The organism is Sunxiuqinia elliptica (assembly GCF_900113005.1).
Taxonomy (GTDB): Bacteria; Bacteroidota; Bacteroidia; order Bacteroidales; family Prolixibacteraceae; genus Sunxiuqinia; species Sunxiuqinia elliptica.
In genome coordinates, this window is record NZ_FONW01000001.1 from 57,672 (window position 1) to 115,342 (window position 57,671).

Annotated in this window: 50 protein-coding genes (2 of these 50 cut by a window edge); 10 read left to right on the top strand and 40 right to left on the bottom strand. The window is 39.6% G+C overall.

Annotated elements, in window-relative coordinates; genetic code table 11:
- The 8 genes from dnaB to BM156_RS00245 form a co-directional block, all read right to left on the bottom strand.
- Nucleotides 1–1,107: the 5' portion of a replicative DNA helicase gene (gene dnaB / locus BM156_RS00210; protein ID WP_093917808.1), read on the bottom strand. It extends 441 nt beyond the left edge of the window; only the first 1,107 of its 1,548 coding nucleotides appear in the window; the start codon lies at nucleotides 1,105–1,107; its stop codon lies off the left edge, out of view.
- A gap of 129 nt (nucleotides 1,108–1,236) precedes the next feature.
- The gene (locus BM156_RS00215) at nucleotides 1,237–2,214 is read right to left on the bottom strand and encodes a D-alanine--D-alanine ligase (protein WP_093917809.1); all 978 of its coding nucleotides are present in this window, start codon (nucleotides 2,212–2,214) and stop codon (nucleotides 1,237–1,239) included.
- Nucleotides 2,215–2,318: 104 nt separating this feature from the next.
- Nucleotides 2,319–3,377, bottom strand: coding sequence for an RluA family pseudouridine synthase (locus BM156_RS00220; RefSeq protein WP_093917810.1), 1,059 nt, complete (start codon nucleotides 3,375–3,377; stop codon nucleotides 2,319–2,321).
- A gap of 3 nt (nucleotides 3,378–3,380) precedes the next feature.
- A complete protein-coding gene (locus BM156_RS00225) occupies nucleotides 3,381–4,187 on the bottom strand; it encodes a PASTA domain-containing protein (RefSeq protein WP_093917811.1) in 807 nt (268 codons plus the stop codon).
- 265 nt (nucleotides 4,188–4,452) lie between these two features.
- Entirely contained in the window at nucleotides 4,453–4,611 is a 159-nt protein-coding gene (gene rpmH, locus BM156_RS00230) for a 50S ribosomal protein L34 (RefSeq protein WP_093917812.1), read from the bottom strand.
- A gap of 88 nt (nucleotides 4,612–4,699) precedes the next feature.
- A complete protein-coding gene (rsmG, locus tag BM156_RS00235; protein ID WP_093917813.1) occupies nucleotides 4,700–5,335 on the bottom strand; it encodes a 16S rRNA (guanine(527)-N(7))-methyltransferase RsmG in 636 nt (211 codons plus the stop codon).
- Between the two features lie 69 nt (nucleotides 5,336–5,404).
- Nucleotides 5,405–6,016: an RNA polymerase sigma factor gene (locus tag BM156_RS00240; RefSeq protein WP_093917814.1), complete on the bottom strand. Its 612-nt coding sequence runs from the start codon at nucleotides 6,014–6,016 to the stop codon at nucleotides 5,405–5,407.
- Nucleotides 6,007–7,134, bottom strand: a complete 1,128-nt coding sequence (locus BM156_RS00245; protein WP_093917815.1) for a glycosyltransferase family 2 protein — start codon at nucleotides 7,132–7,134, stop codon at nucleotides 6,007–6,009. Before BM156_RS00245 ends, BM156_RS00240 begins: the two co-directional genes overlap by 10 nt.
- A gap of 139 nt (nucleotides 7,135–7,273) precedes the next feature.
- Here BM156_RS00245 and tgt point away from each other — a divergent pair, with 139 nt between their 5' ends.
- The 4 genes from tgt to BM156_RS00265 all read left to right on the top strand — a co-directional run bounded on the left by tgt (nucleotide 7,274) and on the right by BM156_RS00265 (nucleotide 11,602).
- Nucleotides 7,274–8,404: a tRNA guanosine(34) transglycosylase Tgt gene (gene tgt, locus BM156_RS00250; protein WP_093917816.1), complete on the top strand. Its 1,131-nt coding sequence runs from the start codon at nucleotides 7,274–7,276 to the stop codon at nucleotides 8,402–8,404.
- 23 nt (nucleotides 8,405–8,427) lie between these two features.
- Nucleotides 8,428–9,516 carry an LptF/LptG family permease gene (locus BM156_RS00255; protein WP_093917817.1) on the top strand — a complete coding sequence of 363 codons (1,089 nt, stop codon included), beginning with the start codon at nucleotides 8,428–8,430 and terminating at the stop codon, nucleotides 9,514–9,516.
- A 202-nt stretch (nucleotides 9,517–9,718) separates the two neighbouring features.
- Entirely contained in the window at nucleotides 9,719–11,263 is a 1,545-nt protein-coding gene (locus BM156_RS00260) for an acyl-CoA carboxylase subunit beta (RefSeq protein ID WP_093917818.1), read from the top strand.
- Nucleotides 11,264–11,281: 18 nt separating this feature from the next.
- Entirely contained in the window at nucleotides 11,282–11,602 is a 321-nt protein-coding gene (locus BM156_RS00265; protein WP_093917819.1) for a biotin/lipoyl-containing protein, read from the top strand.
- A 73-nt stretch (nucleotides 11,603–11,675) separates the two neighbouring features.
- On the opposite strand, the gene BM156_RS00270 is transcribed toward BM156_RS00265, so the two are convergent.
- The 5 genes from BM156_RS00270 to BM156_RS00290 all read right to left on the bottom strand — a co-directional run bounded on the left by BM156_RS00270 (nucleotide 11,676) and on the right by BM156_RS00290 (nucleotide 17,163).
- Nucleotides 11,676–11,915: a hypothetical protein gene (locus BM156_RS00270; RefSeq protein ID WP_093917820.1), complete on the bottom strand. Its 240-nt coding sequence runs from the start codon at nucleotides 11,913–11,915 to the stop codon at nucleotides 11,676–11,678.
- 121 nt (nucleotides 11,916–12,036) lie between these two features.
- A complete protein-coding gene (gene ispE / locus BM156_RS00275) occupies nucleotides 12,037–12,849 on the bottom strand; it encodes a 4-(cytidine 5'-diphospho)-2-C-methyl-D-erythritol kinase (RefSeq protein WP_093918647.1) in 813 nt (270 codons plus the stop codon).
- 52 nt (nucleotides 12,850–12,901) lie between these two features.
- Nucleotides 12,902–15,772 carry an aminomethyl-transferring glycine dehydrogenase gene (gene gcvP, locus BM156_RS00280; RefSeq protein WP_093917821.1) on the bottom strand — a complete coding sequence of 957 codons (2,871 nt, stop codon included), beginning with the start codon at nucleotides 15,770–15,772 and terminating at the stop codon, nucleotides 12,902–12,904.
- An 86-nt stretch (nucleotides 15,773–15,858) separates the two neighbouring features.
- Nucleotides 15,859–16,500: an MBL fold metallo-hydrolase gene (locus tag BM156_RS00285; protein ID WP_093917822.1), complete on the bottom strand. Its 642-nt coding sequence runs from the start codon at nucleotides 16,498–16,500 to the stop codon at nucleotides 15,859–15,861.
- Between the two features lie 6 nt (nucleotides 16,501–16,506).
- Nucleotides 16,507–17,163, bottom strand: a complete 657-nt coding sequence (locus BM156_RS00290; protein WP_244525699.1) for a protein-L-isoaspartate(D-aspartate) O-methyltransferase — start codon at nucleotides 17,161–17,163, stop codon at nucleotides 16,507–16,509.
- Between the two features lie 134 nt (nucleotides 17,164–17,297).
- On the opposite strand from BM156_RS00290, the gene BM156_RS00295 reads away from it, so the two are divergent.
- Both BM156_RS00295 and BM156_RS00300 read left to right on the top strand, forming a co-directional pair.
- Nucleotides 17,298–18,131 (top strand): Rossmann-fold NAD(P)-binding domain-containing protein, encoded by an 834-nt coding sequence (locus BM156_RS00295; protein ID WP_093917823.1) that lies wholly within the window; start codon nucleotides 17,298–17,300, stop codon nucleotides 18,129–18,131.
- An 86-nt stretch (nucleotides 18,132–18,217) separates the two neighbouring features.
- Nucleotides 18,218–19,633 (top strand): sugar transferase, encoded by a 1,416-nt coding sequence (locus tag BM156_RS00300; protein WP_093917824.1) that lies wholly within the window; start codon nucleotides 18,218–18,220, stop codon nucleotides 19,631–19,633.
- 15 nt (nucleotides 19,634–19,648) lie between these two features.
- Here BM156_RS00300 and thpR read toward each other — a convergent pair whose 3' ends face one another.
- Together thpR and BM156_RS00310 are read right to left on the bottom strand one after the other, a co-directional pair.
- A complete protein-coding gene (gene thpR / locus BM156_RS00305) occupies nucleotides 19,649–20,227 on the bottom strand; it encodes an RNA 2',3'-cyclic phosphodiesterase (protein ID WP_093917825.1) in 579 nt (192 codons plus the stop codon).
- 24 nt (nucleotides 20,228–20,251) lie between these two features.
- Nucleotides 20,252–20,842 carry a DUF4294 domain-containing protein gene (locus BM156_RS00310; protein WP_093917826.1) on the bottom strand — a complete coding sequence of 197 codons (591 nt, stop codon included), beginning with the start codon at nucleotides 20,840–20,842 and terminating at the stop codon, nucleotides 20,252–20,254.
- 115 nt (nucleotides 20,843–20,957) lie between these two features.
- Here BM156_RS00310 and BM156_RS00315 point away from each other — a divergent pair, with 115 nt between their 5' ends.
- Together BM156_RS00315 and BM156_RS00320 are read left to right on the top strand one after the other, a co-directional pair.
- Nucleotides 20,958–22,229, top strand: a complete 1,272-nt coding sequence (locus tag BM156_RS00315; protein WP_244525700.1) for an arginine deiminase — start codon at nucleotides 20,958–20,960, stop codon at nucleotides 22,227–22,229.
- A gap of 101 nt (nucleotides 22,230–22,330) precedes the next feature.
- Nucleotides 22,331–22,867: an RNA methyltransferase gene (locus BM156_RS00320; protein ID WP_093917827.1), complete on the top strand. Its 537-nt coding sequence runs from the start codon at nucleotides 22,331–22,333 to the stop codon at nucleotides 22,865–22,867.
- Between the two features lie 140 nt (nucleotides 22,868–23,007).
- On the opposite strand, the gene BM156_RS00325 is transcribed toward BM156_RS00320, so the two are convergent.
- The 12 genes from BM156_RS00325 to BM156_RS00380 all read right to left on the bottom strand — a co-directional run bounded on the left by BM156_RS00325 (nucleotide 23,008) and on the right by BM156_RS00380 (nucleotide 36,797).
- Nucleotides 23,008–23,355 carry a BT0820 family HAD-type phosphatase gene (locus BM156_RS00325; protein ID WP_093917828.1) on the bottom strand — a complete coding sequence of 116 codons (348 nt, stop codon included), beginning with the start codon at nucleotides 23,353–23,355 and terminating at the stop codon, nucleotides 23,008–23,010.
- 114 nt (nucleotides 23,356–23,469) lie between these two features.
- A complete protein-coding gene (locus tag BM156_RS00330) occupies nucleotides 23,470–25,851 on the bottom strand; it encodes a GumC family protein (RefSeq protein WP_093917829.1) in 2,382 nt (793 codons plus the stop codon).
- A gap of 67 nt (nucleotides 25,852–25,918) precedes the next feature.
- Nucleotides 25,919–26,710: a polysaccharide biosynthesis/export family protein gene (locus tag BM156_RS00335; protein ID WP_093917830.1), complete on the bottom strand. Its 792-nt coding sequence runs from the start codon at nucleotides 26,708–26,710 to the stop codon at nucleotides 25,919–25,921.
- 69 nt (nucleotides 26,711–26,779) lie between these two features.
- A complete protein-coding gene (locus tag BM156_RS00340; protein ID WP_093917831.1) occupies nucleotides 26,780–28,195 on the bottom strand; it encodes a sugar transferase in 1,416 nt (471 codons plus the stop codon).
- Nucleotides 28,196–28,359: 164 nt separating this feature from the next.
- Nucleotides 28,360–29,421: a mannose-1-phosphate guanylyltransferase gene (locus BM156_RS00345; RefSeq protein ID WP_093917832.1), complete on the bottom strand. Its 1,062-nt coding sequence runs from the start codon at nucleotides 29,419–29,421 to the stop codon at nucleotides 28,360–28,362.
- 43 nt (nucleotides 29,422–29,464) lie between these two features.
- Nucleotides 29,465–30,574: a GDP-L-fucose synthase family protein gene (locus BM156_RS00350; RefSeq protein WP_093917833.1), complete on the bottom strand. Its 1,110-nt coding sequence runs from the start codon at nucleotides 30,572–30,574 to the stop codon at nucleotides 29,465–29,467.
- Nucleotides 30,575–30,706: 132 nt separating this feature from the next.
- Nucleotides 30,707–31,864: a GDP-mannose 4,6-dehydratase gene (gene gmd, locus BM156_RS00355; protein ID WP_093917834.1), complete on the bottom strand. Its 1,158-nt coding sequence runs from the start codon at nucleotides 31,862–31,864 to the stop codon at nucleotides 30,707–30,709.
- Between the two features lie 201 nt (nucleotides 31,865–32,065).
- A complete protein-coding gene (locus tag BM156_RS00360; RefSeq protein ID WP_093917835.1) occupies nucleotides 32,066–33,238 on the bottom strand; it encodes a class I SAM-dependent methyltransferase in 1,173 nt (390 codons plus the stop codon).
- 86 nt (nucleotides 33,239–33,324) lie between these two features.
- Nucleotides 33,325–33,966, bottom strand: coding sequence for a PIG-L deacetylase family protein (locus tag BM156_RS00365; protein WP_093917836.1), 642 nt, complete (start codon nucleotides 33,964–33,966; stop codon nucleotides 33,325–33,327).
- Nucleotides 33,953–34,795, bottom strand: coding sequence for a sugar phosphate nucleotidyltransferase (locus tag BM156_RS00370; RefSeq protein ID WP_093917837.1), 843 nt, complete (start codon nucleotides 34,793–34,795; stop codon nucleotides 33,953–33,955). The genes BM156_RS00365 and BM156_RS00370 overlap by 14 nt, the downstream gene beginning before the upstream one ends.
- A 105-nt stretch (nucleotides 34,796–34,900) precedes the next feature.
- A complete protein-coding gene (locus BM156_RS00375) occupies nucleotides 34,901–35,986 on the bottom strand; it encodes an NAD-dependent epimerase/dehydratase family protein (protein WP_093917838.1) in 1,086 nt (361 codons plus the stop codon).
- Nucleotides 35,987–36,266: 280 nt separating this feature from the next.
- Entirely contained in the window at nucleotides 36,267–36,797 is a 531-nt protein-coding gene (locus BM156_RS00380) for a UpxY family transcription antiterminator (RefSeq protein ID WP_093917839.1), read from the bottom strand.
- Between the two features lie 1,144 nt (nucleotides 36,798–37,941).
- Between BM156_RS00380 and BM156_RS00385 the strand changes: the two genes are divergently transcribed.
- On the top strand, nucleotides 37,942–38,343 hold the full coding sequence (locus BM156_RS00385) for a hypothetical protein (protein ID WP_139218180.1): 402 nt from the start codon (nucleotides 37,942–37,944) through the stop codon (nucleotides 38,341–38,343).
- 109 nt (nucleotides 38,344–38,452) lie between these two features.
- The gene (locus BM156_RS00390; protein WP_093917841.1) at nucleotides 38,453–44,104 is read left to right on the top strand and encodes a cadherin domain-containing protein; all 5,652 of its coding nucleotides are present in this window, start codon (nucleotides 38,453–38,455) and stop codon (nucleotides 44,102–44,104) included.
- Nucleotides 44,105–44,192: 88 nt separating this feature from the next.
- Here BM156_RS00390 and BM156_RS00395 read toward each other — a convergent pair whose 3' ends face one another.
- The 13 genes from BM156_RS00395 to BM156_RS00455 all read right to left on the bottom strand — a co-directional run.
- The gene (locus BM156_RS00395) at nucleotides 44,193–44,939 is read right to left on the bottom strand and encodes a WecB/TagA/CpsF family glycosyltransferase (protein ID WP_093917842.1); all 747 of its coding nucleotides are present in this window, start codon (nucleotides 44,937–44,939) and stop codon (nucleotides 44,193–44,195) included.
- A gap of 10 nt (nucleotides 44,940–44,949) precedes the next feature.
- Nucleotides 44,950–46,206, bottom strand: a complete 1,257-nt coding sequence (locus tag BM156_RS00400; RefSeq protein ID WP_093917843.1) for a glycosyltransferase family 4 protein — start codon at nucleotides 46,204–46,206, stop codon at nucleotides 44,950–44,952.
- A 70-nt stretch (nucleotides 46,207–46,276) separates the two neighbouring features.
- Entirely contained in the window at nucleotides 46,277–46,837 is a 561-nt protein-coding gene (locus BM156_RS00405) for an acyltransferase (RefSeq protein ID WP_170846810.1), read from the bottom strand.
- Complete coding sequence (locus BM156_RS00410; protein ID WP_093917844.1) at nucleotides 46,834–47,946, bottom strand: glycosyltransferase; 1,113 nt, start codon at nucleotides 47,944–47,946, stop codon at nucleotides 46,834–46,836. The genes BM156_RS00405 and BM156_RS00410 overlap by 4 nt, the downstream gene beginning before the upstream one ends.
- Before the next feature lie 44 nt (nucleotides 47,947–47,990).
- Nucleotides 47,991–48,839: a glycosyltransferase family 2 protein gene (locus BM156_RS00415; RefSeq protein WP_093917845.1), complete on the bottom strand. Its 849-nt coding sequence runs from the start codon at nucleotides 48,837–48,839 to the stop codon at nucleotides 47,991–47,993.
- 26 nt (nucleotides 48,840–48,865) lie between these two features.
- Nucleotides 48,866–50,170, bottom strand: coding sequence for a hypothetical protein (locus BM156_RS00420; protein WP_093917846.1), 1,305 nt, complete (start codon nucleotides 50,168–50,170; stop codon nucleotides 48,866–48,868).
- Nucleotides 50,148–50,789, bottom strand: a complete 642-nt coding sequence (locus BM156_RS00425) for an acyltransferase (RefSeq protein ID WP_093917847.1) — start codon at nucleotides 50,787–50,789, stop codon at nucleotides 50,148–50,150. The genes BM156_RS00420 and BM156_RS00425 overlap by 23 nt, the downstream gene beginning before the upstream one ends.
- Nucleotides 50,774–52,024, bottom strand: a complete 1,251-nt coding sequence (locus BM156_RS00430) for a glycosyltransferase family 4 protein (protein ID WP_093917848.1) — start codon at nucleotides 52,022–52,024, stop codon at nucleotides 50,774–50,776. Before BM156_RS00430 ends, BM156_RS00425 begins: the two co-directional genes overlap by 16 nt.
- Nucleotides 52,025–52,050: 26 nt before the next feature.
- A complete protein-coding gene (locus BM156_RS00435) occupies nucleotides 52,051–52,992 on the bottom strand; it encodes a glycosyltransferase family 2 protein (protein WP_093917849.1) in 942 nt (313 codons plus the stop codon).
- Nucleotides 52,993–53,040: 48 nt separating this feature from the next.
- Nucleotides 53,041–54,114, bottom strand: a complete 1,074-nt coding sequence (locus tag BM156_RS00440; protein WP_093917850.1) for a polysaccharide pyruvyl transferase family protein — start codon at nucleotides 54,112–54,114, stop codon at nucleotides 53,041–53,043.
- Nucleotides 54,115–54,257: 143 nt separating this feature from the next.
- Nucleotides 54,258–55,220 carry a hypothetical protein gene (locus tag BM156_RS00445; RefSeq protein WP_093917851.1) on the bottom strand — a complete coding sequence of 321 codons (963 nt, stop codon included), beginning with the start codon at nucleotides 55,218–55,220 and terminating at the stop codon, nucleotides 54,258–54,260.
- A gap of 33 nt (nucleotides 55,221–55,253) precedes the next feature.
- Complete coding sequence (locus tag BM156_RS00450; RefSeq protein WP_093917852.1) at nucleotides 55,254–56,330, bottom strand: polysaccharide pyruvyl transferase family protein; 1,077 nt, start codon at nucleotides 56,328–56,330, stop codon at nucleotides 55,254–55,256.
- Nucleotides 56,331–56,340: 10 nt separating this feature from the next.
- On the bottom strand, nucleotides 56,341–57,671 hold the 3' portion of the coding sequence (locus tag BM156_RS00455) for an MATE family efflux transporter (RefSeq protein ID WP_093917853.1). It continues 226 nt past the right edge of the window; the window shows 1,331 of its 1,557 coding nt (coding positions 227–1,557); its start codon lies off the right edge, out of view; it ends in the stop codon at nucleotides 56,341–56,343.

A 57,671-nucleotide genomic window follows, 5' to 3' on the forward strand; every position in this document is an offset into this window, starting at 1 on the left:
ATCCAGCTCTTTCGCAATGGCTTTTAGCGATCGAGAGATCATACTCACCTCTTGCTCACGACTCCCTTTTCCAGCATCACCAGCTGTCATCAACTGAAGGTAGTCGACAATAACAACGCCAATGTTATGCTGCATCTTTAATCGACGGCATTTGGCCCTAAACTCAAAAATAGATAATGCCGGTGTATCGTCAATAAACAGCGGGGCATCTTCCAATAAGTTCAACTTTCTGTTGAAATGTTCCCACTCCCAGTCCATTAAGTTACCATTTTTAATCTTTTCTGAGCCCAGTTCTGTTTCAGCAGCAATTACCCTGTTTACCAGCTGTACGGAGGACATCTCCAATGAGAATACTGCCACTCCCCGCTTGTGCTCTACAGCCATGTTCCGCGCCATGGAAAGTACGAAAGCTGTTTTCCCCATCGCAGGACGGGCAGCAACAATCACCAAGTCGGTCTTTTGCCATCCCGAAGTCATTCGGTCTAAAGCTGTAAATCCGCTCGGAACCCCACTCAACCCATCCTCGCGTTTCGAAGCCTCTTCTATCAACAAAGCAGCCTCCTTCAAAAGGGGTTTAATCGGCAAGGTTTCTTTTTTAATGTTTCCCTCAGCAACCTGGAACAGTGCTGTTTCAGAAAAGTCAATCAGGTCATCCACATCCATATTGTCGTCGTATGCCTTTGTCTGGATCTCCGTTGACACACGGATCAACTCTCGCTGAATATACTTTTGAGCAATAATTCGGGCGTGAAACTCAATATGGGCAGCTGAAGCAACTCGACTGGTTAATTGAGTGATATATAAGGGACCTCCAACAGCCTCTAATTCTCCCAGATCTTTCAACTGTTGCGTTACCATCAACAAGTCAACCGGTTTCTCATGAGTTGACAGATACTTAATGGCTTCAAAAATCTTTTTATGTTCTTCTTTATAGAAGCTTGCTGTATCAATAATATCAGCAACAGAAACATAAGCATCTCGCTCCAGCATCAAAGCTCCCAAAACAGCCTCCTCCACATCAATAGCCTGCGGTGGTAGTTTTCCGTACTGGGCATTGATCTGCTCAATTGACGATACTTTCTTATTACTTTTTCTCTCTGCTGCCATACTTCAATTTATAAAGCAATTGATATTCAATTATTTGTTTAGCGCTATTTTTTCGGCCGTGGGAATCTTAAAGGTAACAAAAAATGAAGACCAATCTAACCCTCACTTTTGTTATTTTCTAACTTCAAATTACTTCAACTCGTATTGAATAATTTGGGTCAAAACCTCTTCAAGGGTTTCTCCCATTGCCTCAATTTGTTGTGGAATAAAACTAGTTGCGGTCATTCCCGGGGTAGTATTCACCTCCAGAAAATAAAACTCCCCATCTCTCAGAATGTAATCTACTCGCACGATTCCTTTACAGTCACACAAATCATAAATTCGAGATGATAGTTGCTGACATTTTTGAGTCAATTCGTCTGAAATTCGAGCTGGCGTTATTTCTTCAGTAGCACCTTTTGTGTACTTGGCTTCGAAATCAAAAAACTCATTTTTGGGCAATACTTCTGTCACCGGAAATACCAAAGCTTTGTCGCCCATTTTCACCAATCCGCTGGTTATTTCGAGTCCTTCAACAAACTCCTCAACCAAAGCATCCGAGCTTTCTTCCCAAGCTTTTTCAACGGCTTTCTGAAGGTCTTCTTTTCGTTTTACTTTGGTAATTCCAAAACTGGAGCCACCAGCATTCGGTTTCACAAAAACAGGAAGCCCCAACTCTTCAACTAAAGCATCAACATCAAGCACTTCTCCTTTTGTTAGCCTCGCTGATTTAGCCATTGAAAAACCAAAGTTTTTCAAATAGTTACTGCAATAATATTTATTGAACGTTAACGCCGAAGACTGCACCCCGCAGGTTGAATATGGAATTTTCAATAAATCGAAGTAGCCTTGCAAAATGCCATCTTCTCCAGGTGTTCCGTGAATGGTAATGTAAGCAAAATCAAACCGAATATTCTGCCCTTTGTAACGAACCGAAAAATTTTGCTTGTCGATATCAGCAACGGGCTCGCCATCAACAACCAACTTCCAGTCGGTTCCTTTCATTTCAACTGCCCAAGGTTTGAACAGCTCCTGGTTAATGGAATTCAGCACGTTTTTGCTACTCTTGACTGAGACTACATATTCTGAGGAGTCACCTCCATAAACAACTGCGATATTTTTTTTCATTCGTTAAAAAATTAGGACCAAGACTCAAGACTTTCAATCTGCCTTAAACTCTTAAAAAGCTTCTATTTAATTACTTTCACTCTTCAAAAAAACGAAGGCCTTCCCTAATCAATACTCCGATTCGAAATATAATCCCGCCAACGATCAATCACCTGAATCATATCATCAGGAAGTTCCGAATCAAAAAGCATCTCTTCACCAGTTACCGGATGCACAAAGCCCAAGGTTTTTGCATGCAGAGCTTGACGCGGCAACATCTTAAAACAGTTGTGAACAAACTGTTTATACTTCGAAAAAGTTGTTCCTCTCAATACTTGATCCCCACCGTAAGTATCATCGTTAAAAAGTGGGTGTCCCAAGTATTTCATATGCACCCGGATTTGGTGCGTCCGCCCAGTTTCCAACTGGCATTGAATTAAATTAACATAGCCCAATTCTTCCAATACCTTATAGTGGGTAACGGCATGCTTTCCATGGTCACCTTCAGGATAAACCGTGAAAATTTGCCGATCCTTCATGCTTCGACCAATATTTCCTTCAATTGTTCCGGCTGGTTCTTTCAGGTTTCCCCATACCAAAGCAACATACTGTCGCTTCGTGGTCTTCTCAAAAAACTGCTGAGCCAACTTAATCTTGGCCCTTTCGGTTTTTGCGACAACCATTAAGCCAGAGGTATTTTTATCAATGCGATGCACCAGTCCAGGTCTTGGATCAGTTGTTTTAAACAATGGCAGATCTTTGTAATAATAAGCTAGCGCATTCACCAAAGTTCCAGTGTAATTCCCGTGCCCCGGATGCACAACCAAACCGGGCTGTTTATTAACAACCAATAGCTCATCGTCTTCATAAACGATATTCAACGGGATATCTTCCGGAATAATCTTCAATTCACGACGAGGGAAATCCATCACGATACTAACCTCATCGCCTGGTTTAACCTTATAATTTGACTTTACCGATTCACCATTCACCAAGATATTCCCAGCATCAGCTGCAGACTGAATCCGGCTTCTAGAAGCATTATCGATTCGATTGACCAAGTATTTATCAACGCGTAAGAGTTTCTGCCCCGGATCAACCTCTAACTTGTAATGCTCATACATACCACCTTCTTCCGGATCACCCAGTTCTTCATCATCCCGCATATCTTTATCTTCAACCATGATCTAAAACTCTTTTTCGTTGGCTTTTTCAATTTTCTCTTCATCTACTGTCAACCAGATATCAATCGATGTTCCTTGATCAATTTTTGCTCCGGGAACAGGTTCGGGACGCTGCTGCCAAACTCGGGCACTAAGCGTATCCGTCTCTTCATCAAAAGACTCATCGTAGATTATTGCTCCTACGTTCAAGTAGGACGCTGTCAACAATTCATTCGCCTGATCAACTAGAACTCCCAGCAAATTAGGAATCTCGGTTCTTTCACCATAGCGATTTTGCCCAACAGTTAAATCAATATTTGATCCTTTGCTTACCAACTGTCCTTCCGCAACAACTTCGCCGTATTGCTTTTGCTCTAAGACCAAATTAGGAAATTCCGATGGTACATAATCAACATTCCCTACATTTAATCCATAACTCATCATCAAGTTAAGAGCCTGTCGGTATGAAATATCTGTCAGCTTGGGCATTGCCACCTGCTCTGGTTTCGTTGCACAAATAGTCATAAAAATTGTCCTTCCGCGCTTTACCATAAAGCCCGCTTCTGGCATTTGTCCAATTACAGAGCCAGGGATCGCATCTTTCAAATAAAGTGAATCGGTTACCTGAAACTGCAACTCTCTCACCAGAATTTCTTGCTTCACATCTTCTAATGGCATTCCTGTAAAATCAGGAACAGCAAAGGATTCGCCGTGATTGGTATACACACGCAAAGCATACATCGTTGCAAGCAACAGCGCAATTGTAAGAATAATTGCCAGCAACACATTAAGCCAAAAACGCTTATTAATCAGATATCCCTTGAAACTCATAAATTTAATATTAGTGATAACCTATCCAGAATAGAAGTAAAAATACACTCAGCTTGTGACAAACGGGCACACACTCAATCCTTTCTTCTACAGTTATCCTATTTCTTTTAAAGAAACAAAAATAGCGTAAAAATTAGTATGTGAACAGGAATAAAAAAGATAATTCAGCAATGGAAATGCCAGGAAGGAACAAATAAACACAAAAAAAGGTAAAGAACTTTATTCTTCACCTTTTCATGTATCTTAACGACTATATATTCTGATCTTAACGCTTATGACGAGGCTCATCAGAAACAGTCAATTTCTTTCTTCCTTTCGCACGGCGCAGTTTCAATACCTTACGTCCGCTAGTAGAAGCCATTTTCGCACGAAAACCATGCTTATTTCTGCGCTTCCTGTTTGATGGTTGAAATGTCCTTTTCATTTGTCAATATTTTTATGTGTGATGTACTCTTCCTTATTTTCGGACTGCAAAAATAATCCTTTTTTGATTCCTTCCAAAATATTAGAAATTATTTTCCTGTTTTTTTTAACCTCAAATGAATGAGTTTTTTAGTCTCAAAAAAAGCTTCCTCAAATTGATCGCTCAAAGGGAAAACCTGAACTTGCTTTTTAAATGGTTCCAACTCTTCCAGAAAATCGCCACCTTTTAGGTACAAAATACCATTGGGCATCGAATTTTTTTGGTTCGCAGAGATCTTTCTTCGAACCAACGAAACAAACTTCGGGAAAGCAGTAACTGCGCGGCTTACAACAAAATCAAACTCATCATTAACCTTCTCGGCTCTTGCCTGTTCTGCCAGCACATTGGTCAATCCTAAACTTTGGCTAACTCCTTCAACCACTTTAATTTTTTTGGCAATCGAATCGACTAAACGGAAGTGGGTTTCCGGGAATAAAATGGCCAGTGGAATGCCCGGAAAACCACCTCCGGTACCAACATCCATAATTTTTGTTCCGGGCGTAAATTGAATGTATTTGGCGATCCCCATAGAATGAAGCACATGCCTTTCATACAATTGATCAATGTCTTTTCGAGAAATGACATTGATTTTTTCATTCCATTCTTTGTAAAGTTCTCCCAGCTGTTCAAATTGCTCCAACTGCCGAGGTGTTAAATCCGGAAAATATTTTGTAATAATATCCATTGCTTGTTCATGTGTTAAGAAGGAACAGTTGCTTTGCCCTTTCCCTTAGCGCTTCGTTTAGCCCTTCAACTATGATTCCTGATCATCCATCTCGGTTGACTCAATCATCTTGAAAAGCATTTCACGAGCTCGGAATAATTGTGCCTTAACAGTTCCGAGCGGCAAATTTAATTCTTTTGCAATCTCTTCGTAGGAATACTCTCTAAAATATCGAAGTTCGACCAAAGTCCGATAGCGTGGTTTTAGCCGATGAACGATTTTTCTTAAAAGAATGGCTTTTTGAATTCGGATCAGCTTTTCTTCCGGATCCGGATCTTTTGATTTTAGGCGTACCGACTGATCATTGTCACTATTGTCCTGATTATTCTCAATCGGAATATGCACGCCTTTCTTTTTTCTCAAGAAATCGATGCAGTTGTTGGAAGCAATTTTAAACAACCACGTACTAAAAGCATAGCTTGGAGAGTATTGATGCAGGTTTTTAAAGGCTTTACCAAAAGCTTCAATCGTTAAGTCTTCCGCATCGCTCTTGTTATTCACCATCTTTAGAAGCATGAAATAGATGGCATCTTTGTATTTACTTAACAGCTTTGCAAATGCTTTTTCATCCCCTTGTAAGGCGGATTCAACCAAGGCAAAATCTTGCTGAGCCTTATCAGACAAATTAGGATTCAATTCCATTTATTTCTTTTATCGAGAATGTAAATCTTCCCTGCATGGTACCAATTAAGTACCGGTCTGATGTACATGTATACGAACGAAGATAAAAAGATTTTCGCTTCATTCAAACGGGTAGTCATAGTTTTGACTACAAAAAGTTGCAAGAATAAAACAATCACTACAGGAATCGTTATAAACAACCAATTCATTGGTTCAGTAATTAATAACCAGGCAAAAGCTCCCCAAAGCAGAAATTTCGACAAGTCTTCCAGAAAATGGACAAAACGTTTCCCTGCCCCTAACTGCCTATTAATTCTCAACCGTTTTTTAACGAGTTCAGAGAAATCACCGGGAAAACAAGTCCGCTCCTCTCGGATCATTGTCTCCGGATCAACCAAAACACTTACTTTTCGTTTCCCGGAGTCATTAAAAACCAGCTCTAAATTGGCATAATAGGCATTCATTTTCCCTCTAAATCCAGACTGCTCAAAATAGAGCTCCTTGTGAAAAACAACGTTTGAATCATTGTAAAATGCCTTGTGCCCGACTAAACCATAAGCAGCCGTGGATAAAAATGCCGTAAAACGCTCGACACGACAGCAATGATTTCGAAAGCCTTTTCCGGCCTGCTGGTTTGTATAATTCAATAAGAAACTCGATTCGGTAATTGCATCATTGACCTTCTTTAAAAATAATGGAGATATTAATTCATTATCGGGACGCAGAAACACGACCCACTCTGAATGAGCTGCTTTTAGCGCCAGATTAATGGCCATTTTCTCAGAAAAACTGGTTTCCTGACTGATCGAAGTAAACTTTAATCGTGGGTATTTTTTTGCAAGCTGTCCAACCTTCTGAATGGTGCAATCTTCAGAGAAATCATCCACCACAACCACTTCGTAGTTCCCGTAATCCTGTGTCAGCAATTGTTGCAAAATATGTTCAATTCGATCTTCCTCGTTTCGCACGCACAAACAGACAGTGAGAGGCTTCTCCAAAATGGTTTCTGTTGTTTTCTTCAGAAATAACAAACGAAAATAGAAAAACAACAGGAAGAAAAGCTCCAGAATAAAAGCCCCTAGAAAAATACCAGGAGCTATCCATTCACTTAGTGTTCGGTCAAAAAAATCGAGGCTCATGATTAGAATTTACACGCAAAATTAGCAATCAATTACACTTACGTGCACCATTTTTAAATTAAATTAACACCTACTGAAAACAGCGATTTTCTGGTGGTTTAACTTTTATGCCTATCTTTGAGCACTCAAAAAATATTGCATGGATTTTACGCTTCATCATCAAGCAGTTAACAGCGAAGCCAGAGCCGGAAGTTTACAAACCGGACATGGCACAATTGAAACTCCTATTTTCATGCCCGTTGGAACAGCCGGGTCAGTGAAAGGGATTCACGTTAAAGAACTCAAAGAGGACATACAAGCCCAAATTATATTAGGTAATACCTACCATTTGTATTTGCGCCCCGGGACAGCAATCATCGAAGAGGCTGGCGGTCTCCATCGTTTTAACGGATGGGATGGACCAATCCTCACCGACAGCGGTGGCTACCAGGTTTTTTCGCTAGGCGACATTCGAAAACTTACCGAAGAAGGCGCTCGGTTTCAGTCACATATTGACGGCTCTCGCCATCTATTTACTCCAGAGAATGTCATCGATACGCAACGAAAAATTGGAGCAGACATCATTATGGCATTTGATGAATGTACTCCGGGAGATGCCGATTTCGACTATGCTAAAAAATCATTAGAATTAACCCAACGTTGGCTTGACCGCTGTGTGAACCAGATGGCTAAAACCAAACCTTTGTATGGACATAACCAATCGCTTTTCCCCATTGTGCAAGGGGGAGTTTATCCCCAGCTGCGCGAAACTGCCGCCAAGCATGTAACCACAATTCCAAGTGACGGATATGCCATCGGAGGGCTATCAGTTGGAGAACCTGAGGCTGATATGTATGCCATGATTGAGGTTGTCAACCCGATTCTTCCGAAAGAAAAACCTCGCTACCTGATGGGAGTCGGCACACCAATCAATATTTTGGAAGGTATAGACCGTGGAGTAGATATGTTCGACTGCGTTATGCCAACCCGCAACGGACGCAATGGAATGCTTTTCACTCAGAATGGAATCATCAACATCAAAAACAAGAAGTGGGCTGATGACTTTTCGCCCGTTGATCCAGACGGAACTTCTTACGTTGATAAACAATATTCCAAAGCATTTTTGCGTCATTTGATCGTGGCCAACGAAATGCTAGGTGCTCAAATCGCCAGTCAACACAACCTGGCTTTTTACCTTTGGCTGGTGAAAGAAGCCCGTCGTCAGATTATGGCTGACACCTTTAAAAGCTGGAAAGAAGAAATGGTCCAAAAACTAGGGCAACGCTTGTAATATATATTGAAAAGCTATTTAGCATGAAGATACCAACGCTCAGAACAATTGACATTTACATTATCAAGAAGTTTTTGGGAACATTTTTCTACGCCATTGCACTGATCATCAGTATTGCAATTGTGTTTGATGTGTCCGAAAACCTGGATGAGTTTATTTCAAAAGATGCTCCGCTGAGTGCCATCATTTTTGACTACTACCTCAACTTTGTACCGTTTTTTGTCAACCTGTTCAGTGCTTTATTCACCTTCATTGCTGTTATTTACTTTACATCCAAAATGGCCTATAACTCAGAGATTATTGCCATCCTGAGTAGTGGGGTATCCTATCGACGTCTGATGCGTCCCTACATGGTTGGAGCCTTTGTTATTGCCTTGTTTTCCTACGTGCTTGGCAACTACATTATACCTCCAGCCAACAAAAAACGAGTCGATTTCAGGAATACGTATATCGACTCGAACCGGAATTACCTGGAAAAAAACATCCACCGCCAACTTTCACCCGGGACTTATATTTATATGCAAAGCTACAACACGTCAAATGACGTGGGGTATAAATTTACCATCGAACGATTCGAAGAAGGAGAGTTGGCTTCCAAACTGGAGGCCGATTACATCAAATGGGATCGGGAAGAAAAAAAATGGGTTATCCACAATTACTTCATCCGAGATTTGAACGGCTACGACGAATCGATCACCACCGGGACCAAAATTGACACGACATTAAACATGGTTCCGGAAGACTATCGGGTGGTTAAAAATATTGTTGAAACCATGACGCTTCCGAAGTTGAACCAAGAGATTAAAAACATGAAGCTTAGGGGTGTCAACACCATCGAATTTGAAATTGAAAAACACAAACGAGCCTCAGCCCCATTCGCTGCATTTATACTAACCTTAATTGGGGCATCATTAGCTTCGCGAAAAGTAAAAGGAGGCATTGGGCTACACTTAGGCTTTGGACTTCTTCTTGCCTTTTCTTACATCCTTTTCATGCAAATTTCCACCGTTTTTGCGGTATCCGGATTGCTGGCCCCAGTGATTGCCGCCTGGATTCCGAACCTACTTTTTGGTGGCTTAGCAGCTTATCTTTACAAATGGGCTAGTCGATAGATGAAAGTTCAAACCAATCGATAAATTGTTCAAAACCAAACATTAACTATCTCGTAACAACATACATCAATTCTCTAAAAAAAGTGTTGGAGTCTTTGAAAAAGTTCTAATTTTGACACGTTAAAAAAACACAAAAGACTAAGATCAACTTTTAACACACTCCGGAAAACCGGAGCATTTTTTTAATTAAAACTTTTAAGATATGTCGTTGAAACGGAATATCCTTGACCTTAGAAAAAGGAAAAGTGAAGTTCTCAAAGGTGGTGGTGAAAAAGCCATTGAGAAACAAGTTGCAATGGGGAAACTCACTGCCCGCGAACGCATTTTATACATCCTTGACGAAGGTTCATTTCATGAGTACGACCTATTCGTTGAGCACGTTGCCCGCGATTTTGACATGGAGAAGAAAAAATTGCATGGTGATGGTGTAATCATCGGAACAGGAACAATTCATGGTTCACCAGTGTGTATTTTTGCTCAGGACTTTACCGTTGCCGGAGGTTCCTTAGGCTTGATGCACGCCCGTAAAATCACGAAAATTATGGATCACGCGCTAAAAATGCGTGTCCCCCTAATTGGTATCAACGACTCTGGTGGTGCCCGAATTCAAGAAGGTGTTAACTCATTGGCTGGTTATGGAGAGATCTTCTTCCGTAACACATTGGCTTCTGGAGTTATCCCTCAAATCTCTGTTATTTTGGGACCTTGCGCCGGCGGAGCTGTTTATTCTCCAGCCTTAACTGACTTTGTATTTGTGGTCAATAACATTTCAAAAATGTTTATCACCGGCCCAAGTGTAATTAAAACAGTATTAGGCGAAGAGATTTCGATGGAAGAACTTGGTGGTGCAAAAGTACACGCCGAAATTACCGGAAATGCCCATTTTTATGCTGAAAGCGAATTGGAATGTTTTGATCAGATCAAAAAACTGATGAACTACATTCCATGGAACAATACTCAAAAGGCTGAAAAAATTGAGCCAGCCAATCCAAAGAAGAAAAAGAAAATTGAAAACATTGTTCCTGGCGATCCTAAAATGCCTTACGACATTCGTGATATCATCGAAGCAATCACTGACAATTCAGAATTCTTCGAAATCATGGAAATGTTTGCACCAAACATCGTTATTGGTTTTGGACGCTTAAATGGAGAAACGGTAGGTTTTGTAGCGAACCAACCGAAAGTTTTAGCAGGTGTGCTTGACTGCGACAGTTCTGATAAGGCTGCTCGTTTCATCCGCTACTGTAATGCATTCAACATTCCAATTGTCACCTTGGAAGACCTTCCTGGCTACTTACCGGGTGTTGACCAAGAGCATGCTGGAGTTATTCGCCACGGCGCGAAAATTCTATACGCTTACAGTGAAGCTACAGTTCCCAAAATTACCGTGATCATCCGTAAAGCTTACGGTGGTGGTTACATTGCAATGAATTCGCGCCACTTACGTGCCGACTTTGTATTTGCATGGCCAACAGCCGAGATTGCCGTAATGGGACCAGAAGGAGCTGCGAACATTGTATTCCGTAAGGAAATTGCAGAAGCTGAAGACTCAGAAGCAATGCGTCAAGTTAAAATTGAAGAATACAAAGAAAAATTCGCGAACCCATACGTCGCTGCAGCCAGAGGCTATATCGATGAGGTTATCGAACCTGAAGACACACGCAAAATGCTTCTGCATGCACTACAGGTTTCTGCAAACAAATCGGTTATGGGACCGAAAAAGAAACACGGTATTCCTCCATTTTAAATCAAAATTGAATGACCTATGGACGAAAATAATTTCGAAACAATTATTGTACACAGCGCAAAATACAAAACAGAGTATACGCGCAAGTACAGGAATAGACCAATATGGGAAGCTCCTAACGAGAATTACATCTATTCGTTTATTCCAGGAACCATCATCGACGTTCATGTAAAGGCAGGTGAAAAACTAAAAGAAGGTGATAGCCTGTTAATTCTGGAAGCGATGAAGATGCACAACAACGTTCAAATGCCTTTCGACGGTAAAGTTGTTAAAGTGTTTGTCAAACCCGGAGAAAAAATTCCGAAGAGACATTTGATGATAGAAATCAAACCACTATAAGAAAAGGGGCTTACAAGCCCCTTTTCTATTTAAAACCATTCACGTTTTTCAAGCCAAAAATTACATTTACCACCTAGTTCCAATAATTGTCATCCGTCATCCATGCTTCAATAGCAAGAGACTTCTCAGTTGCCGGATCCAGTGAAGTGGTTGCCTTGTTCCAAAAAGAATCATCAACCATCCAATTTTCAATTTCTAACTCCGGTTCAACTTCTTGAACGAACATACTGTTTCCTGATTTAGCCTGTATGCCTGTTAATGCAACAACTCCAATCGCTGCCAGGAAGGCCAATTTACTTAATCTACTCTTCATAGCTTTAAGACTTACTTGTTTGTATTCTGTTTCTAATTGTTTTCTGCTATATAGACTGATGAAAACCCAAAACGTTACACCGTAAGTTGTTAAAGTATGTGAAGATTATCTTAACAAAGTCTTAAAGCTTTTGTGAAAATATGCGGTAATCTTCGGGAAAGTACTGCGCAATCGTGCGTCTATCACCATGAAACAAGCCATAAACAGCTGAGCCACTTCCCGACATTAAAGCATAAGCTGCACCCAGCTTATATAATTTTTCCTTTATTGCCTTTACCTCCGGATGTTGCTCAAACACATACCGCTCAAATTGATTTTGCAAGTTGCCCTTCCATTTAAGGACCGGAAAGCGCACAATTGCCTTCAACGAAATGCGGCTTTTCCCCGGGCACATATGTCGATAAGCTTCGGGAGTAGAAACATGTACAGGCGGCTTTACTACAACCAAATGATAACCTGAAAGATTCAATTCTACGGGCTCCATTAGCTCACCGCGACCGGTTGCAAACACCGGTTTCGGATCAATAAAAAATGGACAATCGCTTCCAAGCTTTAAGGCATAAGCTAGTAGCTGCTCCCGCGTCAAGCTGAGCTCAAACAGGTCATTCAGCATTAAAAGCATGTAGGAAGCATCAGCCGAGCCACCGCCCAGGCCAGCTCCAACCGGAATGTTTTTGTGTAAATGAATATGAACAGGAGGTAATTGATAGTCGGCTTGCAATAAGCGATAAGCTTTTGCCACCAAATTATTTACAGGATCTTCCTTCAAATCAATACCTGTAATATCGATTTGAAAGGTATCTGCTTTCACTACTTCCAATGCATCTTGCACCGGAACTGGATAAAAAATCGTTTCAATATTGTGGAAGCCGTCTTCGCGCTTCTCGGTAACCTGCAAGCCCAGGTTTATCTTAGCAATTGGGTATGTTATCATAGAAAAAGAATGACTGCTGTAAAGATACGAAACAGCAGTCATTCTATAACCATTATTCTTGATAAGCTTCTATTGGATCGCAAGTACAAATCAAATTACGATCACCGTAAGCATCGTCCACCCTTCCTACCGGGGGCCAATATTTATTTTCGAGCAAATAAGGCAATGGGAAAGCAGCCTGTTGGCGGCTATAACCATGCTCCCACTGATCTGCAGTTACCACCTTCGCAGTATGAGGCGAATTCTTAAGCGGGTTGTCTTCTCTATCCGACTCTCCTTTAATAATTGCCTGAACCTCTCCGTAAATTGATTGCAAGGCCGCAATAAAACGGTCGAGTTCTTCTTTCGACTCACTTTCGGTTGGTTCAATCATCAATGTTCCATGAACCGGGAATGACAAAGTAGGAGCATGGAATCCGTAGTCCATCAAACGTTTTGCAATATCCGATTCTGTCACTCCCGAATCAGCTTTCAGATGGCGACATTCCAGAATCATCTCGTGCGCTACACGTCCATTTTCCCCAACATAAAGAATACCGTAAGTATCTTTCACCTGGCTAGCGATGTAGTTTGCGTTTAAAATTGCAACTTCAGTTGCTTTCTTCAAACCATCGGCACCAAGCATTTTGATGTAGCCATAAGTAATTGGCAACACCGAAGCACTACCCCATGGTGCTGCAGAAACCGCTGTGATTCCAACATGACCATTATTCATCACTGGGTGAGAAGGCAAAAATTCAACCAAGTGTTTAGCCACTCCAATTGGACCAACTCCTGGGCCACCACCACCGTGAGGAATAGCAAAAGTCTTATGCAAATTCAAGTGACACACATCTGCTCCAATATATCCTGGGTTCGTTAAACCAACCTGAGCATTCATGTTTGCACCGTCCAAGTACACCTGTCCGCCATTCTCATGGATAATTTCACACATCTCAACAATCGACGCTTCAAAAACACCATGAGTAGAAGGATACGTAACCATAAAGGCTGATAAAGTATCTTTGTATTCTTCAGCTTTTTGTCTTAATGCTTCAACATCAACGTTTCCTTTGTCATCACAAGGCACCACGACCACTTTCATTCCGGCCATAACTGCACTCGCCGGGTTTGTTCCATGCGCTGATGCGGGAATCAAAACCACATTCCGCTGATCATCTCCCCGGCTTAAATGATATTCCCGGATAACCATCAGCCCAGTATACTCCCCGGCAGCGCCTGAATTTGGCTGCAAACTCATATCTGCAAACCCCGTAATCTCAGCCAAATCACGTCTAAGTTCTTCCATCATTTCATGGTAACCACGTGCTTGGTTTTTCGGGATGAATGGGTGCAGACTGGCAAACTCAAACCAGCTCAATGGCAACATTTCTGTTGCTGCATTCAATTTCATGGTACAGGATCCCAGTGGAATCATGGAATGAGTCAATGAAATATCGCGATGCTCTAGCTTTTTGATGTAGCGCAGCATTTCCGTTTCGGAGCGGTACTTATTAAATACCTCTTGTTTCATAAACGAAGATGTACGGCCAAAACGCTCATCAATAGCTGGTTCTTCCGGATAGGCTGTTATGGTTGGATAGGATTTTTTATTGGCTGCTTTTGCAAATACCTCAATAATCCAGTTAATATCTTCCAAGTTGGTGGTTTCATCAATACTCAAGCCAACGTTTCCATTTTCGAAATAACGGAAGTTCATTTCCAACTCAAGCGAAAGCCACTCAATATCTTCACGTTTCACATGTTTTGGCAAAGCAAAACGAATGGTATCGAAATAATTCTCATTCAGCTGACGATATCCCAATGCTGTAACTTCTTTATCTAACAGCACTGCAATCTGGTGAACACGAGAAGCAATTCCTTTGATCCCTTCAGGACCATGATAAACACCATAAAAACCAGCCATGGTAGCTAACAAAGCCTGCGCAGTACAAATGTTTGATGTTGCCCGCTCACGTTTAATATGCTGTTCCCGTGTTTGCAAAGCCATGCGTAAGGCCAGGTTCCCCTGGGCATCTTTTGAAACGCCAATAATACGTCCGGGCATCGTCCGCTTGTAATCATTGCGTGTGGCAAAAAAAGCGGCGTGAGGACCACCATACCCCATAGGAATACCAAACCGTTGTGAGCTTCCAAATACAACATCGGCTCCCCATTCTCCTGGAGGAGTGAGCAAGGCTAAACTCAACAAATCAGCAGCAACAGCCAACTTCGCATCTACCGCATGGGCTTTTTCTGCTAAATCGGCATACGATAAGATCTCACCGTTCGAATTTGGATATTGTACGATAGCTCCAATTACCTGTTCTTCAAAAACAAAATCAGCAGCACTGCCAATTCTCAATTCAATATTTAGTGGATTTGCACGGGTTTGTAAGACATCAAGCGTTTGTGGCCAAATATGTTCGTCAACCAAAACCACATTTGCGCCTGCTTTTGCTTTGGGGCGTGTGCGCGAGTTAAACATCAACACCATAGCCTCTGCTGCTGCAGTTGCTTCATCCAGCAACGACGCATTTGCCAGCTCCATTCCTGTCAACTCGCAAACCATTGTTTGAAAATTCAATAGTGCTTCCAAACGTCCTTGCGAAATCTCAGCCTGGTAAGGAGTATACGAAGTATACCACACCGGATTTTCCAGTACATTACGTAAAATTACAGCAGGAGTAATGGTATCATAATACCCCATCCCGATGTAGGTATTGTATACCTTATTCATTTTTGCCAGATCATGAATCCGGCGATAATACTTGCGTTCAGTCAAACCATCAGCCAACTGCAATGGCTTGGGTAAACGAATATTGGCAGGAACTGCTTGTTCCATCAGCTCTTCGAGCGAACCAACACCAATGGCCTCCAACATGCTTTGAATATCTTCATCGCGTGGACCAATATGGCGGGTTACAAATTTATCACTTCCCATGCTTATATTTTTATATCAGAAATTAGCGTCAATATTAAATTGAAGATGCGGATAAAAAAATGATTTTTATCCCATTGTCCAGATCATCAGTCCATCAAAAAAGGGTTGCTTCTCTTTTCGAAACCGATACTGGTTTCAGGTCCATGCCCACTGTAAACAACCGTTTCTTCCGGAAGAACAAACAATTTGCTTTTAATATTAAAAACGAGTTGTTCAAAGTTTCCCTTAGGAAGATCGGTTCGTCCAATACTTCCGTAGAAGAGCACGTCTCCAGCCAACATAAACTGTTGTTTTTCGTGATAGAACACAAGATGCCCGGGGGCATGTCCCGGAACATGGATAACCTCCAATACTGAGTTTCCGAATGCAATTTGGTCTCCTTCGTTTAACGGATGGTCAGCCGCATCAACAGGCTCTACTGGAACTCCAAACCGATCGCCATGCTCTACAATCCGCTCAACCAAAAAAGCATCTTCCGGATGTGCATAAAACGGAATTTTATACTTCGTGCGACAATGCGTAATTCCCAGAATATGGTCAAAATGGCAATGCGTATTAACCAACTTCACAGGAGTCAACTGCTTGTCACTGATAAAATCATCCAACTCCTTCTTCTCATAATCGAAAAAGCAGCCAGCATCAACAATAATGCATTCTCCGGTTTCATCGTAAAGTACATAGGTATTTTCCTGAACCGGGTTAAACGTGAACTTTTTTATTTGAATCATTCGATTTTAATTTACTGTTCCTTTTAGCATTGGAACAAACACAAAGGTTCCATGCTTTTCTTTTTCATATTCTTCTTCTGAAATACGGGTTACTTTGTACATGACCTGTTTTTCAGTCGGGCCAATTGGAGCAACCAACACTCCTCCCACTCTAAGCTGAGTCAACAAATCCTGAGGAATAACAGGAGCTCCTGCAGTTATGATTATTTTATCAAAAGGACCGTAAGTAGGTAAGCCCTTGTAACCATCTCCAAAGAAAAACTTAGGGTGATAACCCAAATCAGGTAAGAGTTGCTGCACTTTCATATACAGTTCCCGCTGTCGTTCAATCGTATACACCTGGGCTCCCATCTCGACCAAGACTGCAGCTTGATATCCACTGCCTGTTCCTACCTCCAACACCTTATCGCTTGGCTGAACATCCAATAACTGAGATTGAAAAGCAACGGTAAAAGGTTGAGATATGGTTTGTCCGGCTCCAATTGGGAAAGCCTGATCTTTATACGCAAACTGGATAAAACTACTATCCATAAACAAATGGCGAGGGACTTTTTGTATCGCATTCAGGACCCGTTCGTCTCTGACTCCCTTAATGCGAATAGCCTCTACCAACCGTTTGCGCATCCCCTGATGTCTCAAACTATCGCGCGTATCCATCATCATTCAAATTTTAGGTAAAAATACGTCAAATGATTCTTTAAAGCGGCCTCCAATGGGCAACATTATCAACAAAAGTCGTTGAAAAGTTCCCCGAAGGCGACTCCTTTAAAATAGCTTTTTATTTCTAATTTGCGGCTATGATCAGAATAGGAATTCTTCTGGGCAATACATCTGCTAATGAGTCAATTAAATTGATTCAGCAATTCAATGATTTTAAGATTACGGGGATTGCACGCGATATTGATAAGCAAGATGCTCAAAAACAACAATACTCAGCAGAAGAATTAGTGCGTAACTCAGACGCCACCTATATCAGCCTTCAAGCTCCTTCTTTCGACCTGATTCGAATGGGAATAAAAAAAAGCAATCACCTATTTCTACATACTTCTCCCGTTCTCACTCCCGAAGAAATTCGTCAGTTAATCAGCCTCGAAGCAGAAGCAGGATCCACGGTATTACTGTTCAACCCACTAAGTTACCTTCCTGAGCAACTGCGGATAATGCCCATGCAGCAAGTGCCAAAGTGGATTAATATTCGTCTGCCAATAAATTTCGAGCATCTTAACCATCAGCTACTAGACTTACTACTTTTCATTTGCTCCGTCGAAAAAAGTGAAATCCGAAAGGTTGATGCGTTTGCCCTTCAAAGCCAGCAAACTCCCAACTTGATCACGACCCACATTTCTTTTAAGTCCGGCAGTGTTGCTCAGCTCGAGCTAAGCGATAGCTCATGTTCTTCTCAACATGTTATTGAAATTCTTTGTCAAAATGAGAAACCGATCTCTCTACCTGTAAATCAAAATAAAGAAGCACTTGCTCTAACCGAAAAAAGTGCTCTAAAACAATTCATTCTCGCCATTCGAAAAAAACAAACGACCATTGTGTCGCTCAGTGATTTAACCCAAGCCCTTCAAATCCTGCACGAAATCATGGATAAATTAAAGTACTCAGGCTGCTCACTACTAAAGTAAAAAGGCTACATTTGTCGCAATATTTAAGATTTTTAGTCGTTTATAGGCTACCGAACACCACTGATTGACCAAAAGATTCAGCCTCTATGAATAAAAGAGTACAAGTTGCTAAGTACTTGTTTTTTGACTTGCTTGCAGCTGCAGCAAGCTGGGTCTTATTTTATTCTTACCGAAAACTGTATATTGAACCACAGCACTTTGGGACTGAAGTTCCGTTGGAATTTACTTCTCGCTTCTTTTTAGGCTTGATTTTTATCCCGGCTTTTTGGTTATTATTCTATTACATTACCGGTTACTACAGTAACATTTATCGGAAATCCCGGTTGCTCGAATTGGGACAAACGTTCCTTACGTCATTAATTGGTGTCATCATCATTTTTTTCACCTTAATTCTTGATGATGTTATTGGATCGTATAAAAACTATTACAGTCTCTTCTTCACCTTATTTGGTCTGCATTTTAGCCTGACTTACCTATTCCGATTCATTCAGACCAATCGAATTGTACGCCGCATTCACCGGCGCGAGTTCGGGTTCAACACCTTGCTTATTGGAGGAGATGAAAAAGCCCTGCAAATTTACCAGGAACTCAATACCCAAATTCGTCCGGCAGGCTATCGTTTTATTGGCTTTTTAAGTTTAGAAGAACGTTCTTCCTATCCCTTAGAGCAACACCTCCCACGTTTAGGAAGTACGAAAGACCTGTCAGAGGTCATCAAAAAGAATGACTTTGAAGAAGTTATAATTGCCATCGAATCAACACAACACGAACTTCTATCTTCAATTTTAACGCCCTTACAAAATCGTACCTTAACCATTTGGGGCATCCCCGATCTATTTGATCTATTGTCTGGCAACACCAAAACCAGTGTCATCTACAGCAGTCCGCTATTTAAAATCTCTAATGGCATCATGCCCGCCTGGCAAGCCAACCTCAAAAGACTATTTGACGTTAGCTTTTCAATTATCGCCATAATTCTGTTTTTACCCGTTTACCTCATTGTTTCAATTTGGATTAAGCTGGAAAGTAAGGGACCAATTCTTTACAAACAAGAGCGCATTGGCAAGTTTGGCAAGCCATTTACCATTTACAAATTTCGAACAATGGTGGATGACGCCGAAACCAACGGGCCAGAACTCTCGAGCCATAACGACAAACGAATAACCCGACTTGGACAATTTCTACGTCGTACGCATCTGGATGAAATACCGCAATTTTACAATGTAATTATCGGAGAGATGTCCTTGGTAGGACCTCGACCTGAACGCCAATACTTCATCGACCAAATCGTAAAAGAAGCCCCTCACTATACCCATTTGCATAAAATAAGACCCGGAATTACCTCATGGGGACAAGTCAAATACGGTTATGCATCCGACCTTGAAGAAATGCTTCAACGCCTTCCATACGATTTGGTTTACCTCCGAAATATTTCTCTTTACATCGATTTTAAAATACTTATTTACACGATTATTGCCTGCTTTAAAGGAGATGGGAAATAATAAGATCCTTGACCGCTAATTATCTCCGATGGGGTTCTGCAATGGATACTTTCCCAACAACCGGTAGACTGATCCAGAGGAAGTTAACTCACTTTCATAAAATCGAATTTCGCTGACGTCAACTGCTCTTTCAGGAAGCTCTGCCCAATTGGCTAGCTCTTTTTGAAAAGCTTGGAGATCTTTTAGCTTCTTCATTCGCCCTAAAGTTAAGTGAGGCGTATATTTCTCGGAAGTTGTCACGCCTAATACCTTCAAGCGTACCTTCAATTCTTGACTTAACAGCGTCAGTAAATCAGCATTGTCCACTTGCTGAAAAATTACAGAAGGACTTCCTTTATGCGAAAAGAACCCGAAGCCTTTCAGCTTAAACGAAAACGCCTGCTTATCAAGCACAAAATCCGCCAACAGGCTTTTAACCGCCTCTATCTTTTCATCTGAAATTGATCCTAAAAAACGCAGGGTTACATGAAACAGGCCTGGAGCAACCCAACGAATTCGCTCATTACGCAAGGCCTCATCCAACTGCCTCAAAGCTTCTTTCAATGCCGAATAGGGCTTAATCCTTACCGCTATAAATACCCTTTTTACAGTCATAACAACCTGCCTTTAGCTACGATTTTAGATGACGCCGGCATCAATCCGACTGATAATCTGTTCAATTAAAATATCTTCGATAACCGGATCATACTGATCCTTCAAATCATTTCCAAAGATACGAGCTACCCCCTGCCAGAAAAAAGCGACAAGACCTCCCTTTAAATCTTTAATCAATTCATAAGAAGTATGCCCCGTTTCCCGATCGATAAGTTTAATTAAAATACGCCCTTCCGATATCGATAACTTCTTTAACTCGTCACCATATTCTGCAAACAACTCTTTTTCAACTTGCTTAACGTATTTCTTTCGCTCTTTATCACTCGCCGCTCCCAAATAGGAAGACTCATACTTTTCAATGAGTTCAGCAGCTTTTTGTGCATACGGATAGACTTTCTTCACCTTCCGCTCCAGACGATAATAGCGTCGCTCATATCGCGGACTTTTAAAAACCAAGCGAGGAAAAACAGCCACCTCCTCTATTTCGCGATGAGGCAGAGTATCTCCATCCGCTTCAATTCCTTCCAAATAATTAAGCGTGTCCTGCTGCTGAGCATATCCTCCCCAGTAAAAAGCAAGCAGGCATAATACCAAACAAAAAGCTATTCGCATCATTCAAGCTACGAAGATAAACACATGTTATTTAACCTGAAATGAATCCAACAAGTTTCAGATAATGTTCCGGCTTAGAGTTTGTATATTTGTCCAAACTTTAGAAAAGGGTTAACATATGATGTCTGAAAGACTTAAAGTAAACGTGACTTCAGAGTTTGGGGAACTCGAAGGCGTTATTGTACACACTCCGGGCCTTGAAGTAGAAGAGATGACACCGGAGACAGCCAAACGGGCACTCTACAGCGATATTCTGAACCTAGCCGTTGCCGGAAAAGAATATCAACAAATGAAAGGGGTTTTAAGCAAAGTAAGCACATGCTTTGAAGTTCAAGATTTGCTAAGCACGATTCTAAACGATGAAGCAACGCGTGCCACCTTGCTACAAGAAATATGCAAAGCCGAAAATGTACTGGATATCTTACCGTCACTGCAAGATATTCCAGCAGAGGAATTGGCTCGCCAACTGATTCAAGGGGTTCCAATAAAACGTAACAACCTGACTCGATATCTTAGCCAGGAACGTTTTAGCCTCGCACCACTTCATAACTTCCTGTTTACGCGTGACGCATCCATGTCTTTCTGTAACCAGGTGGTTATTGGAAAAATGGCAAATAAGGTACGCGACCGCGAAGCCTTGATTATGGAAGCCATCTTTAATCATCACCCAATGCTGGAAACAACAACACTGAACCCACTACATATGGGAACTCAGTCGAGCAGCAAAATTATGATTGAGGGGGGTGATTTTCAAGTGGCTCGGGAGGACGTACTTGTTATCGGAACTGGCATAAGAACCAGCACCGAAGGAATCGATTTTATCCTTGAAAATATTAAGTCGAAGAAAGAAGGCATTCAACATGTCATCGTTCAGGAATTACCAGATATGCCTGAATCCTTCATTCACCTGGACATGGTTTTCACCTTCCTCGACCGGGATGTGTGCATGGTTTACGAGCCTTTAATTTTGGGAACAAACCGCTATCACACGATCCATATTCAAATTGAGAATGGAAAAGTATCCAAGATTACTGAAGAACGAAACCTGCCCGAAGCCCTTAAAAAACTAGGCATGGATTTAAAACCGATTCAATGTGGAGGAAGCAAGGACATTTGGACACAGGAGCGGGAGCAATGGCACAGTGGCGCCAACTTCTTTGCCATTGCGCCAGGTCAAGTTATTGGGTACGAACGTAACGTTAATACCGTAGAAGAACTTAACCGAAATGGTTTTGAAGTCATTCGTGCTGAAGATTTTATCGCGGGCAAAGCAACACTCACTCCAAATAAAAAGTGTGTGATTACAATTGCCGGCTCCGAACTGGCACGAGGCGGTGGCGGCGCCCGTTGTATGACGATGCCATTCCGAAGAAAGCCAGTGGCTTGGTAAGAAAAAGTTATTATTGACAATTGAGACAGCAGGCTGGTTGAATTTACTGATTACAAGACATTTAAACAACTACTGTCTTATTTCACTTTCAACGATTTTAAATGCGTAAACTAAGAACTCATGAGCTCGGCCGCATTAGTGCCGAAGAATATAAACAAACTGAGAAAACACCAATTGTTGTTGTTCTGGATAACATCCGAAGCTGCAACAACATTGGCTCGGTTTTCCGCACCTCAGATGCCCTTCTGATTGAAGCCGTTCATTTGTGTGGCATAACTGCTACTCCTCCAAATAAAGAAATTCATAAAACTGCTCTGGATGCTGAAAAATCAGTCCCTTGGAGCTATTATGAAAAAACCGAAGACTCCGTTGCTCTACTGAAAGAGCAAGGCTACCATGTTTTTGCCATCGAACAGGTTGAACACAGTATCATGCTTCCTGATTTTGAACTCAATAAAAACGATCGTATTGCCTTAGTTTTTGGAAACGAAGTGAAAGGAGTACAGCAACAAGTCGTTGATCTTTGCGATGGAGCTATTGAAATTCCACAGTTTGGAATTAAACATTCTTTTAATATTTCGGTGAGTGCCGGAATTGTACTATGGGATCTCTTCAAGAAGTTTCGTTACAATTCATAAAAGAAATCGAAAAAGCATCAATCGCTTCTCTCCCGGCTAAAAGTCAAGACGAATAAAAAAAGCCTGCACACAAATTGTGTACAGGCTCCAGGTGTTGTTAGTCTTGGTCCGGGACTAACGAGCTATTCAAAAATGTTTCTTTATTTCCCCGACATCTCTCTGATCATTTGGAAAATCTCGCCCCAATCGGGCAATCCTCCTACATTACGATCATCGATAAATAAGTCGGCATGTATTTTTCGTGGGGCGTTTTCGTCAAACTTTTCTTCTGGAAAGCTTTTATTGATTGCGTAGAAAGAGACTCCTTTCGATTCGCAAAACTGCACAGCTTCATCCAAGAGCTTTCCCGTTCGATAAGTCCATAGAATCAGGCGATGCCCATCTTCCTGAAGCTTTTTCAGCGTAAGTGTTGCAAAGGGCAACTCTTTTCCAATTTTTGGGAAACGATGTTGAACAATTGTCCCATCAAAATCAACGGCAATAATCATAGACTGTTTGTTTTATTGGTTCGCTACCTTCTTAAGCAGCTGGTGCTTATTTTTCTTACTTAGGTAAAAAACAAGGCAGCCCGAAGGCATGCCTTGCTTAGTTAAGTAAAGAAATCATCCAGTATAACTAGGGCTGGACTCGAAGTAGTAATAACTACTTTTCTTTTTATAGCTGTAATCAGCACCATATGATCCGACATGTGCATGTTTTGACACGTGAATGTCATTCAAAACAATTCCCGGATTCTTCATCGATTTTTTCCGGTGCACATGATCTATAAACTTCACTTCATTTTTCTTACTGTAATCCTGACGAGTAACGAAAAGGTTGATATCAACCTTTTGACCAATAATAATTCCGTCAGACACAATCGACAACGGAGGATTGTCAAATACGATGTAGTCAAAGATATTCCGGCAACGGTCGATTAACTCCTCAAATTTTCCATTCTCAAGCAGTTCTGAGGGATTGGGAGGAATAGGGCCTGCTGATACAAATTGTAAGTTATCGACCCTTGTTTGCCGGAAAATATCTTCAAACGTACTAAAGTCCGTCAGGTAGGTACTTAAACCTTCCTTATTCTTATATTTCAAGCGGTTGTGTAAACTTGGCTTTCGCAAGTCACAGTCAACCAGCAATACTTTCTTATTATTCAGAGCAATCATTGATGCCAGATTGGCTGAAGTAAATGACTTCCCCTCTCCTGAAATCACGGAGTTAACACCAATGATTGTACATTCGTTATTTTTCTTCGGAGCAACAAACTGCAAGTTGGTTCGAAGCTCCCGAAACGATTCAGCAATGGCAGAACGAGGATTATCAATAGCCGCCAAAAATTCAGCACCAATCCCTGTATTCACAATATTACCAATCACCGGAATATCACTGTACTCTTCAATGTCTTCAGCTGACTTAATTCGATCGTAGAAATAAGTGGCCAGCATAATAACCACAAACGGAATAAACAGTCCGGCTAACATTCCTCCTGCAACATTGATAACTAAATTAGGTCCCAATCGAGAAGCTAGCTCTGGCCGGGCTTCATCAAGTACCTGCGTATCTGACACATTTGATGCATGCGTTATTGCCGCTTCCGCCCGCTTTTTTAACAAGAAGGTGTACAATTCATTATTCAAATCATACATCCGTTTCATATTCATCAACTGCTGTTCTGTTTTCGGATAAGCAGTCAATTGCTGGTTTACCTTCTCAATCCGGCGATCAAGCCCCTGCACCTGAATAATGGCATTGTTAATGAGGTTTTTCAGGTTCTCCCGAAGGTTTCGTTTCACCATCTCAATCTCATTCCCGATCAAAATCAATTTCGGATTTTTTTCCTGAGCAGTATACGAAATTACCTCGCGCTGGCGGTAAAGGTCACTTAAATGAACTACCAAGTTATTTAAAGCATCATCAACAATACCAACTACTGATGGAGCAACCACCTGCTTCATTTTCTCGGTATCATCCAAATACTGTTGTAAGTTTTTATAGTAATCCAAATGAGATTGAATCATCGAACGCTCAGTATCCAGATCCACCAATCGTTGCACAATAATTCCACCTTCCTGGCTCATATCTACGATCTGATTTCGAGAACGAAAAGAAGTAAAATTGTTTCCCGCCACTTTCAAGGTGTCAATCACGTCTTTTAATTGAGAATCAATAAAATCGATAGTTGTTGCTGAGGCATGGTTTTTTTCCCTCAACTCATAAGTTAGGTAAACACGACTTAACTCATTCAAATAGTCTGCCGCCTTTTGAGGAACTTCATCAACCATCGAAAGACGAATAAGATCAGCCTGTTCCTCTGTCTCCTCAATCATTAGACGTCCCGAGTAATTACGAACCAGTCCTTCAAAATTATTGAAGGTAAAGAAATAGGTTTCACCTCGCTTCACATTCTTCGGATACAGCGTAAAATGGAAGTAATCATTCTCAAATATCTCCCCAAAAACTCCCCGCTGATCTATTTTTATTTCAATCTCCCGACCATAATACATGGTCTTCTCATCAACAATAATCCGATAATTTGTTGAATCCAGCATTTGTACATAAACTGGGATCCCTTCTAAGTTCATTGCATTTCGATCAAACAAAACATCATAAGGCTCATTCTTATACAATTCTTCATTTCGAAACATGAGCTCATGATACCAAGAGGTTGACCAATCCAAGTTCTCCATAACCTGACGGTTAATGGAGTAGGAGGTAATAATTCCGATGTTATTTTGCAAGTTGATATTTCCACCAAAAGCTGATGGTAGTGGAAAATCCATTCGCAATCCTCCTTTATTATCTGTCTTAATTAAAAACAGGCTTTCCAGTTTATAGGCTGGCGCTGTTACCTGGGTTTTTAAATAGCCCAACCCAACGCCAATGATGCCAACGATCATAAACCAATACCAATTACGTACTAACTTATGAAAGAATTTCTTAACCGAAAGCATATCTTCTCGCTCCAAGGAATTGGAGTATTCTTCCATCGTTTTCATAGATAAAATCTTTACTTAATAATTTCTTTGAGTTACTTCAATCTCTACTTCGATAATCTCTTCTGCCCTAGCCCCAGAAGAAATTAATGATCAACATGATTGTTGTAAGAGATGAAATCCCAATGGTGTAGTAAGAAGCATTCAGCTTAACATTTTTAAGCTTCTGTGGTCGAACAAAAATGACATCGTCTGGCTGTAGATAAAAAGCTTCAGAGGCCATAATATTCTTCTTCGTTAGATCCAAGTGATAAGGCTTTACGGCATCTTTTCCTTGACGGACAACAAGCACATCCTTAATCTTGGCATAATCAGTCGTTCCATTGGCCATTCCAATGGCTTCCAAAAGAGTCAGTGTATTATTGTAGTTGTAATACACTCCTGGGGCTCGAACTTCTCCGAGCACACTAACTTTAAAATTAAGCAAGCGTACCTGAATGTCTGAGTCTTTTACATACTCATCTGCTCGCACCTGAATCTGCTCTTTGGCTTGTTTCAGCGTACGTCCAGCAACTTGCACTGGCCCAATAATGGGTAAGGTGATCTCTCCCCGGCTATCAACCTGATAACCATAAATGTGCTGTCCAACTTGTGAGCTATACAATGTTCCAGAACCAACAGTTCCCTCACTTTGTGCGAACATCGCATTCACCTCAGGATTGATGGTCTTCACGCTGACATAAAGATTGTCATTCGTTTGGATCATGTAATCCTTGTCGGCCTTTTGCACCAGGGATGCATCGACTGCTTCTTGAAAATCTCTTAAAAAATAAGAGTTCCGTTTAGAAACACAAGAAGACAGCAATACAGTCAAGACCAAAAGCACCCATGCATTTCGGCTTTTTTTTCCTGATAAAATCATACTTGTAAATTAAAAATTGAATTATAGTTATTTGTTTGGTGAGACTACCTTAAACTACTGATAACAAATCTATTTCCCTGTTCCAACGAGCATAACCTTTACTGTCCTTAGGATTAATACGGCATCCTGAAATAAAGACCAATTATCAATGTATTGCATATCCAACTTCATCCATTCCTCAAATGGAATATCATTTCGTCCTGATACTTGCCAGATACAAGTAATTCCAGGCTTCATGCTCAAACGACGAATTTGCCAGCGCTTATATTTCTCAACCTCAGCAGGAATGGGAGGACGTGGACCAACAACCGACATCTCGCCACGCAAGACATTGAAAAATTGAGGCAACTCATCCAAAGAGGTTTTTCGAAGAAACCTTCCAACCCGAGTGACTCTCGGATCCATAGAAATTTTGAAAACCGGACCGTCTTGCTCATTCTGCCCCATCAGCGAAGCTTTTAACGCTTCTGCATTAGCAACCATCGTCCGAAATTTAAAGCATGAAAACCGTCTTCCATTCAAGCCAACCCGCTCTTGCCTAAAGAAAATAGGGCCGCCATCATCTAGCTTAATTGCAATCGCAATCAACAAAAAGACAGGGGAAATAAGAATAACAACAAAAAGGCTAAAGAAGAAGTCAAAAGCACTCTTCAACTTTAAGCCTGCATAGTTGTCTGGAGTAGTCATATAGGTTACAAAAGGAAGTTGATTAAGCAGCGAAAAGCTTGAACGCTTAATTTTGTGCCCGTGAACTTTCGAAATCATGCCGGTATAATGGTGGAAACTAATTCCGACTTCAGCACATTCCAAAATAAAACGGGTAATCTCATCCTGATTGTAATCTGTTTTGCAATAAATTACTTCATCAATAGTTTCCCGATCCAATACTTCCTTCAGGTTTTTACGCTCAGGAATAACTTTAAAGCGACTCTGGTAGTTACTTTTTAAGCTATCGCAACCAGTCATAATCCCACGAATGTTATATCCCCAGTCTTTCGTATGGATAATACGTTCAATGTAATCTTCAGACCCCTTATCCGCAATCACCAAAATTTGTCGAATGCTATATCCTCTTCGCCTAAAGAAGCGCATAATCAAAAAGAACGAATTCTTATACGATGACAATACAAACAAATTGAGAACACTGAACAAGAACAAATTTGTCAGTTCCAATGCCTCATATTGAGTTAAAACATTGATCGCAAATAAAAAACCACTCCCAATGGATATAAGCTTGAAGTAAGAAATCGACAAGCTCACATAGCTTGCTCTTCGACTCATTCGACCTAAACCAAATTGCTCAAGCAGTAAAAACCAAAGCAACGCAATGAAAATCAATGTGTGTTTCAGTTCTGTCACTGCGACCATCTGAATTTCGGTTCCCAGGTTCTGAAACCACCAAACCAACGAAAAACAGGCCAAGCTCAGAATCACCTGGAAGATAATACTGATTTTTTCAAGTGTATATTCACGTTCTTTAAGCATAATAATGAACTTTTTGAGTAAGATTAAGGGATAGGTGACCTATCGAAATTCGATAAGCCAATGCAGGAATCAGGAGTCTATCCTGATTCGAATTCAGACTTTTGACAGATCAATCCTGCCCACGATTTTACGCAATTTCCCCACCCCGAAAAGCAGCCCTATTCCTATTTCGAATTAGAGGCTCGATGGCGAAAGGCTTTAATACGTTGTTCCTCGCCTTTGCTACAAATCAGCAAGACATTATTCGACTCTACAACAATGTATTCGCTCAAGCCCTGAACAACAACAACCTTGTCTTCAGGAACATGAATAATATTATTAGAAGTTTCGTATAAATAAGCATTTTCGGAGGAAACGGTGTCTCCAGTGTAGGATCGTGCTGACTTTTCCCACAAGGCGCTCCAGGTTCCCAGGTCGGACCAATCAAAATGAGCTTTCTGCACATACAGATTATTCGCTTTCTCCAGCATACTGTAGTCAATCGAAATATTTTCGAAAGTGGGGTAAACTAAATCAATAAAGCCTTGCTCCTTATCGGTAAAAAACACATCACTTCCATTCTCAAATACACGGGCCATTGCCGGCATATAAGTTTCAAAGGCTCTAATAATCGTTTTTGCAGAAAACAAGAAGATACCAGCATTCCAGAGGTATTCCCCTCCTTCCAAATAACTTTTTGCAGTTTCAATATCCGGTTTCTCTTTAAAAGCCTTTACTTCACCAATCTCTTCATCTGCACTTTTCATTTGGATGTAACCAAATCCGGTTTCAGGTCGATGTGGGTGAATGCCAATTGTTAAAATGGCATCTTTATCTTTAACAAAGTTGAGGCCTTTTTGCAAGGTCTGTTGGAACAATTGCTTTTGCTCAATCAGATGATCTGAAGGTGTTACAATAATATTGGCCTTCGGATTAAGCTTCCTGATTTTATAACTAGCATAAGCAATGCAAGGAGCCGTGTTTCTCATCACCGGTTCTGCGAGGATATTAGACTCAGGAATTTCCGGAGCCTGCTCCAAAGCAATATCAATATATTGTGCTGAAGTCACCACAAATATATTTCTGGAATAACAAATTTCATTAAACCGATCAACAGTATGCTGAAAGAGGGTTTTCCCGGTTCCTAACATATCCAGAAACTGTTTTGGCTTCTTCTCAGTGCTTACAGGCCAAAACCGGCTTCCCACTCCCCCTGCCATAATAATTACAAAGGTGTCACTTTTCATTTCACAGGTCTTAATTTGATGTTTTGAATTATCATTAAAAGGGCTAACAACGAGCTTCTACACTCGTATACCATTGACATATTCTTGAAATACCTTCTTTTATATCGATCTGGTGTTTCCATCCCAGATGGTGAAGTTTTGAGGGGTCTGTCAATTTTCGCATGGTACCATCTGGCTTTGACGTATTAAAAACCAGTTTTCCCTGAAATCCAACTTGTTTTTGAATCAACTGAGCAAGACTGGCAATACTAACTTCTTGTCCAGTTCCAATATTAATATGCGTATTGCGTATTTCTCCAGAGGATCCAGAATTAGATGCTACAATTTCTTTAAAATCTTTACTTTCCATTAAAAACACACAAGCATCTGCCATATCTTCACTCCACAAAAATTCGCGTCTTGGTTTTCCGCTTCCCCACACTTCTACCTCTACCCCTGAATTTCCATTCTTTCTAATTCCAAAACCCGCTAGTGCTTCCTCCAATTGACTTGCTGTCTGTTCTGGATTTACGTTGCGCACTGGCCGGTTCTCTAAATCGTCACGAATAGCCTCCCAATTATTTGTCTCCAAATAGGTTCCCAGCAGTAGCTTTCTAACTAATGCAGGTAACACATGAGAACTTTCTAAATCAAAATTATCATTGGGGCCATAAAGATTCGTCGGCATCACGGCAATAAAATTGGTTTCGTATTGAAGATTATAACTTTCGCACAGTTTAATTCCTGCAATTTTTGCAATTGCATATGGTTCATTGGTATATTCCAGCGGAGCAGTCAGCAAACTGTTTTCTTTCATCGGCTGATCAGCCTCTCGAGGATAAATACAGGTACTCCCTAAAAACAAAAGCTTCTTTACCTGATGTTGATACGCCTGATGAATCACGTTATTTTGAATCATCAAATTCTCGTAGATAAATTGTCCCCGGTAAGTATTGTTAGCCATAATACCGCCAACTTTAGCTGCTGCTAAAAACACATATTCCGGTTTTTCTTTTTCAAAGAATGAAGCTACTGCTTGTTGGTCTGTTAGGTCCAACTCTGCATGCGACTTTAATATGAAATTTTGATATCCGCGTTTCTTTAAACTATTTAGTAAGGCAGAACCTACCAGCCCACGATGGCCGGCAATGTATATCTTGCTGTCTTTATTCATAAAGTTTCAACTATTTCAGGCCGATGAACAACCTGTACTGAATTACGCTTGAAAAATCGCCGAAAGAAAAGCCTGCATTCACCTCTGTGAATGCAGCTTTATCTCTCAGCATTATACTCAGCGTGGACTGTTTTATTCAAAAAAGTTAAGGATCCGGTAACCTCCATTTTTCAGATACGACTCTTTCTGAAATAGCTTCACATCTGACTGCATCATATCAGCAACCAGCCCTTGCAAGTCATATTTTGGAGTCCACCCCAATACCTCCTGTGCTTTGGCAGCATCGCCAATCAACAGGTCAACCTCGGTTGGTCTAAAGTACATCGGATCAATTTTCACAATTTCGTTATTGCCTGATAGAATTCTCATTCGAATGTCTTCCAAGAACTCATCTCCAACCCGTTCGCGGAAACGCATTTCATCAACACCAACCAAATAACCAACTTCATCAACTCCTTGCCCTTTAAAGGCAATTTCCAACCCAACTTCTTCGCAGGCCATCTTGATGAAATCCCGAATTGTTGTTGTAATTCCGGTTGCAATCACATAGTCATCCGGTCTGTCTTGTTGCAAAACAAGGTGCATGGCACGGACATAATCCTTAGCATGTCCCCAGTCGCGTTTAGAGCTCAGGTTACCCATGTAAACCTTATCCAACATTCCCAACGCAATACGGGAAACGGCCCGGGTCACCTTCCGAGTAACAAAGGTTTCCCCTCTTACAGGTGATTCATGGTTGAACAAAATACCATTGCTGGCATGCATACCATAAGCCTCGCGATAATTCACCGTAATCCAGTAAGCATACATTTTGGCAACAGCATATGGACTTCTTGGATAAAACGGAGTACGCTCTGTTTGAGGGATCTCCTGCACCAAACCATAAAGTTCAGACGTTGATGCTTGGTAAATTCGTGTTTTATGAAGCCCCAATAAACGGACAGCCTCTAAAATCCGTAAAGTTCCAATACCATCGGCATTAGCCGTATATTCAGGTGTATCAAAACTCACCTTTACATGGCTCATTGCTGCCAGGTTATAAATCTCATCCGGCTGAACTTCCTGTATAATACGGGTTAAGTTCATACTGTCAGTTAAATCACCGTAATGCAAAATAAAATTACGGTTGGAGGTATGTGGATCCTGATATAGGTGATCAATACGATCAGTGTTAAACATCGAAGAACGACGTTTAATCCCATGGACAATGTATCCTTTCTTCAATAAATATTCAGACAGGTACGCTCCGTCCTGCCCGGTAACGCCTGTAATCAATGCAACTTTTGACATATCTGATCTTTTTACTAATGAATAAATTTTTAAGAGCTCCGTGCTTGGCTTTTGATCTTTCCCAACACGAATAAAATATGAGGTTTGGTTCAGTCTCGTTTTAACATGCCTGTACGTGATTGCAGCTTATACTTAGACACCTATCTCTTGTACAGATGAAAAGGAGTGGTAGACGATTTTTAAGAAGTTGATCGCTTCAGGCTAGAGGCAAATCAACTCGGGCTGCATTCCCCGCTCGGCTAACATTTTCCGGATTTCTTCTTTATAAACGCCATTCATAATAATGACTGTATCCGGATTAACTGCTTTCAATTGGTCGGGACCAATGTATTGGATTCCAATACCTGGAATGTAATTCCCTTGCATATGCGGGTTGATGTCAACCACGTGTTGAATGGCTTTTAGGTCATCAAACTGGGTCAAAAACCCAACAGATTTGGAGCCGCCTCCCCAAACAACAACTTTCTTTCCGGCTTCTTTCATTGCAGTCAGCTGTTCACGCCAACTCGAAAGTTGTTCATTAATCTTCACGACAAACTCATCAACACTCTTTCGTAGTTCATCAACCGTTTCTTCCAACGGATGCACCTTTGCTGATGTTTGTTCAACTGGCTTAGCTTCTAAAAACAGGTATTGACTGTCGTACTCCAAATAAGCGTCCAACACCTCAAACTGATTCATACGAAACAAGCGAGCCAGTGAGCCGGAACTGAAGTATGAGCAGTGCTCATTGAAAATATCCCAAAAAGCCTGAATGTTAAGAATACGAACAATGCTCGGCACCTCAATCAACACAGTTACATCATCACGTCCTTGTACCGATTCCCGAATAGTTTTTACAAATTCTCCGGTAGCGTGAATATGCTCCATGGTGTGTCGGCAAGTGATTACATCAGCTTCCAGGTCGCCATGGTTGGAAGAATAAAACTCTTTAATAAACCGGACATTGGGTTGTGGCGTCGAACGCCCTTCTTCATATGCAGGATCAATACCAACCCCCCGGTTATTTCCCAATTCACAAATCAAATTAATGAAGTCTCCTTTTCCACAACCAATTTCGATAACATCTTTCTCTCGTACTTCATATTTATCGATAAAACGGTTGGTCACTTCTGTTATAAATACCTTAAATGTTGGGGAAAAACCTTGCTGATCTTCGTATCCCTTGGTATAGTAATCAACACTGGTATCGAATGTACTATTAAAGATGAATCCACACTCATTACAGAAAGTTAAGGTAATATCGTTTCTGGGAATTGCCATCGCCTCTTCATATGACTTAATGGTTACCAAACTCTGTACTGGTGCATTTTTTATCGTAAAAAAGTCTTTCAAACTGCTGCTTGAGCAACTCGGACACTTCAAATGTTTCATGAAATTTATTCGTTAATAGGCATTCAGCTTCTTTGCAGTTGATATTCAACCACTCAAAGCTGTAAACAATACCTTATTGGTGTATTTTATAATGTAATTTTTCGTGCGTAAAAAGCTTCGGCAAATTGATTCGCCGATTCCATTCCTCTGAGTCGAGGTAATGCGTTAAACGTATCTCGATCGAACCAGTGTTTGGATTGTTGAGAAACAAAGGTTGCCAGCAAAATCTGGTTTCGTTTTTCGAGTATTGAGGCATCCAGAGAGACATAGAAATTAGGCTTCCCTAAGTCGCCATCATATTTTGGAATCTCATATTCAAGGATCAGATTGTTTCGCCATGTATTCCAAGTCAGGTCACTCACCAAGCGATGATCCTGATGACGATCGTCGCGGTAATGGGTAAAAATCAGATCCGGAACAAAGCGTTTTTTCAACTCCTCAAAATATCCTTTAACCGCTTCAGCTTGAAAGGGCAAAAAGCCATCCCGAAAAGAATTGACTTCAATTTTGCTTGAAGCTGATTTATTTAGAAATTGTCGGGCACTATTTTCAGCCTCCTGCTTTCGAACATCATTAGAGGCAAGTACCACCCATTCAATTTTCTCAATCGGATATTCTTCCTGCAACCTCAGGATTGTACCTCCTACTCCAATTTCTATGTCATCGCAATGTGCTCCCAAGCAAAGAATTCGTAAGCCTCGATGAGCTGGAAGTTTAAATGGCAGCATAGTTGAAAAATATTTTCTCCATGCGAGTTCGTTTCCTTGGGTGCTGTTTCATATTAGTCCAAACTTCCCAGGGAGGACTTCCTGCGGCATAAATATCATCAAGGTTTTTCTTATCCTTAAATGTATCCATGCTAGCCCAAAAACCTTGATGTTCCCACGAAATCAACTTGTCTTTCTCAATCAACCGATTAAAAGGTTCTTCAACTAGTTCATCTCCATATTCCATGTGATCAAATATCTCATTCCTGAAAACGAAGTAACCAGTGTTAATGAACAATCCGGAAGAACCAATATGGCTAATCTCATTCACCCGGCCATTGTCTTCTCGTTTTACCACGTGAAAACTGTGAGTCGGCTGATAGGCCATAAAAGCTGCTGTTTTATCCTTCTGCTTATCAAACCATCCAACCATCTCGTTCAAATCCATATCGGTCAAGCCATCACTATAATTGGCCAAGAACATCTTCTCACCTTTCAAATGTTCTTTTACTTGCATAAGTCTCATCCCGATGTTGGCATTCAGGCCTGTATCAACAAAGGTGATTTTCCAATCGCTAATGTCAGAGTTCAACAACTCAATATTTTTCCCTCCTTGCGTGTAAACAAAGTCATTTGAAATTGTTTCATCATAATTGATGAAGTAATTTTTAATGACATCTGCCTTGTATCCTAAACAAAGAATGAAATCTTTGTGACCATAGCTTGCATAGTATTTCATGATATTCCAAAGTACCGGACGATATCCAATTGTAACCATCGGTTTTGGAATCTGATCCGAATAATCCCTTAGTCGAATTCCCATTCCCCCACAAAACAACACAACTTTCATGATACTTACCTTAAAGACTTTCCATACAATAATCTGATTGAGTTTATAATTGATGAAGAACTTATTTCATCATTTTTACTAGTACTTAGTTCAATCTACCTCATCCTAGAACTCATGTTCAACAAGCTCTACTTCCACCTTCTTTTCTGGAATCCAATGCAAGCCCTGATCGAGCTTTCCACTATCCTGAAGTTCCTTCAACATTTGCAAGCGAATAAAACGAGAGTGCCTGAAGTCAGCATCTTTCACATTCATATCAACAATTGATTCATACAGGTCTTTAATGGTCGCATATAAATCATATCGGGGCTGGTGGTTAGGTGCCAGGCTTTCGAAAAGATCGAAGTTCACTTTGTAAGAACGTTTGTCCGGCGCTGCATTCGGATTGACAGTCACTTTACATCCTGGCACAATCTCCTGAACAGCATAGGCTAAATCTTTAACTTGATAATTCCATTTACTAGTTCCAACGTTGACAGCCAAGAAGTTTCCACCAGATAGCGCTTCCCGTTGAACTCCCCACTCAATGGCCAAAGCCATATCCAATACGTTGATTAAAGGACGCCAAGGTGTACCATCACTCAATATGTTAATTTCGCGAGAAAGAATAGCTCCGGCTACAAAATCATTCAGTACTAAATCCAAACGCAGCCGGGCACTCATTCCGCAAGCTGTTGAAAATCGCAAACACGTAATTGTAAAACCATCTGATGCTAATGGCTCTAATTCTCTTTCGGCTGCAACCTTAGAGCGAGCGTAAGCTGTTAATGGTTTTAAGGTATCTTGTTCTGTTTTTGGGTAATCATCTGCTTCACCATACATGCTGCAGCTTGAAGCAAAAACAAAGGATTTCACACCATATTCTTTGGCTCGTCTAGCCAGACGGACGCATGAACGGTAATTAATATCCATCGTCATTTCCTCGTAAACTGCACTCATCGGATCATTTGAAATCGCTGCTAAGTAAACAACAGCATCCACACCTGTTAACAGTTCGTAAGGGAACTCTCGAACATCGCCAAATACCTGCTTATCCAATCTAATTTCGGGCTGATAAAGGACATGCGTTAAAGAGCTTGCAAAATAACCAATATCAAAACCAACCAGTTCTGCATCGGGATAGGTCTTACGCAGCTGCTCAACTGCTCCTGGACCTACATATCCCATATTTCCAACAATTAAAATTTTCATAGTTCGTTCGCTTTAAATTACTTTTTGAATTATCTTAAATTTCGGGTTTCCAACCTAATAGACATTCAAAACATCACTTCTCCTTAGAGCATAGGATAGCCCGTCTCAAAAAGACCAATCAATAAGGAAAGAATTAAAAATCAAGAAGAAATGATCTAAGAATAGTGTGTTTTCATTAACATGAAAACAAGGGTAAGTAAGTAATGAATAAAACGCAGAAGTTATCGTTGGTGTAAAAAGTCCCTTTTTTACAAACGCAACTTGCTTTTAAGCTTAACGCTTATTCATTATCCCTTTTTTCTGTAAACTCTACCTCATCTAAAGAAATATCGGTATGAATACAATATCCAAGATTATTGAATCGCAATACAATACGTTTAGCTCCACGAATTTCAACAACTTCGCCATGAACTCCTTTCAAAAGACCATCTTTAACTTTAACGATATCACCTTTTGAAATTCGCTCGCGAGTTACATTAATATTGTCATTGAAGTGATCAACAAACAAACGGAGCGCATCAATTTGATTTTCCGGAATTGCTGCTGCTTTCCCATCGAAAGACACATAACAAACTGCGCCGGGATTATTAACAACATCGAAATATTCTCTGTTGCTAACCTTCACAAAGACATAGCCTCTTAATAATGGTTCCTCAACAACTTTTACTCGATCGCTCCATTTCTTTTTTTCAGTTTTCAGTGGCAAATATGCCTCAACACCTCTTTTCAATAAATCCTGGTGCAACTTTTTCTCATAACGCGACCTCGTATATAAAGCGTACCAGTTGTATGACGAATTAATTAATGTCATAATTTTCTAAATTTTTGAATAACACCTGTCCAACAATTTATTCAACCAGCAATAGACCAATTTTCACTTGTTGAATAATATATAGCTAACTTAACACCTCGGATGCTTTCAATGCAGATCAAAAATAACAACTGGTTGAGAAGCTCTTTTTGTCTCAACGATGAAATCAAGCCATCCTTCGTTCATTATTTATTTAGAACCATTCGCAAAATATCCTCAGTCTGCACAGCTTCGCCCTTTGCCTCCCATTTTCATTCTGAGAACATCGTTGCTTTTTTAATAATCTACAGTTTGATAAGAAACGCAATTTGTAGATTTTGTCAACCGGAAAAATCCAACTCAATATCTGCTTTCATTATCCAGTTTTTTTGAGTCTTTTGATCAGCTCGTAATCCAACTCAAAACAAACATGTCTTAGAGCATTTTTCACTCTTTGTTTGTACTTCCAAATATCCTACGACATCGATAATAAAGCAATGGGTAATTTCACGTAAAACAACAAATTCGTGTCTTTTACATTGACAATAAATATCTAAAATTAGCATAAACAGCTACAACACCGCCACTTAAAGACATCCAAAAAATAAAAGACAAGCCGCTCTCAGAACATTTTTAAAGAAACATAACTGAGTCATGAATAGGGGAAATCACTATTTATATTGGATATAAATTAATGCTCAAAAAACATCCAACATTTGTTTTATTAAAATTTTTTGCCTTATTGCAGTCGAAATTTGAGCGTGTTTATATTATCGTGAAGTGGGATTATGTGTGAGATAGATTTAATATTAACATTAATCAAATTGAAAATTGAAGACTTTAAATGCCTTTTTTTCAAATCGTTTGTGCCTGTTCAACCAAGTACAAGCCTCAAGTAAGCATTCTAACAATCTAGAATGTGATTTAATAATCCTTTATAGTTTATCGCAATTATTAAGATTTAAACTTTCTCCAATTTTTGGACTGGAGAAAAGAAATAGATCTTTTATTTTTCGAGCGATACGACTTCTTCGATAGATAGTCCTAGCTATTCGGTGTTGGGCAATTCAACCGTAGTATTAAGTAAATACACTCCAGTTGAAAGCAGGACACCCGATTATTGCAAATTTGAACATGTTTTTATTGCCGTGGAGAATGGGATTTTGTGGGATGGATTAATAACACCATTTATCAAATTGCTATGAAGAATCTTTTTACATTTCAGTTGCCTCCTGAGACTGGTCAGTTCCAATCTCTATGGAGTACGTTTCAAAAACAAATTTGGCAGCCAGGATTGCATGCCAAAAATTGCAGAATCGTTCTAAAGGCGATTCAAATTGTGCAGAACTTAAAAGAGCGAATGAAAACGGTCAGCGTGAACTCACATTGGCTAAGCCAGCTAAAAACAGGCATTATGATGCAATGCACTAATTTTAATGCTGATTTGGCAATACCTGAAAGTACGTTGCAACTTGCTCTCTACTCACCATCGACTATTCAGTCTGGAAATCCTTTGATCATCAAAAAAGGTAGGTATTTATCAAAGCCAATCTTTTCAAAGGACTAATCGCTGTTATGCTAGTAATTAGGTCTGTTGATCAGACATAAACTGGCATCAACTTTATTAACTATCAATTTTTTAGTATTCAATATATACCCATTAAATTACGTGTAGGATGAAAGAATTAATATTAATCATACTCCTTGCGTTACCTGCAACACTACTAGCACAAACAAGCTATTACGTCAGCAGCAGCGAAGGGAATGATTCAAATGCTGGAACAAGCACCAGCCATCCTTGGAAATCTTTGGAAAAAGTGAACAGCTTTAAGCCAAGTGCCGGGGATAAAATATTATTCAAAAGAGGGGATGAATGGGAAGGTACATTAGTTATTTCTGCTTCAGGAACAAATGGAAACCCAATTACATATGGTGCTTATGGAACAGGCGAAAAGCCTAGAATCTACGGATCTCAAGAAATTACAGGGTGGCAACTACACTCTGGAAATATTTATAAGGCAAAGGTAACTGAGGATATCAACCAACTATTCTTGAATGGAACAAAGATGCAAGTAGCCAGGTTCCCAAATTCGGGTTATGCGACTATTGATCAAGTAAATTCAAGTACTAGTTTTACTTCTAAGACACTTCCTTTTGGAACTAACTATTCAAACGCCACTTGGGTTGGAAGAACACAAGCATGGGCTTTGATGACCAAAAAAGTTGTTAACGCCTCTGGAAGTCAGCTCACACTAGATTCTCAGCCTACTTATGGCCTAGGAGTTGGGGAGGGATTCATTCTTCTCAATAAATTAGAGGTGTTGGATCAAGCAGGCGAATGGAGTTATGATCCATCAAGTCAAATGATTTACTTTTGGACGCCCAATGGTGATTCCCCTTCTAACTATGAGACAAGAGCCTCAGCATATGAGAACTGTATTTCTTTAGCTAATCAAAGCAATATTACCATTGAGAATATTGAGACTCGCAATAGTTCAGGAATTGCAATTGCAGCTAAATCGGGATCAAATATTTCTGTTTTAGAATGTCTTGTTATTGGTGCGGCCAAACATGGTATTGAATTGTACTCCTGTCCTAATTCTCTTGTTTCCGGGAATACCGTCAAGCATGTAAGCCATGATGGCATTCGAGTTATCAATAGTGGAAGCTCAGAGGTTTCTAATAATACGATTTCTCATATTGCACTATTCTCCGAAATTGGCATCAGCGGCACAAAAGGACATAGTAACGGAACAGGAATGACCTGCAATGGTGATAACAATATCATCAAAGACAACACCATTAGCCAAACAGCCTACCACGGAATCTCTTTTAGTGGAGTAAACACTCTTGTTGAGCATAACTACATGAAAGATATCTGTCTAACAATTGATGATGGTGCTGGTATCTATACCTTTAACGGAGGAGCATATTCAGACCCTGGTTCTTCTGGCTCAATTATTCGATCTAATATCATCGACCATGTTCCAGGAAACTCAGATGGATATACTGTCGGTAGATCAATGGGAAACGGTATTTATATGGATGAAAGAACACGAGACATCACTATCTCCGATAACACAATAAAAAATGTAAAAAGCGTTGGTATCACGATGAATGGGGTGGGCGCGCTCGAAATACACAAAAACACACTTTTTGACTGCGGGGTTGGCATGTATTCTTATGACTACAAGCTTGGCTATGCCATGAACAATATCACACACAATACAATCTGTAATATTCAAAGCACAAAAAGTCCTGACGGAACCCCTGCCAGACTAATCAGAACGCAAGTTGATTTCAAGGATGTTAAGTATGATAATAATTTGTACGTTGACAAGTGGAGAAAGAGGGAAACTTCCTATGGAGCTCCTTTCCATATATTCAATACTTATCCCTATGGTTTCGTTTTAACTGATTGGCAAAGCTTGACTGGTCAAGATCCAAACTCAAGTCTTGATAACACTCCTCTTGCAGAAGGTGAAACAGAACAACTCTTTTACAATGCTGAGAAAACAACAAAAACCATAAGTCTCGGAAGCAGTGTATACCGAGATTTAAACGGAAATACGGTTAGTGGAGAGATCAAGCTAGAGCCATTTACTTCGATCATTCTAATAAAGACAACGCAAGAACTACAAAACCAGAGTCCTGTAATCTTAGATCAGTCTTTTAATATTACTGATCAAAAAGATGCTCAAGCTCTAATTGGCGAAGTTATTGCAAACGATCCAGATAATGGACAAACCTTAACCTACTCGATTATCTCTGGAAATACAGATAATCTCTTTGCTATCGAGGCATCAACAGGTGTCCTTGTTGCCAACACAGCAATTACCTATGCCGAGAATCAAGCTGTCGTGTTGACCATAGAAGTAAAAGATAACGCTTCGACTCCTCTAACTGCCAGAGCTCAGGTAACGATTACTATTGAGATCAGTGAACCGGCTCAAAAATTAGATACATCAAGTCCTGTTATTTCGGCATTTACAATCCCTGAGAGCTCAAGTTATCAAACTGTTGCAGTTACCAGCTTAACAGCTTCTGACAACATCGGAGTAACTGGATACATATTAACTCAGAGTTCAACAGCCCCATCAACAAGTGATAGCGGCTGGAGTGAAGCTGTTCCTTCTTCGTACTCATTTGCCTCAACAGGACTACAAACACTATATGCTTGGGCCAAAGATGCAGCAGGCAATATTTCAGAACCTTTAAGTGCATCTGTTGATATCATAATTCCAACCCCTGAATCAGCATTCTCCGAGTATCTTTTCGAAGAAAACTCCGGTTCAACTGTAATTGATAGTCAAGGTTCAAATGATGGAACATTGATGAATGAAGAAAACCGTATTACCGGAGCAAATGGACAAGGGCTTGAGTTCTCTCAAACAGGCCATATTAATCTTGGGGAAAGCTTTGGAGATAATGTTACCGATAAGCTAACATTAAGCGCCTGGATAAAACCAGATGTTACATTAAACTCTTATCAAGGGATTATCATGCATGGCGGTCCTAATACTGATTCTTTTGCACTCTATGTGTACCCTGGACTAAAACGGGTTGGATTCAAAACAACAGGAACGACAAACTCATGGTTTGCAGTTGACAATCTTAATTTGCTGTGGGATGGAAACTGGCACCTCTTGAGCGTTACTTACGACGGAACTGAGAAAATCATCTATCTTGATGATCAAGTAGTAGGACAAATCAACGCAACAGGTATAATCGACTCTGGAGCTGGCTACAACCTGTTAATCGGAGCAGGAAGAGACCAGAATCCTGCGACTTTACTTTATAGTGGAGCAATTGACGAAGTTCGGATCTACAACACAGTCCTTTCAGCTTCAGATATTTCTGATTTATTTCAACAAGTTCAGCAAATTCCAACTGTTGAAAATTTAGCTCCGACAATTTCTCCACAATCATTTGCAGTTGAAGGAGATTTAGTTAGCAATGAGCTCATTGGACAAATTGCAGCCAGTGACCCAAATGAAGGACAAATTTTGACCTACTCGATCGTTGGAGGAAATGAAGATGGTTTATTTGCTGTGGATCCTTCAAATGGGCGGATTCATACGAAATCAAGCATTTTAACAACCTCAAACCAGACAAAGTCGATGACTGTTCAAGTAACAGACAATGCTGCTGCTCCTCTCTCGGCTCAAGCAAAAGTCGACATCAATCTAATCGGGATTTCGATAAATCATAGTCCGGTGATTGCCGATCAGGTTTTCGATCTCTCCGGTGGTGTTTCGGTTAATGACCTTGTTGGGACAATCCTTGCGACTGATCCTGATGAAGGACAAAAGCTAAGCTATTCCATTACAAAAGGAAACGAAGATGGTTTGTTTGCTCTTGACATAGCCAGTGGAGAACTTTTCTTACAAAAAAGTATACCATTAGATGCTCCCGAGACAATTTCTTTAGTTGTAGAAGTCAAAGACAATGCAACAACTCCACTAGCAGCCAATGCAACTGTCATTATAACGACTCCAAAAGTTGGAGAAATCAACCAAGCACCAGTTATTGCAGATCAAACATTCAAGGTTAATTTTTCGCTGAAGATGAATGACATAGTCGGTCAAATTCTTGCCAGTGATCCAAATGCAAATGACATCCTAAGTTATTCCATCATTCAAGGGAATCAAGATGGACTGTTCGCGGTGAATTCAACTACTGGAGAGTTATTCGCAAACCAGGATATTGCATTACAAACAGACCGTGAAGTTGTTCTTCTAGTTCAAGTTGAAGACAATGCAACTACTTCGTTATCTGCAAGTGCCAATATTACCATTCAAATAAGTGCAACTCAGATTAATCAGAGTCCGATAGCACAAGATTTGACACTTGACTTGGATGGTGACATAGCCACTAATACTGTTGTTGGAAAGCTTGTAGCTTCCGATCCTGATCAAAACCAGACCTTAAGCTATCGTATCGCATCAGGGAATACAGAAGGCCTTTTTGCCATTGATTTATCTACCGGTGAAATCTATGCCAAATCTTCTATTCTGACTACATCTCCTATACAAGTGAATTTTATCGTCGAAGTTAGTGATAATGCCACAAGTCCGCTTACGACTGAAGCAAGCGTATCCATCAATATCTCTGCTGCTCAATTAAACCACAGTCCGGCAATTGCCGATCAATTTATGACTGTTGATGGAGATCTCCCTGCAAGAACTTTCATTGGTCAAATTATTGCAAGTGACCCTGATGCAGGACAAACGTTATCGTACGCTATTCTTCAAGGGAATGAAGATGGTCTGTTCAGTTTGAATCCAGACAATGGACAACTATTCTCCAATACGGAAATCGCAGTAACTACCAATCAATCTATCACTTTGAAAGTTCAGGTTACCGATAATGATTCCAATCCATTATCTGCATATGCCAATATCTCAATTTCATTGATTCCAACAACTTCTAATCAGGCTCCAGTTGTTCAAAATCAACTATTTGAGATTCGAAAGAACAACAATGCAGGAGACCTTATTGGACAGGTTATTGCAAGTGACCCGGATCAAGGGCAAACGTTGAGTTACGCTATCATTCAAGGTAATGAGGATGGTTCTTTCTTCTTGAATCAAACCTCTGGAGAACTTTTTTCAACAGCAAACCTTCAACTCTCCTATAGTCAAACATTACCCTTAGTTGTTGAGGTTACTGATAATGGAACAACTCCATTGTCTGCCACTGCAACAATAACAATTGATATAGTCATCAAGGGTAAATTAGTCAAAGGAGAAGTTAATAATAATGACCCAAAACGAATTGTCTTGTACTATGAAGAACCTCTTCAAGCTGACAATCTAAAAAGTGCATTGATCAACTCTGATTTTGAGACAAGCAATAATAAGACTGTCCAGAAAGTTAGTGTTAAAGGAAATGCGATTTACCTGGATGTAGATTCAGGTTATGAGTTTGGAGATGAAATCCTGGTAAGTTATACCAAAGGTTCTCTTCCAATCTATGACCAATCAGGGAATGAAATCGAGTCCTTTGAAAACTTCTGGGTTGAAAATAACATCATGGAAGCTGGTATCAGCACGGATATCGATCCTGAATTCAAGTCTCTCGAAGTTAAGTTCTACCCTAACCCAAGCAATGGAATCATTAATATATTAGCCAATAATCTGATAACTGATAATTGCGAAATAGCGGTGTTTAATATGATGGGGAGCATGGTCTCCAAGCAAGTTCTTTCTGCTTCATTTGGAACCTTGGAAGATCGAGTAAACCTTTCTCATTTAAACAAAGGGACCTACATTATGCAACTGGTATGTAATACACAAGTTTATCAAAGTAAAATTGTCATTATGTAACCAGTTCATGCACTATCCAAGTAAAAGCTCCTACTTTTCAGTTGAAAAGTAGGAGCTTTTCTTTTTCCCTAAATTTTATTTCACTCAGTTAATTTATATGGATGCGATTCTTAAATCCAAGTTTATACAAAAACACATCAATGAAAAAGACCGGAGTTGATAAAAGGTATCTTTTCCACATACGCTTGGGCTCTTTTAGCAGACGTCCCAACCACTCAAGCTTTAGATTAATCATCCATTGGGGAGGACGATTTGATGTTCCTGCATAAAAATCAAACACTGCTCCAATAGAACAAATAGCTACAGCATCCAGCTTGTTTTTATTATCATTCACCCACTTTTCTTGCTTCGGAGCCGTCATTCCAACAAAAAGCACATCAGGCTTAAATTGATTAACCTGATCCTGCATTATACGATTATCTTCCGCCGAAAACACCGGCTTATACGGTGGTGAAAAACTTCCAATCTGCACATTTGGAAACTCCTTCATCGCCCGACTTCTCATTTTATCCAAGGTATGATCCATCGAGCCTAAAAAGAAACATTTTCCTTTTCGCTGATTGAGGTAATCCATTAGAAAAATAAACAAGTCATACCCTGCTATTTTTTGGATATTTTGCCCTTGAAGCATCTTCATTCCCATCACAACACTCGCTCCATCAGGCAACAACACATCAGATTCCTGTAAAGCTTTCCTAAACTGCAAATCAGATTTGGCAACAGTATAGGAATGCCCATTGATGGTATTAATAACCAATTTTTTCTGCCAAGGAATCGTCGATAATGACTCACTAAAAACAGGGTACCCTAACAGCTGGATACTTGATATTTTCATACTAAAGATTTTATTTATTCTCAAAGTGAGTGACAAACTTTTCAGAAGACTTCTTTGATGCTATAGCTTTAGCGTAAATAGCAATCATTTGTTTTGCTTTTTCTTCCCAAGTTAACTCCTCCGCTCTTTTTAGCGCTCCCAATGCAAGTTTCTCCAGTTTTTTACGATTGTCTAATAAGTCACGAACAGCAACTTCAAATAAACTCACACTATTCTCTGGATCTTTTAATGGAATTTTAATTCCGCAGGATTTATCAATAACGTCACCTTGCCCACATGTGTCATGACATAGTACTGGTACTCCATTGGAGATAGCCTCAAGAACTGCAGTTCCCGTTGCTTCATACAAACTTGTAAACAACAACGCGTGACTGTTTCTTAACTGTTCATGCACTTCTTCCAAAGGTAGCCAATCATGAAATGTTACGTTCTTTAAATTAGCCAATTCTCTATGGGGAATTGCTTCCTCTCCAACCCCAATGACCTGTAAATGCACAGGGAGCCCCTCCAACTGCTTAAAAACACGAAGTGCAATTATTAAAGCTTTTGTTGGGTAGTTTCGTCCAATCCAGCATAGCTGCAATTGTTCCCCCTCCCTCTTTGTATTATTGGCATAAATTGACTCGGAAAAAGTACCAACCTCAGAAGTTAAACAAACACCGTCATCCCTAAAACGAGTAAGCACATCTTTTGCCACGCTATTACAGGCAATTAAAACAGAAGTCTGATTAATTGCATTCTGAATGTAAGGACTATAGACTTGAACCCGATTCAGTAGTCCTTTTACCTGTTGCTTAATTCTTTCCTTCCAACCATAAAGTCCTAAATATGAATTAGGAACTCCCCCAAAACCACCAATAGGCCCCCAAACGGAAGGTATATCCCGAAAATTCCACAACAGACCTGGTTCACGATAGCCAACCATATTTAACTGATGTACAAGATCAATTGAATGATTGCCAATAATATCACGGGCAATACTAAAAGTCTTCTTTTGCCATTTACGATAGAAATAATAAAAACGCCAATCTCCCTGATTCCAACACATTTGGCGAATTTTTGGGCTAACCGGGTTATAATAAAATGTAATATTTTCTTTTTCAGGCAACCTATCCAGTGCAAGCTCAATTTCCTCTCGCCATTCCCCTTCGGTAATAACAAACAAACGGCAATGTCGGGACAAATTGACAATCCAGTTCCATGCCATACCTGGTTCTGAGCCTTTGTGTGGCGCACAAGCATACGCATTAATCAATATATTTAGCATGATTTCCTTTTAAATAAATTGGAGAAATTCCTTCTTGCAACATCGAGGAGAGCATCGTTCATAAATAAACCTATTTTGACTTTAAGTACGTCAAATGCTTCTCTCTATCAGCCTCCTTTTCAAAACGGTTCTTAATCCTTCTTGCAGGATTACCTGCCCAGACCTCACAAGGAGGAATACTTTTTGTAACTATTGAACCTGCAGCGACAACTGAACCACGGCTGATTGTAACACCTCCTATAACAATAACTCCATGCCCAATCCAAACATCATCTTCAATAATTGTTGGCTGATCATCTCCTCTTGGAGAATCCCAAATTGTTACTCCGGCACAATCAATTGAATGATCATACTTTCCAACAAGCGCCACACTCCCTGCTAAAAGAATATTATTTCCAAAAACAGCATCAGAAGCAATATTACAATTAGGTCCAAACTGCACCTTATGCCCTATCGAAATCGATCGTTTTGCAAAGCGAGTACCATGCATCACCCGAACAAATCCATGGTACTTTACCCATGGAAATTTTACATTAAAAATATACCATGACCTCATCATATTTGCCCAATAGCGTAATACAAATGTAAAGCGTCCAGTTCCCTTTGGCATGTTAACAAATTCAATCTTCATGATTTATTCTCAATAATGTACTCAAAGCTTCTAACATGTTCTTTAAAAGACGTAATCATCAAATCCTTTTTCTTTGGATTGACTCCATCAAACATTTTGTAAGACCTATTCAACGTATCAATAAATTCCCCTTCATTTAAAGGATCAAAAATGAGACCGTTTGAATCTTTTTCTATGAAATCAAGTGCTCCAATATATTGACTAGCCACAACCGGACAACCAAAGACTAATGCTTCATTGACTACAGCTCCAAAAGGTTCATAACGACTAGGTAGAATAAAAAAGTTAGCAATGTCATACCAAGCATAAAGCGAAGCTCCTTCAAAATAGCCAAGAAAGCAAACAGCATCATCAACTTGTAATTTCCTTGCTAGATCAATCAAATTCTGCTTTTCCTTTCCTTCTCCAACAATCACTAATTTATAGTCTTCTCGATTTGACTGGGCAAAAGCTCGAATCAATAAATCAAGCCCTTTAACCTCCGCCAATCTTCCTATAAACAAAATAACTTTGCCGGACTCCAGCTGATAACGCTCCAAATAATCAGTTCTAATTTTCGGAAATAATTTCTTATTCTTTAAAAGAGTTTCAGCACTTTGAATATTTGGACAGACTTCCACCCGAAGTTCTTTAAAACTTTTTTCATACCACTCTTTTACCGCTTGACTATATACAATTATCCCATCTGCATTAGATAAAACGAAATCTCTTGCCTTTCTCTTTATTCCCTTAGCCCCTTTTGCAATGCTCAAATTATCCGATGTGGTAATGATATACTTAAACTGATATCGTTTTAATCTGTGAAATAGAGCAAGTAAAATACTGGTTGGAGAATACTCGTGAGAAAAAACAACTGAAGGCTGATATTTTTTTAAAAGTCCAAGTATCCCCAGCCGAAAAGCTCTTGATCCAATTTTAAATCCTTTATCCCAAAATAGATAATTGACTTCCAGCTGCTTTGTAAGGACTTCCCGATTATAGGTGAATCCTTCTGATTCAGCATTCAAAAAAACGATTGTTAGATCATAATACTTTCCCATCTCATTGAATACATCAATTCTCCAAGGAGGTAGGTAGGTATAAAAAACCAGTGCCTTTTGTTTCATCATTTACAGTTACCCCTATTAAGGAACAATTTTATGTACTATAATAATTATAAACGGTTCTTTGCAGCAGCAGTATAAAGTCTAGGAACTAGAGCTTTCAAATATGCTTTAATTGCAAAAACATACCACTCATTGGGCCAAAACTTACGCCTAAAGATGATATACTCTTTGTAATTTAAACCTAATGGAGAGTAAAAAATTTTCAACCTTTTTGACAACTTTTCCTTTGGATCACACCATCGTGGAGTTTCTTCATTAGGCAAGCAAGCTGCTATGTACTCTTTAGAGGTATAACATTTAAACCCAGCACGCTGTGCTCTTAGACCATAATCAAAATCGCCCATTCCATGTGTGTAATCACCTGCAAGATTTCCTAATTCTTCAAATATCTCTTTTGAAACAAGAACCACGTTACCATTTATATATTTGCATGTTTGCAAACTTCCGTTTGGAACAACTGGCCCTACTTCTGACCGGCCACCATAAGAAAATTCGTCAACTCCAACCTCAGAACAACAAGCTCCGCAAATCAAGGCTGGGTTCTGATTCTGGGTATAAAGGAATTTATAAGCATAAAATAATTCAGAAAGAGCAGATGGGAATAAATTGGTATCATCATTCAACCAAAGGTAAAAGTCATAATCCTTTTTGGAAGCTTCGTTCCATGCCAATCGCATGCCTTGATTCCAAAAAAGATTTCCATTCCCCTGGATTACATTTACCTTAGGAAAACATTTTTTTACAGCCTCACCTGTTCCATCAGTAGAGCCATCATCAACAAGATAAGTAGCTACCTCTAGACCAGAATTGGCAGCTGATTCAAATAATCTATTTAAGCAATTAAGTGTCTTATCTTTTCGATTATGGCAAGTCAAAATAACAGCAGTATTTTCCATTCTATTTTCCAAATATTTTCTTCAAATCATAAAATCAATTCATATTTATCATGACGTAGAAACAAGCGATATTTTTTATAATGCTTCCGTTCAAAGATTCCCCAAACCCATAGCTTCAATTCAGCATCACTCATTTTTCGGAAGGATGGCGATAAACAAATGCCAATCATCATCCATATCACGAAATTATTAATATCGAATATATTACAATCCTCCACCCAAGCATATACCCAGCGAAAAGCAACAAATAAACCAACTAATTTCACAAATGTATTTTTTGATTTGTGGATAGCCATATAAGATGCCTTATTAAAAACCAAGAAGAATAAAACAACCCCTACAATTCCTGTCCAGGTAAAAACATTCAGAATTCCCACCTCATTTCTTAATCGCTCTGCCCTCCCTGTATTTCGAACCATTTCCCCAGCGAAATGAATGGTCTCATTTCCTCTGGCAGGAGTTCTACCAAGTAACCAATAATTGTACTTCCTAGCTGATTCTATCACTTCCATATAAAGGAAAGAGCGTGTATCTGCCGTCAAATTTTCTTCGACAACTTCTCCACTACTATCTTTTTTTACTTCCACATAATTACCCTTAATGTATTGATCCATTTTAAAGACTTCAAAAACATCAGTTACTGCTAATATAAAAAAGACAAATGGAGCAATGACTAAAAGTTTTCGGGTGTATCCCATTAACTTTTGTCCCCATACTAAATGGCGTATTCCATAAAACCCAGCAACTAAAACAATCGGTATCCCATACTTAATCACCCCACTCCTGGCCCCCAAGTCTCCAAATATTGCAATCAATGAAACGACTAGTACAATAATCTTTCCCTTCATGGGTAAAACGGGAAAAAACAGCATCAAAAAACCAATCGGGAAAAGGTACCACCCCCATGCCCCAATTGGCATGAATGGGAATAACAAAAATCCAAAAGGAATTACGTAATTGACAAAAAATGATAAAATATCCTGGACTCGCTCTTTGTTTACAGATAAATAGGCAATAACAGGTAACAACAAGGTCATTCCCATACTTATCAAGCCTTTATAGTCCCAATAGCCTTCCGCAACAAATACCCCCCTCAATATGTTAAATACATTCCACAGTAGATAAATCTTTACAAATTGTAAACTTTTACTATCCTCTCTGGACACCTGACTATAGCGCGCCTCCCAAAAGAAAATAAATAGAATTAGGAAATGAACTAGCCACCAAACAGTAGTATTTCCAATTGGCAACGAAATATATTGCTGAATAGAAAATATAGCAATGGGCAATATCATATATGGGACCAACTTAGCAAATCGACTCTTCATCATTTATTAATTTTTTTATAAAAATCGCAGGGTTCCCCCCCCAAATCTCATTAGGTGGAATCTCCTTGGTTACGACAGCGCATGCTCCTACAATTGAGTTCTCTCCAATTCGAACACCCTTAAGTATAGTTGCATGTGCTCCGATGAAAACATTGTCTTCAATGATCACTTCTTTGCATTTTTTATTCTTGAAATCTGTTACTGAAGCCATTCGAAATTTCGCATCTAATGCATGAAAATCAGTATCATAAATACAAACACCAGCTCCAATTTTCACGTTGTCCCCTATTGTAATACTTTGATGCGCAACTAAAGCAGTCGAGCTTAAGCCAACATTCTTGCCTATCGACAATGAAGCTCCCTTTCCCACTGTGAAAACGCAACGCTGAGGACGACCAATTGGATTTCCCATATTCCCATTATGCATTCGAAAGTTCTGATCAATGCTAAACCAGCCGTCTCTCGAGACACTTAAGTAGGGAATCCCAGAAGTTGAAAATTGCTTAAATTGAATATTATTAGAATAGAGCAACAACCAGGTCACAAGATGGTGAAACACTAAAGCAATTTTTGTATAGATTGCTCTAACTCCCTTATATATAAACATCACAGTCCGTTGCATAATTCACTATAAATTGAATGAAGTGCTTTGGTATTATTATGCTGGTTATGTCTTTCCATAGCCTCTTTTTGCCCCTTTACTCCAAGTCTTTTTGCCCAATCTGGATCTTTGAATATGCGACATAAACTTTTTGCCAGCATTTCAGTCTCCTCAAACCGATACAGCAAACCTGAAGTTTCATGTTTGATCATATCAGGCATTCCCCCAACATAAGAAGCCACACAAGGAACTCCCAATAATTGTGCTTCGCCAACCGAATTTGGACTATTTTCTATAGATGAAGGACAAACGAATACATTTGCCTTCAAATATTGCTCGCGCATCTCTTCTGCAGTTAGTATGCCTGTAAAGACGAAACGATCGGTCAAATTATACTTTTTAAGCAAGGATTTTATGTACTTTCCATATCCACCAAGTCGCCAATTTTTTACATTCGTGAAATTGTTACCCGCAACATAAACCTTAGCGTCTGGAAATTCTCTTAACACTATAGGCAAGGCTCTAATCAGCTGATGTAATCCTTTTAGTGGATAATGCGCCTGACTCAAGAAAATACGGTAAGGCTCACAATTACCGTAATCCCATGAATGCCCATAAAACTCTCCCCGTAAAGTTTCATTACAAAAGTGATACTTTGCATTTGGGTTAATTCCCCATGCCTGAGCTTGATCCCATGAAGTTCGTCCAATTACATTATTTACTTTTTTCAGCAAAAGCGTTTCAAAATCACCACGTCGCCTCATGCCTTTTCTTTGTCTAAAGATCGTATCTCGTCTCACACAATCTCGTAAAGTCATATTTTTAAGAAGCACACTAGTCGGAATCCCTGCAAAACAATATCGCTCACAGATGCTTATCAGCCCTTGAATAGAAACCACAACATTCTGACCACCTACTCCATTAACATAAGCCAAGCCATGTGGATATTCAGAACCATGAATGTGCGTCACATCTGGCTGAAAATGCCCCTTTACTTTTATCCAAAGCCCCTCAAGCTCTATCGAATAACTACTTCGCGAGGCAGATGGTAACAAATAATAAGTAACCCCATTTATCTCCTTAATTTGAAATTCTTTTCCTTTATAAATAGAAGCAACTCCTAGTTGTAATTCCCCAAATTCCTTTAACAAGGATTCTGCTGAAGCATACATCCAACCTCCTACTACAGGTGTCGGAATATTCAACGATTTACAAACATCAGGGAAAAGGGTATTCGTTATCCAAAGAACTTTCATGTTACTATATTTCAGCGATTCAAAAACTAGTTAATCACCTTAGATTTCCTTAAAGCTCGATAGGTAAAGTTTACCCCCGAAACAGGGCAAGCAAAAAGCATTCTGACTAGAAGACTTTGATCAAGTTTATCCCGAAGGTAATGGCTAAAAATGGTATCCTTTTCTAAAAAACTACTAACAGCCTTTCGACTAGCTGCCGATTTTAATTTGAAAAGTTCCATGAAAGCATTTTTTTCAGCTTTCTTTTTCAACTCCTTATTCGTTACCTTTTCCTTTAATACGACATCATAAATATAGGGTAAGGTAAAACTATAGTTTATAGCATTCTTCTTTGTATCCTGATTGTCATGATCTCTAAAAATATATAGCTTTCTGGAATCTCCATAAAAAGTAAATTTATCAGCTTCAGAGTAAATCCAAACCCAATCATAACTTCCACTGCCCTCGTATTCTCCGTGAAAACCATTCACTTTCGTTCGTTTTATGGCGCTTGCCATATAAGGAAATCCTAATTTATATTTAATTCCATATTCTATAATCTTCTCTCCTTTTTCCATATAACCAAATGGTAAAACATGCTTGTGAGGCTTCTGTCCCTCTGAAGTCAACCGGACAAAATCAGGAAAAAAGATATCAATATCGGGATGTTCTTCATAAGCCTTTAAAAATGATTCTACATAATCCAGAGAAAGCTGATCATCATCTTGCAAATTCATGACAAACTTGGTATCAGAAAGCTCAAAGCCCCTTGCAAAATTCCTAGCCATTCCAATATTCTCACTATTCCGATAATAAGGAACTCCCTTTCTCTCACAGACCTGCTTAAAATAATCATGAGAAGAGCAGTTATCAACAACAATCACCCTGCATTTAACAGTCTGATTTAATGCACTATTTAGAGCTTGCTCAAAAAAGTCCCTTCGCTCATAGACAGGCATAGAAATGGTAAGTAAATCTGTAAAGCCCATAGAAATAATATTTAAGTGATAATGCAATTTTGTATAAAATCAGTCAAGTTATTTGGAAATAGAATTAAAACGATAGTTCTTTAGGCTTGCTTTAAAAGCTCTAATATTCTCTTCTGGAAGGACAATTGCTGTTTCATACGTCCCATTGATAAATTTTTTGACTTCGGACACATCCGCTCGTTCAATTACATTCAAGTTAACATCCTTCCCAATTTCCAATGCTCTGTTATCAACAGCCAAAATCAAACTTCTGATTCCATTTTGAATAGCCCTTATTCCAGCGTGTAGCCGGGTTCCGATATAGTCACAATCTCCTTTTGATAATGCTGCATCCAATGCCTCCAAGGAAGGAGGAATAATATCTATATTTTTAATACTCTGATCTAATTCATTCAAATAAATAATATCCTCATAGCCTTGTACCCAAAGAAGCACTTTTTCATAGTTATTGCTCAACATCGTTAGCATCTTCAAATCATCAACCTTATTCTTAGCGTAAAACGTTAGCGTAGTGATAACATTTCTTTTTCTTGTCCGATTAATTGTTGAACAAAACTCTGGATTAATATTCCACAAGGTTGGACAAGTTGTATTCAAAACATTTTCAATTCCAATACTATTTAGTTTTTTGACAGTATAGCTATCCCTTGCAGAGTGGATCAGGTTGTGATTCAATATTCTTTCATAAAGTTTAGAGGTATAATTATTGGGATTTTCCTGATACTGCCACCACCCACATCCAACTAAAACCACCTTATTGCTTAGGAACCTTCTATGAGATGGAGTAAGCTTCCATTGCATTCTTTCCTCCAAGTTGGATGCCAAAAGGTTTGTACCAGCCACAAACAATAAGTCTTTTTGACTCATTAAGTACTTAGCATCATAAGAAGTATGTATTTGGGTTGGAAATGAAGTAAAGAGATCTTCATCAAACAAGTCTCGCAACTCTCGATAAACACTCTCAAAGATGATTGAATCTCCCAAATTTGAGGTCCCAATCGCAGGATTTAGAATCCCTAAATCAAAGTATCGAGACTCTTTATTAGCCTCACTTCCCGCCTTTAAATAACTTCTAAGATAACTTCTCCAGTAGTTTTTTAAAAAGACTAAATGTTTCATCATTAACTATTTGTTTTCTGGCTATCTAAATATTATCTCCAATAAGATTAAATGTCTTTAAAAAGATAGAGGCTGAACACAATAGAGCAATAAACAACGATATATGTAAAAAAGGACAGCCTCCCAACAGGAACAGCTAAACTCATTTACCAATAGCATCCTCCTTCAACGACATCTGCATTGGCTGGTTTTTCCTCACTCCCGGGGCTAACCCAATGTTGATTTACGAGCCCTGCATAGTCATACACATCATGATAGCCTTGTTCCCACCTTTTTCCTCTTATGCCAAATAAAAGCTGCAGGCTTCCTCCAATATGAAAACTTTTCTTCCCCAGTCGTTTAACATGAGCAGCCAATGGAAAACCGTAGGCTCCTGCCCCAATTATACAAACATCAAAATCTGTCTCATCTATCTTTCGCTTCATATAATTTAATGCCTCAAACCAATCAGAGAATGGTGTCTTTGTCCCCGCAATACTTTGCACTGCCCGAATCGTTAAAAGCTCAAACTCAGGTAAAAGTTCGTTTTCAAAAAGCAACTCCCTCTTTTTATATTGTTTCTGAATTGTTTCTGTAAAAGGATGTATAACTAAGACTTTCTTTCCTGCCAGCGCCTTCGTCCATGGAATTTGACTCCAGTATGGATCCAACGTCAACAATTGCACCCTAACAGCATCTTTTAATTCTCTTTTAAAATAATGCTCACCCGGCAGCCATGAACCAAGAACATCAACCAAAGGCATATCCTCCATCATTAGATGGCAAAACTTCTCAAGAGAATCAGTCTCTACAGGAAAGAAACCTGCCCCTTCATGCATTTTGCTTATAATGTTTTGATTCCACCACCAAGCAGGAGATTCATTCTTTATAAATGAAAGGTATCTGTTTCTATGCTCGCTTATTCCAAGCCAATTGACCAAAGTTGCCAACTCGTTAGCACCAAACCTTGCAATCATGCATGGACTATCATCCAACAGTTTCTGCTGAATGATTTCAGCTACCTCATCTGGATCGTTCAAACTTTCTGGTCGACTCAACTTACGACTCCATGGGGTATAAGCATAAACTTTTTGAAGAGCAGTAAGGCCAACGATCATAATACTATTCATAATGAATTGTTTGGACAAAAAAAGGGGAATAGACTATTTAATTGCATTTACTAAAAAATGGTGAGCTGCTTTGCGTTTTTCGGCAAGGATACTATTCACTGCTTCCCAATCAATTTGTTCTGAAACAATCTTTTCATAATTCTCTTCTTTGGAATAAATCATCCGGTCTAATAAACCAAAATCATTTAATACAGATGAAAAACGTGCTATTCCTCTCTCTTTATTTGCAATTACCAAAAAAGGTTTGTTAAAAAGAATTGAGAAAACGCATCCATGAAATGAATCTGTAACTACAAATTTTGCATCATGAAACCCTTTAAGCCATTCTGAAACTCGAGGTTTTACTTTTCGATTAGAATCGATAGAATAGGTTGAAAAACCCAGTTTCTGCGAAACATTAGAAACAATTTCATCTTTCTCTGCTGAAACATCTAAAGTATATACAAAACACTCATTCGAATTATCTGGCAAGTCATCTTTCTCGATCATTTTACTGTAATCATCCACCGACAATAACATTACCGGATCAATCACATGCTCAGCTCTTAATCCCCAATATTTCTCACACAAATCAACTCCCGACCGCTCACGAACTGAGATTGCCTGAAATTTCTCCACTTCTCTTCGTATCTCTTTTGTTTCAGTGTCATCATATTGCCACTCATCGATACCGAAAGAAGCCGCATAAGCAACTCGATTTGTATTGGGACCAACAAAATCCAGAAAGTAGTTCATTTTCAGATCTCCATAAATACACGCTTTCCTCCAAACCTGATCACTTCCAACGATTACCGTAGAAAACTGATAATCCTTCAATCTTTTCAAATCAGACAAAGTTCGGATCCGATGCGAGCGCGGAGCAACATATTCTTTGAAAAAACTTGAGGTGTAACGCCCTTTAACCCGCTTTTTTTTTGTTCTTCCGATCATAAACTTAATAAGATCTTTTGCAATCTGTGTCAGTTTGTTTTTTTCCGGAAAGTCCCGATAAATATGATAAGTATTATACCCACAACCTTTCAAGTAATGGATTAAAGCATAGGCCTGAAGAATTCCGCCATAGTTACTATTAAAAGGAAGGGTAAGAATTCCTATTTTAGGATTTTTCATCTGATTACTTTTAATTCGATACAACTTGCTTTTCTCTCTTTATAAACTTTTGAAGCAATTTACCTCCTACACCGATAAGTAGCTCTCTTTCTTTTGAGTTTATTGATATAAACCAAAATGACAAAGCAAAAAGAAGGCTTGTTGAAGTCACCACTAAAATCAAGCGGATGAAACTACTCGGTAAAATCGATAAAACGAGATATCCTCCTCCCATTGTGATCCCAAACAAGTAGAAACAAGGCAACAGTACATTGAAGATATATTCCCGAACGGACAACCCATAGTTCTTATTAGCGAAGTAAACGACAATAACGACCCCCATAATACTCCAACAGAATATCCAAGCTATGTACATAAAATAGGGAGGGAAACCCAAGGAAAAGAATAAAATTGCCAAGGGAAGTGGTAAGAAATAAGAGATGCTTCTGACGATAGAGAAATTTTTAACTCTACCCTCGGCTCCAATTCCACTCTGGAGCACAACCATAAGTTGATTTATGAGATTACGAACTAACTCTAATCGACAGAATAAGATTGCCCATTCCGGCACCTCCTTCAACCATGCTCCCAAAATATAAGGCATCTCCAAAATACTTGGAATAGCAAAAAAAGCAAGCAGGAAAAAGGAGAATTTCGACCCCGTCATAGTTATGTTGATCATTTCTCGTCTTCTCTTTCCCCCTTCACTCTTTACCAAAACAGGGTTTAGTGCCTTCAACATCGTATTCGAAAATGCCATAAGCTGACCCGCTATCTGGTTAGCGATACCTTGAGCAGCATTTACGATAACTCCGAAGAATGAATTCAAAACAATAGACATTCCCTGCATTGTAATAATACTAGAAGCACTATTCAATAAGCTCCAACCAGCAAAACTGGTCATCTCTTTAAACAAGCTTTTATCGTAATAGCGTTTTGGCTTTATCTCTACTTCATCATACTTTCTATGACAATATACTCGAAGGATTAACAACAGAAAAATCGCTAAGCCAGCCATTAAAAAACCATAGCTGGCTAACTTATCTTGGTTTGTATAAGTTACATAAAAGGCTATCCCCAACTTCGCAAAAGCTTCAATAATACCGAGAATCGCCACAAAAAGCATGTTCTCATGAGCATTGACAACCGCATCATAAGGTACTGAAATCACTTTGACAAAGGTGCTTATGACCAAAAAATGATAAATAAGCTTGGCCTCATCCATCCTAGTCTGATCTATATTTAAGACCCCTTCAAATAGGAAATACCCCAAAACTTCCAATAAAATGATGAGGATAAAACCTATAATCAAGTGAATGAGAATACTTACATTGAATATCTTCTTCTGCTTATCCTTATCTT

What these genes read in the sequence shown, in the direction of transcription:
- BM156_RS00315 (WP_244525700.1), top strand. Translation starts at nt 20,958, where the DNA reads ATGATGTCTGAAAGACTTAAAGTAAACGTGACTTCAGAGTTTGGGGAA.
- BM156_RS00295 (WP_093917823.1), top strand. Translation starts at nt 17,298, where the DNA reads ATGATCAGAATAGGAATTCTTCTGGGCAATACATCTGCTAATGAGTCA.
- BM156_RS00380 (WP_093917839.1), bottom strand. Translation starts at nt 36,797, where the DNA reads ATGACATTAATTAATTCGTCATACAACTGGTACGCTTTATATACGAGG.
- BM156_RS00310 (WP_093917826.1), bottom strand. Translation starts at nt 20,842, where the DNA reads ATGATGCGAATAGCTTTTTGTTTGGTATTATGCCTGCTTGCTTTTTAC.
- rsmG (WP_093917813.1), bottom strand. Translation starts at nt 5,335, where the DNA reads ATGGATATTATTACAAAATATTTTCCGGATTTAACACCTCGGCAGTTG.
- BM156_RS00320 (WP_093917827.1), top strand. Translation starts at nt 22,331, where the DNA reads ATGCGTAAACTAAGAACTCATGAGCTCGGCCGCATTAGTGCCGAAGAA.
- BM156_RS00365 (WP_093917836.1), bottom strand. Translation starts at nt 33,966, where the DNA reads ATGCTGCCATTTAAACTTCCAGCTCATCGAGGCTTACGAATTCTTTGC.
- BM156_RS00260 (WP_093917818.1), top strand. Translation starts at nt 9,719, where the DNA reads ATGTCGTTGAAACGGAATATCCTTGACCTTAGAAAAAGGAAAAGTGAA.
- ispE (WP_093918647.1), bottom strand. Translation starts at nt 12,849, where the DNA reads ATGATAACATACCCAATTGCTAAGATAAACCTGGGCTTGCAGGTTACC.
- BM156_RS00270 (WP_093917820.1), bottom strand. Translation starts at nt 11,915, where the DNA reads ATGAAGAGTAGATTAAGTAAATTGGCCTTCCTGGCAGCGATTGGAGTT.
- BM156_RS00265 (WP_093917819.1), top strand. Translation starts at nt 11,282, where the DNA reads ATGGACGAAAATAATTTCGAAACAATTATTGTACACAGCGCAAAATAC.
- BM156_RS00340 (WP_093917831.1), bottom strand. Translation starts at nt 28,195, where the DNA reads ATGCTTAAAGAACGTGAATATACACTTGAAAAAATCAGTATTATCTTC.
- gcvP (WP_093917821.1), bottom strand. Translation starts at nt 15,772, where the DNA reads ATGGGAAGTGATAAATTTGTAACCCGCCATATTGGTCCACGCGATGAA.
- BM156_RS00395 (WP_093917842.1), bottom strand. Translation starts at nt 44,939, where the DNA reads ATGAAAATATCAAGTATCCAGCTGTTAGGGTACCCTGTTTTTAGTGAG.
- BM156_RS00290 (WP_244525699.1), bottom strand. Translation starts at nt 17,163, where the DNA reads ATGATGATGGATACGCGCGATAGTTTGAGACATCAGGGGATGCGCAAA.
- BM156_RS00335 (WP_093917830.1), bottom strand. Translation starts at nt 26,710, where the DNA reads ATGATTTTATCAGGAAAAAAAAGCCGAAATGCATGGGTGCTTTTGGTC.
- BM156_RS00415 (WP_093917845.1), bottom strand. Translation starts at nt 48,839, where the DNA reads ATGGAAAATACTGCTGTTATTTTGACTTGCCATAATCGAAAAGATAAG.
- BM156_RS00215 (WP_093917809.1), bottom strand. Translation starts at nt 2,214, where the DNA reads ATGAAAAAAAATATCGCAGTTGTTTATGGAGGTGACTCCTCAGAATAT.
- BM156_RS00345 (WP_093917832.1), bottom strand. Translation starts at nt 29,421, where the DNA reads ATGAAAAGTGACACCTTTGTAATTATTATGGCAGGGGGAGTGGGAAGC.
- BM156_RS00300 (WP_093917824.1), top strand. Translation starts at nt 18,218, where the DNA reads ATGAATAAAAGAGTACAAGTTGCTAAGTACTTGTTTTTTGACTTGCTT.
- BM156_RS00405 (WP_170846810.1), bottom strand. Translation starts at nt 46,837, where the DNA reads ATGAAGATTGAATTTGTTAACATGCCAAAGGGAACTGGACGCTTTACA.
- BM156_RS00375 (WP_093917838.1), bottom strand. Translation starts at nt 35,986, where the DNA reads ATGAAAATTTTAATTGTTGGAAATATGGGATATGTAGGTCCAGGAGCA.
- BM156_RS00435 (WP_093917849.1), bottom strand. Translation starts at nt 52,992, where the DNA reads ATGGGCTTTACAGATTTACTTACCATTTCTATGCCTGTCTATGAGCGA.
- rpmH (WP_093917812.1), bottom strand. Translation starts at nt 4,611, where the DNA reads ATGAAAAGGACATTTCAACCATCAAACAGGAAGCGCAGAAATAAGCAT.
- BM156_RS00285 (WP_093917822.1), bottom strand. Translation starts at nt 16,500, where the DNA reads ATGATTCAAATAAAAAAGTTCACGTTTAACCCGGTTCAGGAAAATACC.
- BM156_RS00420 (WP_093917846.1), bottom strand. Translation starts at nt 50,170, where the DNA reads ATGATGAAGAGTCGATTTGCTAAGTTGGTCCCATATATGATATTGCCC.
- BM156_RS00370 (WP_093917837.1), bottom strand. Translation starts at nt 34,795, where the DNA reads ATGAAAGTTGTGTTGTTTTGTGGGGGAATGGGAATTCGACTAAGGGAT.
- BM156_RS00245 (WP_093917815.1), bottom strand. Translation starts at nt 7,134, where the DNA reads ATGAGCCTCGATTTTTTTGACCGAACACTAAGTGAATGGATAGCTCCT.
- BM156_RS00390 (WP_093917841.1), top strand. Translation starts at nt 38,453, where the DNA reads ATGAAAGAATTAATATTAATCATACTCCTTGCGTTACCTGCAACACTA.
- BM156_RS00350 (WP_093917833.1), bottom strand. Translation starts at nt 30,574, where the DNA reads ATGAATAAAGACAGCAAGATATACATTGCCGGCCATCGTGGGCTGGTA.
- BM156_RS00445 (WP_093917851.1), bottom strand. Translation starts at nt 55,220, where the DNA reads ATGAATAGTATTATGATCGTTGGCCTTACTGCTCTTCAAAAAGTTTAT.
- BM156_RS00430 (WP_093917848.1), bottom strand. Translation starts at nt 52,024, where the DNA reads ATGAAAGTTCTTTGGATAACGAATACCCTTTTCCCTGATGTTTGTAAA.
- BM156_RS00220 (WP_093917810.1), bottom strand. Translation starts at nt 3,377, where the DNA reads ATGGTTGAAGATAAAGATATGCGGGATGATGAAGAACTGGGTGATCCG.
- thpR (WP_093917825.1), bottom strand. Translation starts at nt 20,227, where the DNA reads ATGACTGTAAAAAGGGTATTTATAGCGGTAAGGATTAAGCCCTATTCG.
- BM156_RS00425 (WP_093917847.1), bottom strand. Translation starts at nt 50,789, where the DNA reads ATGCAACGGACTGTGATGTTTATATATAAGGGAGTTAGAGCAATCTAT.
- BM156_RS00330 (WP_093917829.1), bottom strand. Translation starts at nt 25,851, where the DNA reads ATGAAAACGATGGAAGAATACTCCAATTCCTTGGAGCGAGAAGATATG.
- BM156_RS00450 (WP_093917852.1), bottom strand. Translation starts at nt 56,330, where the DNA reads ATGAAAAATCCTAAAATAGGAATTCTTACCCTTCCTTTTAATAGTAAC.
- BM156_RS00240 (WP_093917814.1), bottom strand. Translation starts at nt 6,016, where the DNA reads ATGGAATTGAATCCTAATTTGTCTGATAAGGCTCAGCAAGATTTTGCC.
- BM156_RS00440 (WP_093917850.1), bottom strand. Translation starts at nt 54,114, where the DNA reads ATGATGAAACATTTAGTCTTTTTAAAAAACTACTGGAGAAGTTATCTT.
- gmd (WP_093917834.1), bottom strand. Translation starts at nt 31,864, where the DNA reads ATGTCAAAAGTTGCATTGATTACAGGCGTTACCGGGCAGGACGGAGCG.
- BM156_RS00325 (WP_093917828.1), bottom strand. Translation starts at nt 23,355, where the DNA reads ATGATTATTGCCGTTGATTTTGATGGGACAATTGTTCAACATCGTTTC.
- tgt (WP_093917816.1), top strand. Translation starts at nt 7,274, where the DNA reads ATGGATTTTACGCTTCATCATCAAGCAGTTAACAGCGAAGCCAGAGCC.
- BM156_RS00410 (WP_093917844.1), bottom strand. Translation starts at nt 47,946, where the DNA reads ATGATGAAACAAAAGGCACTGGTTTTTTATACCTACCTACCTCCTTGG.
- BM156_RS00360 (WP_093917835.1), bottom strand. Translation starts at nt 33,238, where the DNA reads ATGAAACATTTGAAGTGTCCGAGTTGCTCAAGCAGCAGTTTGAAAGAC.
- BM156_RS00225 (WP_093917811.1), bottom strand. Translation starts at nt 4,187, where the DNA reads ATGAGTTTCAAGGGATATCTGATTAATAAGCGTTTTTGGCTTAATGTG.
- BM156_RS00255 (WP_093917817.1), top strand. Translation starts at nt 8,428, where the DNA reads ATGAAGATACCAACGCTCAGAACAATTGACATTTACATTATCAAGAAG.
- BM156_RS00400 (WP_093917843.1), bottom strand. Translation starts at nt 46,206, where the DNA reads ATGCTAAATATATTGATTAATGCGTATGCTTGTGCGCCACACAAAGGC.